Origin of the sequence: Pseudomonas sp. SWRI179 (assembly GCF_014268705.1) — a bacterium.
Lineage (GTDB): Bacteria > Pseudomonadota > Gammaproteobacteria > Pseudomonadales > Pseudomonadaceae > Aquipseudomonas > Aquipseudomonas zanjanensis.
Map to the genome: position 1 here is coordinate 55,948 of NZ_JABWRA010000001.1, position 57,671 is coordinate 113,618.

The window sequence follows — 57,671 nt, forward strand, 5'->3', positions numbered from 1 at the left end:
GCACGCCGTGCAGCCGGTACATCTCGAAGGCATAGCGGGTGCGGCTGGGCAGTTCGGTCAACGCGTCGGCGATGTGCTCCAGCGTGGAGAAGTTGATATGGGAGGTTTCTGGCGAAGCACCTTGGATCACCACGTTCAGCCCTTCCTCTTCCGGCCCCGAGTATCGCTGTTCCAGCGCCTGCTTGCGGTAGTGGTCGATCGCCAGGTTGCGCACGATCTGAAACAGGTAACTGAGCTGCGCCTTGAACGAGGAGGTGATTTGTGGCGCCGATTGCAGCCGGAAAAAAGCGTCCTGCACCACATCTTCCGCGCGGGACCGACAGCCGGTAATGCGCGCCGCGATCTTGACCAGGATCAGTCGGTTATCGACGAACGCCTGGAGTAACGGTGAGTCGCACCTGCTTGTGGATACTTGTTCCGTCATGGAATTCACCTTGCTGCAAAAAGTTAGCGGGACGTCCGGATGCCGGACCCGTCCTACACATCGAGCGCCAAATTAGGCTTAATGATAATGATTGTCAATTGAGAAGAAGAATTATTGATGCAATAAAGTCCAGCCTCGGCACCGCGACCCATTGCCGCGGCGCCTGGCTGCCGGATGCTTCGCGGCAGGCCTTGGTGAGTCAGCTACCGACTAATTATTTGCCGCCGCTATCCGTTCCATGGGGGACAACTTGCAAGCCGAATTCAGGCAGGAAACCCCCATGACCGACGCGTTCGAACTCCCCAGCACCCTGGCTCATGCCCTCCAGCGCCGTGCCGCGCTGACGCCGGACCGGGTGGCCCTGCGCTTCCTCGCCGACACCCCTGGGCAGGGTGTGGTGTTGAGTTATCGCGACCTGGACCTGCGCGCCCGGACCATCGCCGGCGCCTTGCAGGCCGAAGCGGCGCTGGGCGATCGCGCCGTGTTGCTGTTCCCCAGTGGCCCGGATTACGTCGCGGCGTTCTTTGGCTGTCTCTACGCCGGGGTGATTGCCGTGCCGGCCTATCCGCCGGAGTCCGCCCGTCGCCACCATCAGGAGCGACTGCTGTCGATTCTCAAGGACGCCGAACCGCGCCTGCTGCTCACCAGCAGCGACCTGCGCGAGCCGCTGCAAGCCATCGAATCGGCGCCACCGGTAGTGTGCGTCGATACCCTCGACCCGGCCCGCGCCGGACAATGGCGGATGCCGACGCTGCAGGACGATGACATTGCCTTCCTGCAATACACCTCCGGTTCCACTGCATTGCCCAAGGGCGTGCAGGTCAGCCACGGCAACCTGGTGGCCAACGAATTGCTGATTCGCCATGGCTTCGGCATCGACCTGAACCCCGACGATGTGATCGTCAGCTGGCTGCCGCTGTACCACGACATGGGCCTGATTGGCGGCCTGTTGCAGCCAGTGTTCAGTGGCGTTCCCTGTGTATTGATGTCCCCGGCTTATTTCCTGGCCCGCCCCCTGCGTTGGCTCGAAGCGATCAGCGAGTACGGCGGCACCATCAGCGGTGGTCCGGATTTCGCCTACCGGTTATGCAGCGAGCGGGTCAGTGATTCAGCCCTGCAGCGTCTCGACCTGAGCGGCTGGCGCGTGGCCTATTCCGGCTCCGAGCCGATCCGCCTCGACACCCTGGAGCGATTTGCCGAGAAGTTCGCCCCGTGCGGCTTCACGCCGGACAATTTCATGGCCTCCTACGGCCTGGCCGAAGCGACCCTGTTCGTCGCCGGCACGCCACGCCACCATGGCATTCCTTCGCTGCGGGTGGTTGATGCGGCGCTGGCGCAAAACCGGGTCGAGCCGGGGCAGGGCAGCGCGGTGATGAGTTGCGGTGTCAGTCAGCCCGGGCACGCGGTGCTGATTGTCGAGCCGGCGACGTTGCAGCCACTGGCCGACAATCAGGTCGGTGAGGTCTGGGCCGCCGGGCCGAGCATCGCGCTGGGTTATTGGCGCAACCCTGAAGCCAGCGCCAAGACCTTTGTCCAGCACGACGGCCGGACCTGGCTGCGCACCGGTGACCTGGGGTTCCTGCGCGGCGGCGAACTGTTCATCACCGGGCGTCTGAAAGACTTGCTGATCGTGCGCGGGCACAACCTTTATCCCCAGGACATCGAGCAAACCATCGAGCGTGAAGTGGAGGTGGTGCGCAAGGGCCGGGTGGCGGCGTTCGCGGTCAACGACGGGGGGGAGGAAGGCATCGGCATCGCCGCGGAAATCAGCCGCAGCGTGCAGAAAATCCTGCCGCCGGAAGCCCTGATCAAGCTCATTCGCCAGGCGGTGGCCGAGGCCTGCCAGCAAGCCCCAAGCGTGGTGGTGCTGCTCAATCCCGGCGCGTTGCCCAAGACCTCCAGCGGCAAGTTGCAGCGCTCGGCCTGCCGCACCCGATTGGCCGACGGCAGCTTGGACAGTTATGCCCAGTTCCCCTCAGCCGAAGTAACCCCGTCAACCGAAGTCACCGTGGCGGATGAGTCCGCGCAGTCCTGCCAATTGCAAACCCTCATCGGCCAGGTCTGGCGGGAGCAATTACAGGTCGAGCACGTCCAGGCTGATGATCATTTTTTCCTGCTGGGTGGCAACTCCATCGCCGCCACCCAGGTGATTGCGCGATTGAGTGAAACCCTCGGGCTGGCGCTCAACCTGCGCCTGCTGTTCGACGCCCCGACCCTGGCCGCGTTCGCGGCAGCGGTGGCGAACCAGCAGCAGGACGGCGGCCAGGCCCAGGGCGCGATCAGCGCGTTGCCGCGCCACGTGCCACTGCCGCAGTCCCTGGCGCAGAACCGTTTATGGATGACCTGGCAGCTTGACCCGACGAGCCGCGCCTACAACATTCCCGGTGGCTTGCACCTGCGCGGCGAGTTGGACGAAGACGCTTTGCGCGCCAGCTTCCAGCGACTGATCGAGCGTCATGAGTCCCTGCGCACTCGGTTCCTGGAACGCGATGGCGTGGCCCTGCAACAAGTCGATCCGGTCGGCGAGTTCGAGCTGCATGTCATCGACCTTGGCGACCTGCCTGCCGACTCGCGCGCAGACCGGGCGCGACAGGTTCGAGAAGACGAGGCGGCCACGCGGTTCGATCTGGAGACGGGACCGCTGCTGCGGGTCACCCTGTTGCGTCTCGACGAGGATGACCACCAACTGTTGGTGACACTGCACCACATCATCGCCGACGGCTGGTCGATGAATGTGTTGATCGAAGAATTCTCCCGACTGTACGCCGCCGCTTCCCAAGGGCAGGTCGCCGAACTTGCGCCATTGCCCTTGCAGTACGCCGACTACGGCAGTTGGCAACGCCAGTGGCTGGCCGAGGGCGAGGCCGAGCGTCAACTGAGCTATTGGAAGCAGCAACTGGGCGCTGAACATTCGGCCCTGATGTTGGGCACGGATCATCCACGCAGCGCTCAACGCCAACGCAGCGCCGCGCGGCACAGTTTGCGCCTGGACAAGGACCTCGGCGAAGCCCTGCGCCAAGTGGCCCAGACCCATGACGCGACGCCGTTCATGCTGTTGCTGGCCGCTTTCCAGGCGCTGTTGCAGCGTTACACCGGGCAATCCGACTTGCGCATCGGTGTACCCAACGCCAACCGTCCGCGCCTGGAAACCCAGGGGCTGATCGGCTTCTTCATCAACACCCAGGTCCTGCGTGGGCAGGTCGATTCCCGCCAACCGTTCGCCGCGCTGCTGGCCCAGGCCCGCGAAGCCACGCTGGGTGCCCAGGCTCACCAGGACCTGCCGTTCGAACAGTTGCTCGAAGCGTTTCCCGAGGCGCGCGAGCACGGCCTGTTCCAAGTGATGTTCAATCACCAGCAACGTGACCTGAGCGCCTTGCGACGCCTGCCGGGGCTGCTCGCCGAAGCGTTGCCGTGGCACAGCCGCGAAGCCAAGTTCGACCTGCAACTGCACAGCGAAGAAGATCGCAACGGTCGCTTGACCCTGTCGTTCGACTACGCCGACGAATTGTTCGAGGCGACGACCATCGCCCGCCTGGCGGAGCACTACTGCAACCTGTTGCGGGCGGTCTGTGCCGATCCGCAGCAAGCCATTAGCGACGTGCCGCTGTTGACCGCCGATGAGCACCGCCAACAGCAACAGTGGAGCGCGGCCCCGTGCGCGCCGGCCAGTCAATGGCTGCCGGAACTGTTGAACGAGCAGGCCCGCTGCACGCCGCAACGGATCGCGTTGCGCTGGGACGGTGGTCAACTCGATTATGCCGAGCTGCACGCCCAGGCCAATCGCCTGGCCCATTACCTGCGGGACAAGGGCGTTGGCCCGGATGTCTGCGTGGCGATTGCCGCCGAGCGCTCGCCGCAGTTGCTCATTGGTGTGCTGGCCATCATCAAGGCCGGCGGCGCCTACGTGCCGCTGGATGCGGATTACCCGGTCGACCGTCTGGCCTACATGCTCGACGACAGCGGCGTCGATCTGCTGCTGACCCAAACCGCTTTGCTGGAGCGTTTGCCAGCCTGCGACGGCGTCAGTGTCATCGCCATGGACGCCCTGCATCTGGAGCAATGGCCGAGCAACCCGCCGGGTCTGCACCTGCACGGCGATCACCTGGCCTACGTGATCTACACCTCCGGTTCCACCGGTCAGCCCAAAGGCGTCGGCAACACCCACGCGGCCCTGGCCGAGCGCCTGCAATGGATGCAGGCGATCTACGGGCTGGACGCCAGCGATGTGCTGATGCAAAAGGCCCCCATCAGTTTCGACGTGTCGGTCTGGGAATGCTTCTGGCCGCTGATCACTGGCAGCCAACTGGTGCTGGCTAGCCCCGGCGAACACCGTGACCCGCACCGCATCGCCCAGTTGGTGCAGCAGTTTGGCGTCACCACGCTGCACTTCGTGCCGCCGCTGCTCAGCCTGTTCATCGATGAACCCCTGAGTGCCCGCTGCACCAGCCTGCGCCGGCTGTTTTCCGGCGGCGAAGCCTTGCCGACCGAGTTGCGCAACCGGGTGTTGGCGCAACTGCCGTCGGTACAGTTGCACAACCGCTACGGCCCGACCGAAACCGCGATCAACGTCACCCATTGGCAGTGCACCGAAGCCGATGGCGAGCGCTCGCCCATCGGCCGTCCCTTGGGCAACGTCTTGTGCCGGGTGCTCGACAGCGACCTCAATCCGGTGCCGGCCGGTGTCCCGGGCGAGCTGTGCATCGGCGGCCTGGGCCTGGCCCGGGGTTACCTCGGACGTCCGGGCCTGAGCGCCGAGCGTTTCGTCGCCGACCCCTTGGGCCCGGCCGGGGCGCGGTTGTACCGGACTGGCGACCGCGCGCGTTGGAGCGCCGACGGTGTGATCGAATACCTCGGCCGCCTCGACCAGCAGGTCAAGCTGCGCGGCTTCCGAGTCGAACCGCAGGAAATCGAAGCGCGCCTGCTGGCCCAGGACGGCATCGCCCAAGTGGCGGTGCTGGTGCGCGACACCTCGGCCGGTCCGCAACTGATCGGCTATTACACCGCCCCGGATGTCGCTCAAGGTCAGGACGAGTTGAATAGTCGACTCAAGGCCGCCCTGGCCGCCGAGCTGCCGGACTACATGGTGCCCGCCCAACTGCTGCGCCTGGACGCCATGCCCCTGAGCCCGAGCGGCAAGCTCGACCGTCGCGCCTTGCCCGAGCCGCAATGGCAGGTGCGCGAGCACGTCGAGCCGGTCAGCGCCCTCGAACAGCAAATCGCCGGCATCTGGTGCGATGTGCTGGGACTGGCGCGTATCGGCCTGCGGGACGATTTCTTTGCCCTCGGCGGCCATTCGCTGCTGGCGACCCAGATCATTTCCCGCACTCGCCAGGCCTGTGACGTGGAACTGCCGTTGCGGGCGCTGTTCGAGGCCAGTGAATTGGGAGCCTTCGCCGAACAGGTGCGCTTGATCCAAGCCAGCGGCCAGACCAACCGCCAGCCACCCATCGAGCAGGTCGACCGCAGTCAACCGGTGCCGCTGTCGTATTCCCAGCAGCGCATGTGGTTCCTCTGGCAAATGGAGCCGGACAGCCCGGCCTACAATGTCGGCGGCATGGCGCGCTTGCGCGGGGTGTTGGATGTCGGGCGCTTCGAGGCGGCGTTGCAGGCATTGATCCTGCGTCATGAAACCCTGCGCACCACGTTCCCGAGCGTCGATGGCGTGGCCCGCCAACAGGTGCACAACGAGACGGGCCTGCGCATGGACTGGAAGGACTTCTCGACACTGGCCGCCGACACGCGCCAGCAGCGGGTGCAGCAACTGGCGGACAGCGAGGCCCACCAGCCCTTCGACCTGGAAACCGGGCCGCTGCTACGGGCCTGCCTGGTCAAGACCGCCGAGCATGAACATTACTTTGTCCTGACGCTGCACCACATCGTCACCGAAGGCTGGGCGATGGACATTTTCGCCCGTGAACTGAGCGCGCTGTACGAAGCCTTTATCGACGATCGTGAGTCCCCGCTGGAACCGTTGCCGGTGCAATACCTGGACTACAGCGTCTGGCAGCGCCAGTGGCTGGAGTCCGGCGAGCGTCAGCGGCAGCTGGATTACTGGACCGCGCAACTGGGCCGTGAACACCCGCTGCTGGAACTGCCCGGCGACCGACCGCGTCCGTCGGTGCAGAGCCATCGCGGCGAATTGTTCCGTTTCGATCTGAGCGATGAACTGGCGGCGCGGGTCCGCGCCTTCAATGCGCAACAGGGCCTGACCCTGTTCATGACCATGACCGCCGCCCTGGCGGTGCTGCTTTACCGCTACAGCGGCCAGACCGACCTGCGCATCGGCGCGCCGGTGGCCAACCGTATCCGTCCGGAAAGCGAAGGGCTGATCGGTGCGTTCCTCAACACCCAAGTGCTGCGTTGCCAACTCGACGGGCAAATGTCGGTGGGCGAATTGTTCGAACAGGTCCGCCACACCGTCATCGAAGGCCAGTCCCATCAGGACTTGCCGTTCGATCATCTGGTGGAAGCCCTGCAACCACCGCGCAGTGCGGCCTACAACCCGCTGTTCCAAGTGATGTGCAACGTGCAGCGCTGGGAGTTCCAGCAGAGCCGCACGCTGGCCGGCATGAGCGTCGACTACCTGGTCAACGACGCCCGGGCCACCAAGTTCGACCTCAACCTGGAGGTCACGGATCTGGACCAGCGCCTGGGTTGCTGCCTGACCTACAGCACCGACCTGTTCGACGAGCCGCGCATCGCGCGCATGGCCGGGCACTGGCGTAACCTGCTGGAAGCGTTGCTGGACGATCCGGCCCGCCGGTTGAGCGAGCTGCCGTTGCTGGAGGCTGGCGAGCAGCAACAATTGCTCGACAGCCTGGGCGTCGAGCCCGGTGAGCATCGCCTCGACCAATGCATCCACGGACTGTTCGACGAGCAGGCCCGGGCGCGTCCCGATGCGCCGGCCCTGACCTTCGCCGGGCAGACCCTGACGTATGCGCAACTGGACAGCCGCGCCAATCGCCTGGCCTGGCACTTGCGCGAGCGAGGCGTCGGACCGCAGGTACGGGTCGGCCTGGCCCTGGAGCGTTCGCTGGAAATGGTCATCGGCCTGCTGGCGATCCTAAAGGCCGGCGGTGCCTACGTGCCGCTGGATCCAGAATACCCACTGGATCGCCTGCACTACATGATCGAAGACAGCGGCATCAGCCTGTTGCTCAGCGATCGGGCGATGCTCCAGGCCCTGGGTGCTTTGCCCGAGGGCGTGGGCTGCTGGTGCCTGGAAGACGACTCGGTGGCCTTGGCTCACCACCCGGACCACCCGCTGCCGTTGATCAACCTGCCGCAACACCAGGCGTACCTGATCTACACCTCCGGCTCCACCGGCAAGCCCAAGGGCGTGGTGGTGTCCCACGGTGAAATCGCCATGCATTGCCAGGCGGTGATCCAGCGCTTTGGCATGCGCCCGGACGATTGCGAGCTGCATTTCTATTCCATCAACTTCGACGCCGCCACCGAACGCCTGTTGGTGCCGTTGCTCAGTGGTGCCCAAGTAGTGCTGCGTGCCCAAGGCCAGTGGGACGCCGAGGAAATCTGCGGGCTGATTCGCCAGCATCGCATCAACATTCTCGGCTTCACCCCCAGCTATGGCAGTCAGTTGGCGCAGTGGTTGGCGACCCAAGGGCAGACCTTGCCGGTGCGCATGTGCATCACCGGCGGCGAAGCCCTGACCGGCGAGCATTTGCAGCGCATTCGCGCGGCGTTCAGCCCGAGCCTGTTCTTCAACGCCTACGGTCCGACCGAAACCGTGGTCATGCCGCTGACGAGCCTGGCCCCCGAGCAATTGGAGGAAGGTGCGGCCAGTGTGCCGATTGGCAGCGTGGTTGGCGCCCGGGTGGCCTACATCCTCGACGCCGACCTGGCGTTGGTGCCACCAGGCGCCACAGGTGAGTTGTACGTCGGCGGTGCTGGCCTGGCCCAGGGTTATCACCAGCGTCCGGGCATGACCGCCGAGCGTTTCGTCGCCGACCCGTTCGCCCCCGAAGGCGGACGCTTGTATCGCACCGGCGACCTGGTGCGCCAGCGTGCCGACGGTCTGGTGGAGTATTTGGGACGGATCGACCATCAGGTGAAAATCCGTGGTTTCCGCATCGAGCTGGGGGAAATCGAAACCCGCCTGCTGGAACATGAGGCGGTGCGCGAGGCCGTGGTCCTGGCTCTCGACCTGCCCGGCGGCAAGCAACTGGCCGGCTACCTGGTGAGCGACATCGCCAGCCAGGACGGCGAGCAACAAGCGACCCTGCGCGACGCTTTGAAAAACCACCTCAAGGCCCAACTGCCGGACTACATGGTGCCCACGCACCTGATTCTGCTGGCGAGCATGCCGCTGACCGCCAACGGCAAGCTCGACCGCCGCGCCTTGCCGCTGCCCGATCCTGAGCTCAATCGCCAACACTACGTGGCGCCGAGCAATGCCCTGGAGCAGACCCTGGCGGCGATCTGGTGCGACGTGCTGAACGTGACGCAGGTGGGCCTCAACGATAATTTCTTCGAACTGGGCGGCGATTCGATCCTGTCGATCCAGGTGGTCAGCCGCGCCCGGCAACAGGGCATTCATTTCACGCCCCGGGACTTGTTCCAGCACCAGACCGTACAGACCCTGGCCGCCGTCGCCACGCGCAGCCAGCAGGTGCACGCCGAACAGGGCCTGGTGCAGGGTGAGTCCGGGTTGACGCCGATCCAGCATTGGTTCTTCGACCGCCCGATGCCCAACCGGCATCACTGGAACCAGGCGTTGCTGCTGGAGCCGACCACGGCCCTGGACCCGCAACCACTGGAACAGGCCCTGCACGCGATCTTCCAGCACCACGATGCCTTGCGCCTGGTCTTTGGCGAAACCGCCGGGCACTGGCGCGCCGAGCACCAGCCGCTGTCTGACGCCGTGCTGTTGCAGCAGGTATCCGTGGACACCGCGCAAGCGTGCGAAGCGTTGTTTGCCCAGGTGCAGAGCCGTTTCAATCTAGCCACCGGGCCGTTGCTGCATGCCGTGTTGGCGCAAACGCCGGATGGCCGGCAACGGTTGCTGATCGTCATCCATCACCTGGTGGTGGACGGTGTGTCGTGGCGGGTGCTGATGGACGACCTGCAAACCGTCTACCGCCAGCTCGTCGCCGGGCAAGAGGTGCAATTGCCGGCCAAGACCAGCCCGTTGCGCGACTGGGCCGCGCGTTTGCAGGCCTACGCCGGCAGCGAATCTCTGCGCGAAGAACTCGGTTGGTGGCAAGCGCAGTTGAGCGGTGCGCACGTCGCGCTGCCGTGCACGAACCCCGAGGGGGGACGCCAGGAGCGTCACGCGCAAACCGTCAGCGTGCGCCTGGACGCCGAGCGCACTCGGCAGCTGCTGCAACAGGCGCCGAGCGCCTACCGCACTCAGGTCAATGACCTGCTGCTCACGGCGCTGGCTCGAGTGTTGTGCCGATGGAGCGGCCATGATTCGGCTTTGGTCCAGCTCGAAGGCCACGGCCGCGAAGCGCTGTTCGACGACCTCGACCTGACCCGCACCGTGGGTTGGTTCACCAGCGTCTACCCCGTGCGCCTGACTCCCGCGAGCGAAAGCGTCAGCGGCTCGATCAAGGCTATCAAGGAGCAACTGCGCGCGGTGCCCCACAAGGGCCTCGGTTATGGTGTGCTGCGCTACCTGGCGGATGCGGCGACTCGCGAGGCGATGGCCGGACTGTCGCACGCGGCGATCACTTTCAACTACCTGGGCCAGCTCGACCAGACCTTGGGCCAGGAGGCGCTGTTCCAGCCGCTGGATGCGCCGCTGGGGGCGATCCATGATCCCGCCGCGCCGCTGCCCAATGAGCTGAGCGTCGACAGCCAGGTCAGCGGCGGCGAGTTGGTGTTGCGTTGGACCTTCAGTGCCGAACGTCATGAGCGCGAGACCATTGCTACGCTGGCCGAGGCCTACCTCGATGAGTTGCAACGCCTGATCGAACACTGCCTGACGGACGAGGCGGGCGGCCTGACGCCTTCGGACTTCCCCCTGGCGAAGCTGACCCAGGGCCAGCTCGATAGCTTGCCTGTGCCGGCCGCGCAGATCGAAGACGTCTATCCGCTGACGCCGATGCAGGAAGGCATGCTGCTGCATACCTTGCTGGAGCCGGGCACTGGCCTGTACTACATGCAGGATCGCTACCGCATCGACAGCGAACTGGACCCGCAGCGCTTCGCCCAGGCCTGGCAGGCGGTCATCGCTCGCCACGAAGCCTTGCGAGCCTCGTTCTGCTGGAACGTTGGCGAAGACATGCTGCAAATCATCCACAAGCCCGGCCGCACGCCAGTGGACTATCTCGACTGGTCCGAGGTGGCCGAAGACGCCCAGGAAGCCAAGCTCCAGGCCTTGCTCAAGGATGAGCGCGAGGCCGGTTTCGATCTGTTGAACCAGGCCCCGTTCCACTTGCGGCTGATCCGGGTCGGCGCGGCACGCTACTGGTTCATGATGAGCAATCACCACATCCTCATCGATGCCTGGTGCCGTTCGCTGCTGATGGACGATTTCTTCGAGGTCTACACCGCCCTGGGCGAACAGCGCGAACCGCGGTTGGCCGTGCCGCCGCGCTATCGCGACTACATCGGCTGGCTGCAGCACCAGAGCCTGGACGAAGCCCGGCAGTGGTGGAAGGACAACCTGCAAGGTTTCGAGCGGACCACGCCGATCCCTGGCGACCGGCCGTTCCTGCGCGAGCACGCCGGTGACAGCGGCGGCATGATCGTCGGCGACTGCTACACCCGCCTCGACGTTCGGGACGGTGCGCGGCTGCGGGAGCTGGCCCAGGCCCATCAACTGACGGTCAACACCTTCGCCCAGGCGGCGTGGGCCCTGGTACTGCGTCGAGTCAGCGGCGACCGCGACGTGTTGTTCGGTGTCACCGTGGCCGGGCGCCCGGTGGAGTTGCCGCAGATGCAACGCACCGTGGGGCTGTTCATCAACAGCATCGCCTTGCGCGTGCAGATGCCCGAGGTTCATCAGCGCTGCAGCGTGCGCCAGTGGCTCAGCGATTTGCTGGACCGCAACATGCAACTGCGCGAGTACGAATACCTGCCGTTGGTGAGCATCCAGGAAGTCAGCGAACTGCCCAAGGGCCAGCCATTGTTCGACAGCTTGTTCGTGTTCGAGAACGCGCCGGTGGAAGTCTCGGTGCTGGATCGCGCCCAAAGCCTCAACGCCACTTCGGACTCGGGTCGTACCCACACCAACTTCCCGATGACGGCGGTCTGCTACCCGGGAGACGACCTGGGGCTGCACCTTTCGTACGACCAGCGCTACTTCGATGAAAGCACCGTCCAAGGCCTGCTGGGCGAGTTCAAGCGGCTGCTGCTGGCGCTGATGGAGGGCTTGCACGGCGATATGAGCGAGCTGCCGCTGATCGGTGCCGAAGAACAGGATTTCCTGATCGAGGGCTGCAACCGGAGCGAGCATGCGTATCCGCTGGAGCAGAGCTACGTCGAGTTGTTCGAGGCGCGGGTCGCGGCCCATCCGCAACGCCTTGCGGTCAGTTGCCTGGACGCGACCTACAGCTACGCCGAGTTGAATGCCCGCAGCAACCGCCTCGGTCACGCCCTGATTGCGGCCGGTGTCGGCCTGGATCAGCCGGTGGCGCTGCTGGCCGAACGAGATGCCGAGTTGCTGGGCATGATCATCGGCAGCTTCAAGGCCGGTGCCGGTTACTTGCCGCTGGATCCCGGCCTGCCAAGCCAGCGCTTGAGCCGCATCATCGAGTTGAGTCGTACGCCACTACTGGTTTGCACCCAGGCTTGCCAGGCCCAGGCACTGGCCTTGTTGGATGAGTTCGCCTGCTCCGGGCGGCCGAAGCTGCTGGTATGGGAAAGCGTCCAGGCCGGCGACTTTTCGCCGCAAAACCCTGGTGTCTACAGCGGGCCGGACAATCTCGCCTACGTGATCTACACCTCCGGCTCCACCGGCCTGCCCAAAGGCGTGATGGTGGAACAACGGGGCATGCTCAACAACCAACTGAGCAAAGTGCCGTACCTGGCGCTGAGCGAGGCGGATGTGATCGCCCAGACCGCTTCCCAGAGCTTCGATATTTCGGTCTGGCAGTTCCTCGCCGCGCCGTTGTTCGGCGCCCGGGTCGACATCGTGCCCAACGCCATCGCCCACGATCCGCAAGGGCTGCTGGGGCATGTGCAGCAGCAGGGCATTACCGTGCTGGAAAGCGTGCCGTCGCTGATCCAGGGCATGCTCGCCCAGGAACGCATCCGTCTGGACGGCCTGCGCTGGATGCTGCCCACCGGCGAAGCGATGCCGCCGGAACTGGCTCACCAGTGGTTGTTGCGCTATCCGGACATCGGCCTGGTCAACGCCTACGGCCCGGCGGAATGCTCCGACGACGTAGCGTTCTTCCGCGTCGATCAGGCGTCGACCCGCGGCACTTACTTGCCGATTGGCACGCCCACCGACAACAACCGTTTGTATCTGCTCGACGGCGCGCTGGACCTGGTGCCGCTGGGCGCGGTGGGTGAGTTGTGCGTGGCGGGCACCGGGGTCGGGCGTGGTTATGTCAGCGATCCGTTGCGCACTGCCCCGGTGTTTGTGCCGAACCCGTTCGGGGCGCCGGGGGAACGGCTGTACCGCACCGGCGACCTGGCGCGGCGGCGCGGCGACGGGGTCTTGGAGTACGTCGGGCGCATCGACCATCAGGTGAAGATCCGCGGCTACCGCATCGAGCTAGGGGAAATCGAGGCTCGGTTGCATGAACAGCCGGAAGTGCGCGATGGCGCGGTGGGCGTGCAGGAGGGCGCCAATGGCAAGCACTTGGTGGGCTACCTCGTCGCCACTGACTCGGCGCTGAAACCCGCCGAACGCCTGGACCGCATCAAGCAGCGCCTGCGGGCCGAACTGCCGGAATACATGGTGCCGCTGCACTGGCTGTGGCTCGATCGCTTGCCCCTCAACGCCAACGGCAAACTGGACCGCAAGGCCTTGCCGGCCCTGGAGATCGGCCAGTTGCAAAGTCAGGATTATCAGGCGCCCGGCAATGAGCTGGAACAGACCCTGGCCGACATCTGGGCCCAGGTGCTGAAAGTCGAGCGGGTAGGGGTGAAGGACAACTTCTTCGAACTGGGCGGCCATTCCTTGCTGGCGACGCAAATCGCCTCACGGGTGCAAAAGGCCTTGCAACGCAATGTGCCACTGCGGGCAATGTTCGAGTGCAGCACGGTGCAGGAACTGGCCGAGTACATCGATGGGCTGGCGGCAAGCGAGATCACTGAGGAGAAGGTGGATCGGTTGAATGACCTGATGGCGGAGTTGGAAGGCATGTAGTTTTATGGTGTCTGTAGTGGCCTCATCGCGGGCAAGCCTTGCTCCCACAGGAATCGGCTGCGAACAGATTATCTGTGTTCGAGCTTCAACCCTGTGGGAGCAAGGCTTGCCCGCGATGGCATTGCCCGGACATTGCCAAGCCCAAGGTTGACGCCTCGCGCCTGGCGGCTCAGTCTCCCCAGGGCTTTTTTCCAGATTCAAACAAGGAGGTCACCGATGCCGTTTGCAATGATCGACGGACAACCGCTCCATTACCTGGACCAGGGCCAAGGCCCGGTGGTTCTGCTGGGCAGTAGCTACCTGTGGGATCACAGCATGTGGGCGCCGCAGATTGACGTTTTGTCGAAGCACTACCGGGTGATCGTTCCGGAATTATGGGGCCACGGCCAGTCCGGACGCTTGCCAGAAGGCATGTCGTCCCTGGACGACCTGGCCCGCCAGACGCTGGCATTGATGGATCACCTGAATATCGACTGCTTCAACCTGGTCGGGCTTTCAGTGGGCGGGATGTGGGGCGCGCGGCTGGCACTGGCGGCGCCCGAGCGTGTGCAGTCGCTGGTATTGATGGACACCTACGTCGGCGTCGAGCCGGAGTCGACCCGGCTTTACTACTTCTCGCTGTTCGACAAGATCGAAGCCAGCGGCAGTATCCCCGAGCCGTTGCTGGACATCATCGTGCCGATCTTCTTCCGGCCGGGTATCGATCCGCAGTCAGCCCTCTACCAGCAGTTCCGCGCCACCTTGGCCGCGTTGCCGAGCGAGCGCCTGCGCGACAGCGTCGTGCCGCTGGGACGGATAATTTTTGGCCGGGACGACATCCTGCCGCGCCTGCATGAACTGGATGCCAAGCGCACGCTGGTGATGTGCGGCGACCAGGACAAGCCGCGTCCACCGTCCGAGGCGTTGGAAATGGCCGAGCTGATCGGGTGTTCCCATGTGCTGATTCCCCAGGCTGGACATATTTCCAACCTGGAGAATCCGGAATTCGTGAATCGGATGTTGCTGGGACTCTTGCGTCGCTGATCCACCGTCATCGCGAACAAGGAATGGGGAATAGACATTGATTTTGTGAACACGCGGGAAAACTGTGGGAGCGGGCTTGCTCGCGAATGCGGTGGGTCAGTCACAGCTGTACTAACTGATCCTTCGCATTCGCGAGCAAGCCCGCTCCCACAGGGGATCTGCAGTGGAGGCCGGTCACTTCGGCCCGAGAATCTTCACCAGCTTGTCCGGCGACGGCGCGCCTTGCTGCTGTTGCAGGTCGCCTTTTTCATCCAGGTAGAAAATCGCCGGGGTGGCGGACAGTTCCAGTTCGTCCATCAATTGCTGGTTGGCGTCCAGTTTGGCCTGGATGGCGGGTGGAATGTCCTTGAGCGGTTTGAGCGGGCTGCCCTTGCCGGCCTTTTCATGCTCGGCCAGGGTTTTTTCCGGGTCCTTGGCGGCCAGCAAGGCAGCGGATTTACCCGGGCTGTCTTCGCGGATGATGCCCACCATGATGTGGCGCAACTGCACCTTGCCAGCCTTGACCCAAGGCCGGGCCTGTTCCCAGAACATGTTGCAGTACGGGCAGTTCGGGTCGCTGAACAGGTACACCGTGCGCGGTGCGTCCTTGTTGCCGTCGGCGATCCAGTTGCTGGCTTCCATCTTCGCCCAGATTTCCTTGGCCATCGGGGCGTAGACCAGTTTTTGCAGCGGTTCGGCGCTCAAGTCCTTGCCGTCGGCGTCGTACAGGTTGCCCAGCAGGACGTGCTGCCCGTCCGGGGTCAGGTACAGCGCCATCCCGCGGTTCTGGTATTGCGCCGCGTAACCGCGCAACCCGTCCGGGGCCTCGAAGGTGCCGACGATTTTCGCGCCCTTGGCTTCGATCTTCTTGATGGCCGCAGGCAACTCTTCGGCCTGGAGCAGCGGTGACTGCAACAGTGCGGCGGCAACGGCCAGGGTCAGCAGGTGGCGGAGGCGGGGCATGGCGGTTTCCTTGTGGCGGAGTGGGGCGTCGTAGGCGAGTCGGGCGTTTCGAAGTGTTCCAGGGCGCGGGCCAGGCTCGCTTCCGACAGTTCGCCCAGGTGGCTGCCCAGCAGGCGGCCGTCGGCGCTGTAGAACAGGGTAGTTGGCAGGGCCATGGAACCCACGGCCTGGCCGAGGCGGCCGCTGCCATCGAACAGAACATTGGTCAGGCTCAGGCCTTGGGTGGCTAGGTAGGTACTGACGCTTTGCATGCTTTCGGCCTGGTTGACGAACAGGAAGGTCAGGTCCGGGCGCTGTTGCTGGGCTTCTTCCAGCACCGGCATTTCTCGTCGGCAAGGCGGGCACCAGGTGGCCCACAGGTTGATCACCAGAGGGCCGCCCTGGTAGTCGGTGAGCTTCACGGTCTCGCCGTCGGCGGTGCGCAGGTTTATCTCGGGCAGCCGGGTGCCTTGTTCATAAATCGTCAACGACATGGTCGCCACCAGCCAGAACAGCAAGCCACTGCCGACACCGAAGCCCAGCGGTCGGCGCAAGGCCGGGCGGCGCCGGGCCCACAGCAAGGCGCCGACCAGCAGCGCGACAATGCCCGGCCAGGCCAGGAAGCCGCCGTCACGCAGGTCGACGATCTGCCACGGGTCGTCCCGGTAATGTTGCCAATAGGCGACAACAAAACCGACCCGTGCGGCCAAAAGGCCCAGCACGAACAGCACGAATAGCACCGACTCGGGGTTCTCGCCCCCGCGCTTGGCCACCCGCCAGCCGACGAAGGTCGCCAGGGCCAGGGCGCTGATCAACAACAAATGATTGAGGGCGATGGCAAAGGTGCCCAGGGTGAACGTCAGCATCAGCGTGCGTCTCGGGTGAGGTTCCAGCGCTCCAGGAAGGCCTTGGCGTCGACTTCCCCGGTGATCCGCTGGCTGCGGCGCTCTTCACCGTCGGCACCAATCCACAGCAGGCTCGGCGGCCCAGGCACTTGGTAACGGCTCAGCAACTCGCGGCTGGCTGGGCTGTCGGCGGTGACGTCGAGGCGCAAGAGGCGTACACCGTTCAGGGCGTCGAGCACCTCGGCGCGGCCGAATACCTGCTTTTCCATGATCTTGCAGGACACGCACCAGTCGGCGTAGTAGTCCAGCAGCACCCATTGGCCCTGGACCTTGGCGGCGTCCAGTTCCCGTTGCAGGGCGGCGGGCTCGCTGACGGTGACGAATGCGTCGTGGGCACTGACGTTCGCACTGCCCTCGCTGGCGGCGTACACCTTCAGGGGCTGGAAGAAATCATCGCCACCGCCCGCTGCGCCAATCACCAGCAGGCTGCCCCACAGGCCGAACAGCAACGAGGCGCTGCCGCAGACATAGGCGATGCGACCGAAGCCTTCGGTCTGGCGCCAGGCACTGTAGGCGGCGATCAACAACAGCACGCCCCACAGGCCGACCCACAGCGAGCCGTCGATGATCGGGCGAATCATCAGCAGCGCGGTGCCGAGGAACAGGAAGCCGAACACACCCTTGAGCAGGTTCATCCAGGCGCCGGGCTTGGGCAGGAAGCGGTTGCCCACGGTCACCAGCAGCAACAACGGCAGGCCCATGCCAATGCCCATGGTGAACAGGATCAGCCCACCGTGCAGCGCATTGCCGCTCTGGGCGATATACAGCAGCGCACCGGCCAGCGGGGCGGTCATGCATGGTCCCACCAGCAGGCCCGACAGGGCGCCGAGCACGCCGGCGCCTACCAGGCTGCCACCGCGCCGCTGGCGCCCGGCGTTTTCCAGGCGATCGCGCAGGGCGGCCGGCAATTGCAATTCGAAGAAACCGAACATCGGCAGCGCCAGCAACACGAAGATGGCCGCGAAGCTGCCCAGCAGCCACGGTTGTTGTAGCAACGCTTGAAGGTTGGCCCCCAGCAGTGCGGCGAGCACGCCCATGGCGGCGTACACCAGGGCCATGCTGATCACGTAGCTGCCGGCCAGCGCCAGGCCACGTCTCGGTCCGGCGCCGCTGCCCACCACCAGCCCGGCCAGGATCGGCAGCATCGGCAGCGAACAGGGCGTGAACGCTAGCAGCAGGCCCAGGCCGAAGAACACCAGCAGGCTCCAGCCCAAGGCCCGTTGCTGCAGGCCGCTGGCCAGGGCCTGGTCCGGCGCCTCGTCGGTGGTCGCCGCCGGTGCGCTGCCGCCCAAGTCGACGACTTGGGTCTGGGGTGGGTAGCACAGGCCAGCGTCGGCACAGCCCTGGAAGCCCACCTTGATCTTGCCCGTGGCGCCGGCGGGTATCTTCAGTTCCAGCGCTTGGCGATAGACTTGCTGGTCGCCGAAAAACTCGTCGCTGTGGGCTTCACCCTCCGGCAGCTTGGGTTTTTGCGCCTCGGCCAGGCCATCGAACTTGAGCCGTTGCTGATAGAGGTAGTACCCATCGGCGATCTGCCAGAACAGCTGGGTTTCACCGGAGTCCAGGCGTTCGGAGGTGAACACGAACGCCTTTTCCACCGGCAGGAAATCGGGTTTGGTTTCGAAGGGATTGGCGGCCTGGGCCAGGCCCGAGATCAGGAACAGCCACAAAAAAAACAATCGACGCATGGACAGAGCCTTAGAACGAAGCATGTGGAAAGCACAATGGCGACTGGCGATTAACCGTCGATTAACCCGGCGACGACCGGCAGGCAGCAATGATCGCCCATGTTGGCCATAGTCGTCGCATAATGTCGGCTTAATCGGCCGGCGGCCTAATGTACCTTTTTCAACGGGGCTTTCCATGCGCGTACTGGTCTGCGAAGACGATGAGTTGATTGCCAGCGGGATCGTTGCCGGCCTCACGGCGCAGGGCCTGACGGTCGAGCACGTGGCCACCGCATCGGCGGCGCGGGCGATGGTCGGCGTGGCGGAGTTCGATGTCATGGTGCTGGACCTGGGATTGCCCGATGAAGATGGCCTCAAGCTGCTCAAGCAATTGCGCCAGCAGGGGCTGGAGACGCCGGTGCTGATCCTCACCGCCCGCGACTCGGTGACCGACCGGGTCGACGGCTTGCAGGCCGGCGCCGACGACTATCTGCTCAAGCCCTTCGACCTGCGCGAGCTTGCGGCGCGCCTGCACACGTTGCTGCGGCGCGTGGCGGGGCGTAGCGTCAACCTGATCGAGCACGGTCGCCTGACTTACGACCCCAGCAGTCGGGAAACCACCCTCGACGGCCAGCCGGTGGATCTGTCCCGGCGTGAGCAGTCGCTGTTGCAGGCACTCTTGCACAGTCGCGGCCGGGTGTTGTCCAGCGAGCAACTCAAGGACAGTGTCTACGGGTTCAACGACGAGCTGGAAAGCAACGCCCTCAACGTCCATATCCATCACCTGCGGCGCAAGTTGGGCAACGGCATTGTCGAGACCGTGCGTGGCCTGGGTTATCGCCTGGGGCCGGCCGACGGCGCAGAGTCCTCCAAGTGATAAGCCTGCGACTGCGCCTGAGCCTGACCCTCGGCGCGGCCTTTGCCCTGATCTGGGCCCTGGCCGCGGCGTGGATGCTCAGTGATCTGCGCAACCAGATGATGTTCTCCCTCGACCAGCGCCTGGTGGCCTCGGCGCGGATGGTGGCCGGGTTGCTGGAGCAACTGCCGCCCTTGCCGACCAAGGGTGACGGCACGCATTTCAGCGCCGAGCAACTGAGCATTCCCGGCGGCATGGCCTGCCAGGTCAGCTCTTTGCGCGGCGAGATCCTGGCCCGCAGCCACGGCACCCCGGAACAGGCCCTGGAAGCCGAAAAAATGGGCTTCCACGACCAGATGATCGACGGCGCGCCCTGGCGCAGCTTCACCCTGGCCCGGGGCGACTTGCGCATCACCACCGCCGACCGCCAGATCGAACGGGAAGCCTTGAACATGTCGGTGTTGCTGGCCGCCTCGGTGCCGGTGGGGGTGGCGCTGCTCGGTTGCCTGTGCCTGTTGTGGCTGGGCATCGGCCAGGGCCTGGCACCGCTCAATCGCATGCGCGATGCGCTGATGCGGCGCAATGCCGATTCCCTGGAGCCCTTGCAGATCCATCCGCTGCCCAGCGAGTTGCAGCCGTTGCTGGAAACCCAGAACCAATTGTTCCAGCGCATCGGCAAGGCCATCGAGCGCGAGCGACGACTGACCGGCGACGCCGCTCACGAACTGCGCAGCCCGTTGACCGCCATCAAGACGCACCTGCAAGTGGCGCGCATGACCGAAGGGGTTGCCCGCGACCAGTCCCTGGCCCGGGCCGAAGAGGGCGCCGACCGCTTGCACCGCACCCTTGAACAGTTGCTGTTGCTGGCGCGGGTCGAAGGCAGCCTGTCGTTCGACGATGGCGTGCACTGCAACGCCGAGCAGGTCGCGCGGTTGGCGATCCAGGACTCTGCCGGCTGTGAGTCCCGGCGCATCAAGCTGCACCTGGCCCCAGGGCTGTCCGACGCACCCGTGCAGATGCCGGCGGTGCTCTCCATTGCCGCCTTGCGCAATCTGCTGGATAACGCCCTACGCCATACCCCGGACGATACCGATGTGGAATTGAGCCTGGAAATGATCGGCCAGCGCGTGCGCTTCCAAGTCCGCGACCATGGCCCCGGCATCGCCGCCGACGACATCCAGCACTTGACCCAGCGCTTCTGGCGCAACGGCCAGAGCACCGGCTGCGGACTGGGGCTGGCGATCGTCCAGGCCATCGTCCAGCGTTGCGGCTGTGGCCTGCATTTCGACAGCCGCCCGGATGGGTTGCGGGTCGAATTGACGATGCCGGTGCAGGCAACCGTTGTTAAGTAGGTGATTGCGTGGCGAGGGAGCTTGCTCCCGCTGGACCGCGAAGCGGGCCCAAATCCGCCGCCGCGGACTACCAGGCTCACTGTGTCCTCTGGCTTTAGGGCTGCTGCGCAGCCCAGCGGGAGCAAGCTCCCTCGCCACAATGAGCCAGGCTAGGTCCCAAGAGCATCGGTAATCTCTCGGCATGGTCGTTGTACATCTGCTGTAACGACCTGCCATTGGCGCACTGGCGTTATCCGGGTCTATGTTTTTTTCAGCTCGACTCAAGGACTGAGGAAAACCGCGCCATGGATACCTTCATTGAAATCTGCACGGCCACGCCCAGCGATGCCGGCATCATCAGCCGGATCGCCGAGCGCTCCATCCGGGTCGGGTGTGCCGCCGAACACCGCAACGATCCCTCTGTCGTGGCCGCCTGGGTGCGCCACAACACCCTCGCGCATATTCGCCCCTGGCTGATCGACCCACGGTTGCGCCTGACCCTGGCACGTTTGCAGGGTCGCCCGGCGGGTGTCGCCATGGCCACGGCCAGTGGCCGGATCGCCTTCTGCTACGTGCAGCCAGAATCCTTCCGCCGGGGTGTCGGCCAGGCGCTGGTGGGAGACATCGAGACCTGGCTGCGCGGGCGCGGGGTGGCCCGGGTGCGCCTCAACAGCACCCGTTCCAGCCAGGCCTTCTATCGACACCTGGGCTTCGAGCAAAGCGCCGAGGCCTTTACCCTTGGCGGGCTCAAGGCCGTCGCGATGCACAAGCCACTAATCGCGCCGACGGCGAAAGTGCTGTCCGAGAGTAAATCCCCCCGTGGCTGATGCGTCTCCACAACAGGAAACCTGCATGTGCGCCCCGACCGGATGCGCACCTGCCCGGTGTGCCGTTTGGGTCACTACCTATTGCGGGGTCGAGAGATGTCAGTCGCCAACAGCCTTATCGAAGCACAGCCGGCGCGGGTCAGCCCCGTGCCGGCCGAGACGCTCTACCAGTTCAATGAGTCGCCGCTGCTGGCTCGCCAGAGTCGGCAGGAGTCCAATGCCCGCAGCTATCCACGGCGGATCCCCCTGGCCCTCAAGCGCGCCAAGGGGTTGTACGTCGAGGACGTCGAAGGCCGCACCTTCATCGATTGCCTGGCCGGAGCCGGCACGCTGGCGCTGGGGCATAACCACCCGGTGGTGATCGAAGCGATCCAGCAGGTGTTGGCCGATGAGTTGCCGTTGCACACCCTGGACCTGACCACGCCGGTCAAGGACCGCTTCGTCCAGGATCTGTTCGGCCTGTTGCCGGCGCCGCTGGCTGCCGAGGCGAAGATCCAATTCTGCGGCCCCACCGGGACCGACGCGGTGGAAGCTGCCCTCAAACTGGTGCGCACCGCCACCGGACGCAGCACCGTGCTGTCGTTCCAGGGCGGTTACCACGGCATGAGCCAGGGCGCATTGAGCCTGATGGGCAGCCTGGGACCGAAGAAACCCTTGGGCGCCTTGCTCAGCAACGGCGTGCAGTTCATGCCGTACCCCTACGATTACCGTTGCCCGTTCGGGCTGGGCGGTGCCGAGGGCGTCAAGGCCAATCTGCATTACCTGGAAAACCTGCTGCACGACCCGGAGGCCGGCGTGCAATTGCCGGCGGCGGTCATCGTCGAGGTGGTGCAGGGTGAGGGCGGGGTCATTCCCGCCGACCTGGACTGGCTGCGCGGCTTGCGGCGGATCACCGAGCAGGCCGGGGTGGCGTTGATCGTCGACGAAATCCAGAGCGGCTTCGGCCGTACCGGCAAAATGTTTGCCTTCGAACATGCCGGGATCATCCCCGACGTGGTCGTGCTGTCCAAGGCCATCGGCGGCAGCCTGCCGCTGGCGGTGGTGGTTTACCGCGATTGGCTCGACACCTGGCTGCCGGGCGCTCACGCCGGTACCTTTCGTGGCAACCAGATGGCCATGGCCGCCGGTTCCGCAGTGATGCGCTACCTGCAAGAGCACGACCTGCCGGCCCATGCCGCGGCCATGGGCGAACGCTTGAGCGAGCACCTGCACATCCTCCAGCGGGACTTCCCGCAACTGGGCGATATCCGCGGTCGCGGGCTGATGCTCGGCGTTGAACTGGTTGATCCGGCGGGCAAGCGGGATGCCCTGGGTCATCCGCCGGTACACGCACAGCTGGCGCCACGCCTGCAACGCGAATGCCTCAAGCGCGGGCTGATCCTGGAACTGGGCGGTCGGCAGGGTAGCGTGGTGCGGTTCCTGCCACCGTTGATCATCACCCGGGCGGAAATCGACCGGGTCGCCGAGATTTTCGGGCGAGCCCTGCAGGCGGCGATCACCGATCGTTAATTTTCACCCGACCCTATACGTTCCTTTCATATCCTGGCTGCGCATGTGACGCAGCGAACCTCGAGCATAGATGGAGAGACACCCATGACTTCAGTATTCGACCGCGAGGACATCGTCTTTCAGGTCGTGGTCAACCACGAAGAACAGTATTCGATCTGGCCAGACTACAAGGCCGTGCCCGAGGGCTGGCGCACCGTTGGCAAGAGCGGGTTCAAGAAGGAATGCCTGGCCTACATCGAAGAAGTCTGGACCGACATGCGCCCGCTGAGCTTGCGCAAGAAGATGGAAGAGCAGGCGGCAGTGCTTAACTAAGCCGATATGGAATGCTCTTTTGTGGGAGCGGGCTTGCTCGCGAAGGCGGTCTGTCAGTTAGCCAATTATTGCCTGACACGCCGCCTTCGCGAGCAAGCCCGCTCCCACATGTTGCGTGTGTTCAAGATTCACCCATCAGAAAATCAATCAACGCCCGTGCCGCCGCTGGCAATTGCCGATGGGGCGGGTAGATGATTGAAAACGGTCGGCTGCGCCCGCCAACGTCTTCCAGCAACACCACCAGTTCCCCGCGCTCGATTCGCTCCCGGACGATGAATTCATAGGTCTGGCAGATCCCCATCCCGGCCTGGGCCAGGGACACGATGCCCAATACATCGTCGGACATCTGGACATTGCCCGCCGGCAGCCATTCCCGATCTTGCTGGTTTTCGCGAAATAGCCAAGGTGCGATGCGTCCGCTGCTGGGCATCACGAAGGGCAGGCAGGCGTGGGCCGCCAGTTCATCGACGTGCCGGGGCGTTCCGGCGCGTGCCAGGTAGTGCGGCGCGGCCACCAGGCAAAGGCGGGCGTCTTCGAGCTTGCGGCCGACCAGCCCGCTGTCCGGCAATGGCCCGAGGCGGATCGCCAGGTCATACCCCTCGGCCACCAGATCGACATTACGGTTGGTAATGCTCAGCTCGACCCGAACCTGTGGAAAAGCCTGGATGAAACGCGACAGCAGCGACGGCAGGCGGTAATGGCCGTAGGTGGTCGGCACGCTCAGGCGCACGCGACCGCTCAGGACGCCGTCCTGGCCTTGGATTCGCCGCTCCGCATCGTCAATCAGGGCAAAGGCCGAGCGCGACTGTTCCAGGTACAACGTGCCGGCATCGGTGAGGTTCAGCCGCCGGGTCGTACGACGCAACAGTTGCACGCCGAGCCGGGCTTCGAGGCGGGAGATGGCGCGGCTCAGGACCGAAGGCGTGGTTCCCAGCGCCACGGCGCCAGCGCTGAGAGTGCCTTTTTCCACGACCGTGACGAAGGCTTCCACGTCGGCCAGATGATCGAATCGACGGGGCATTGTTGCCTCCAGAGGCCAGGTGATGTTCCGGGCAGCCAGTTTATCGCCGCTAAGCGCATCAATACAGTGAGCGCATCTTTTATCGAAGCGTCCTGGAGTCATCATGAAAAAACTCACTACCTTGGCAACGTCTGTCGTTCTGGCAGGCATCAGCGTCGCGGCCCATGCCGATAACGTGCTGGTGGTCCTGTCGGACGCCGATCATCTGGACCTGAAAAATGGCCAGGTCTTCTCCACCGGGTTCTACCTCAACGAATTGCTGCAACCGGTGAAACTCTTGCTGGAGGCGGGTCACCAGGTGACGTTCGCAACGCCCGAGGGCAAGGCGCCGACGCTGGACCGTTCCTCGGTGGACAAGATGTATTTCAACAATGACTCGGCGGAGCTGGAGCGTTACCAGGCGTTGTTGGGGCAGTTGAAGATCACGTCGGCCAAGGACTCACCGGTGATCAGCCTGGCCCGTGTCGAGCAGATCGGCCTGGACCGGTTCGATGCCCTGTACATCCCAGGCGGGCATGCACCGATGCAGGATTTGCTCACGAGCGCGCCGTTGGGGCGGGTGCTGACGCATTTTCATGACCAGGGCAAGACCACCGCGCTGGTCTGCCATGGCCCGATCGCGTTGCTGTCGACCATGACCGATGCCCAGGGCTTCGTTGGCCAGTTGGCAGCCAAAGGCCAGGCCTCGGCCAAGGCCGGCTGGATCTATGCCGGGTACAAGATGACGGTGATCAGCAATCAGGAGGAAGAATTGGCCAAGGGGCTGCTAGGTGGCGGGAGCATGAAGTTCTATCCGCAGAATGCGTTGGAGCAGGCGGGCGGCCAATACAGCAGCAACACATCACCCTGGACGTCCCATGTGGTCATGGATCGTGAGTTGATCACCGGCCAGAACCCGGCGTCGGCGCTGGAGGTGGGGAAGGTGTTGGTCAAGCGGTTGAAACATTGATCCACCAAACACCGCAACCCCTGTGGGAGCGGGCTTGCTCGCGAAGACGGCGGAGCAGTCAACATTGATATTGCCTGACACACCGCTTTCGCGAGCAAGCCCGCTCCCACAGGTTTTATGGTGTACCTGAGGTTTACTTGAACCGCCGTTCCACCCCTTTCTCCACCAGAATCTTCGCGGAAATCTCTTCCACGGAAAAATGCGTGGAGTTGATATGGGGAATGTTCTCCCGCCGGAACAGGTTTTCCACCTCGCGCACTTCGAATTCGCACTGGGCGTAGCTTGAATAACGACTGTTGGGCTTGCGCTCGTTGCGGATCGCGGTGAGGCGGTCCGGGTCGATGGTCAGGCCGAACAGCTTGTGCTGGTGGGCGCGCAGGGCGCTGGGCAGTTGCAGGCGCTCCATGTCGTCTTCGGTCAGCGGATAGTTGGCCGCGCGGATGCCAAATTGCATCGCCATGTACAGGCACGTCGGTGTCTTACCACAACGCGACACACCCACTAGGATCAGGTCGGCCTTGTCGTAATAATGCGTGCGGGCGCCGTCATCGTTGTCCAGCGCGAAGTTGACCGCCTCGATCCGCTCCATGTAGTTGGAGTTGTGGCCGATGGAATGGGACTTGCCGACCGAGTAGGAAGAATGCTCGCTCAGTTCCTGTTCCAGGGGCGCCAGGAAAGTGGAAAAAATGTCGATCATGAAACCATTGGACGTTGCGAGAATCTCACGGATGTCCTGATTGACGATGGTATCGAAGATGATCGGGCGGAAACCGTCGGTTTCGGCGGCTTTATTGATTTGCTGTACCATGGCCCGCGCCTTGTCGACGCTGTCGATGTACGGACGTATGAATTTGGCGAAGGTAATGTTTTCGAACTGTGCCAACAGGCTTTGGCCTAGCGTTTCGGCCGTGATGCCGGTGCCGTCGGAGATAAAGAAAGCAGATCGTTTCATTTGCGCCTTGGGCCTTAAGCTAGTGAGCTAGTGACGATTCTTGGATATGATAGGCGCGATTTGCCGGCCACCATTGGCCCGCATTCTCACTTATTTTCCAGGTCCAGGCCATATCGCCGGCAAGCGCTCCCCTGGAGCCGCCGGTGCCTTGAGCTTTTCCAACACAGTTAGTGGAGAGATCACCTTGGTAGAGTACGTAGTTTCCCTCGATAAGCTCGGCGTCCATGATGTGGAGCATGTGGGGGGCAAGAACGCATCCCTGGGCGAGATGATCAGCAACCTCGCCGGTGCCGGCGTATCGGTGCCAGGTGGCTTCGCCACGACCGCCCAGGCTTATCGTGATTTCCTGGAACTGAGCGGCCTGAACAAGCAGATCCACGATGCGCTCGATGCCCTGGACGTCGATGACGTCAATGCCCTGGCCAAGACCGGTGCCCAGATCCGCCAATGGATCATGGAAGCCGAGTTCCCCGAGAAACTGAACGCCGAGATCCGTACCGCTTTCGCCAAGCTGTCCGAAGGCAATCCCGACATCGCCGTCGCCGTGCGTTCCTCGGCCACCGCCGAAGACCTCCCGGATGCCTCCTTCGCCGGCCAGCAGGAAACCTTCCTGAACATCCGTGGCGTGGAAAACGTCATCCGTGCCGCCAAGGAAGTCTTCGCCTCCCTTTTCAACGACCGTGCCATTTCCTACCGCGTGCACCAGGGCTTCGACCACAAATTGGTCGCCCTCTCCGCGGGTGTGCAGCGCATGGTCCGCTCCGAAACCGGCACCGCCGGCGTGATGTTCACCCTCGACACCGAGTCGGGCTTCCGTGACGTGGTGTTCATCACCGGCGCCTACGGCCTGGGTGAAACCGTCGTGCAAGGCGCGGTGAACCCGGATGAGTTCTACGTTCACAAAGGCACGCTGCAAGCCGGTCGCCCGGCCATCCTGCGCCGCAACCTGGGCAGCAAGGCCATCAAGATGATCTACGGCGACGAAGCCAAGGCCGGTCGCTCGGTGAAGACCGTCGACGTGGACAAGGCCGAGCGCGCGCGTTTCTGCCTGACCGACGCTGAAGTCAGCGAGCTGGCCAAGCAGGCGATGATTATCGAGCAGCACTACAAGTGCCCGATGGACATCGAGTGGGCCAAGGACGGTGACGACGGCAAGCTGTACATCGTGCAGGCCCGTCCGGAAACCGTGAAGAGCCGCACCCAGGCCAACGTCATGGAGCGCTACCTGCTCAAGGAAACCGGCACCGTGCTGGTGGAAGGCCGGGCCATCGGCCAGCGCATCGGCGCGGGCAAGGTGCGGATCATCAAGGACGTCTCGGAGATGGATAAGGTCCAGGCCGGCGACGTATTGGTATCCGACATGACCGACCCGGACTGGGAACCGGTGATGAAGCGCGCCAGTGCCATCGTCACCAACCGCGGCGGGCGTACCTGCCACGCGGCGATCATCGCCCGTGAACTGGGAATCCCGGCAGTGGTCGGTTGCGGCAACGCCACCCAACTGCTCAAGGACGGCCAGGGCGTGACCGTTTCCTGCGCCGAAGGCGACACCGGCTACATCTTCGAGGGCGAACTGGGCTTCGACATCAAGAAGAACTCCGTGGACGCCATGCCGGAGCTGCCGTTCAAGATCATGATGAACGTCGGCAACCCGGACCGCGCCTTTGACTTCGCGCAGTTGCCGAACGCCGGCGTGGGCCTGGCCCGCCTGGAGTTCATCATCAACCGCATGATCGGCGTGCACCCCAAGGCACTGCTGAACTACGACGGCCTGCCCCAGGACATCAAGGACAGCGTCGACAAGCGCATTGCCGGCTACGACGATCCGGTCGGTTTCTACGTCGAGAAACTGGTGGAAGGCATCAGCACCCTGGCGGCGGCGTTCTGGCCGAAAAAGGTCATCGTGCGCCTGTCGGACTTCAAGTCCAACGAATACGCCAACCTGATCGGCGGCAAGCTCTACGAGCCGGAAGAAGAGAACCCGATGCTGGGCTTCCGGGGTGCGTCGCGCTACATCAGCGAATCGTTCCGCGATTGCTTTGAACTCGAATGCCGCGCCCTCAAGCGCGTGCGCAACGAGATGGGCCTGACCAACGTCGAGATCATGGTGCCGTTCGTGCGGACCCTGGGCGAAGCGAGCCAGGTGGTTGACCTGCTGGCGGAAAACGGCCTGGCCCGTGGCGACAATGGCCTGCGCGTGATCATGATGTGCGAGCTGCCGTCCAACGCCATCCTGGCTGAAGAATTCCTTGAGTTCTTCGACGGTTTCTCCATCGGTTCCAACGACCTGACCCAGCTGACCCTGGGCCTGGACCGCGATTCCGGGATCATCGCCCACCTGTTCGACGAGCGGAACCCGGCGGTCAAGAAGCTGCTGGCCAATGCCATTGCCGCCTGCAACAAGGCTGGCAAGTACATCGGCATCTGCGGCCAGGGCCCTTCGGACCACCCGGACCTGGCCAAATGGCTGATGGAGCAGGGCATCGAAAGCGTTTCGTTGAACCCGGACTCCGTGTTGGAAACCTGGTTCTTCCTGGCCGAGGGGCAGGCTGCGGTCTGATCGAGTGAAGGGGCCTGATCGACTAAAGCCCGTCAGTTAGTCGCAGAACCTGTGGGAGCGGGCTTGCTCGCGAAAGCGGTGCGTCAGACAACATCCATGTTGACTGTTCCGCCGTCTTCGCGAGCAAGCCCGCTCCCACAGGGGGCTCAACTGATGGGCATTATCCGGGCCCCTTTTGATTGAAGTAGGGCGGGCTCCACAAGGAAGCCGCCCTTTTTTGTGCAAGAAGATTATGCAAAGCAGCAGCAACCTCTTTCCTGTCGCCCTGATCAGCGCCGAGCGGCGCGGTGATCTGAGCGAAGACGTCTATCGCTTGAAACCCGGCAACAGCCCGGACGCCAGCGTCGAACTGGCCGTCACTCGGCTGGGCATGGCTGATCCCGGCGAAACCCGTGGTGTCCCGGTGATTTTGTTGCACGGCAGTTTTTCCAACCGGCGTTTCTGGTATTCGCCCAAAGGCCTCGGCCTGGGCGCCTACCTGACGCGCCTGGGATTCGATGTCTGGATTCCCGAAATGCGCGGCCATGGCTTATCCCAGCGTAACCAGGGTTATCGCCACAATCGGGTGGCTGACTACGCCCGTTACGACCTGCCGGCCATCGGCGCCTTCGTGCGTGAGCAGAGTGGGCAAGTGCCTCACTGGATCGGTCATTCCCTGGGGGGCATCACCCTGGCGGCAGCCTTGGGCGGCCACTACCTGGGCGAGCCCGCGGTGGCATCCGCGGCGTTTTTCGGCACCCAGGTCAGCCGCACCTACTGGCCGCTGAAGATTCCGCCGGTGGAATGGAGCGGCCGCTTCATCCTCAAGCGCTTTGCCCAGTTGTCCGGTTCAAGGCTCAAGCGCGGCCCCGAGGACGAGCCCATTGGCCTGGCCCTGGAAAGCATGCGCTGGTACGGCCTGTTCGGGCGTTTCGGCGATGCCGAGAAGAACTGGTGGGCCGGTTTGGCCGATGTTCAGTTGCCGGTGCTGGCGGTGAGTGCCGCCGGCGATCACCAGGACCCGACTTGGGCGTGCCGCAAACTCTTCGATCAGATCGGTTCCACGCACAAGCAGTTTGTCTGCCTGGGTCGAGGACAGGGTTTCACTGACGATTTCGGTCACGTCGAGATGCTGGTCAGCAAGGCCGCCCACCTTGAGGTCTGGCCGTTGGTGGCGCGCTGGCTCGAGGATCAGCAGGCGCCCTTGCTGGGTGAACAGCCGCAGTTGGCCGAGGCGGTTTGAGGCGAAGGCTCTGACAAGGGCATTTCGCTCTGGTCTGCTTGCGGCTAAGATATGACGCTTCAAGCGGTTCCGGTCACAAACGGTTGCCATTCAATCTGACGTTCCAGCCTTTCAGGAGTTGTTCGATGAACCATTACCTCACGCCCGACCTGTGCGACGCCTACCCGGAACTGGTGCAGGTGTTGGAGCCGATGTTCAGCAATTTCGGTGGCCGCGATTCCTTCGGCGGCGAAATCGTGACCATCAAGTGCTTCGAGGACAACTCGCGGGTCAAGGAGCAGGTTGAACTCGATGGCAAGGGTAAAGTGCTGGTTGTGGATGGCGGCGGGTCGCTGCGCCGGGCCCTGCTGGGTGACATGTTGGCCGAGAAAGCGGCTAAGAATGGCTGGGAAGGCCTGGTGATCTACGGCTGCATCCGCGACGTCGACGTCATCGCCCAGACCGACCTCGGGGTCCAGGCCCTGGCCAGCCATCCGATGAAGACCGACCGGCGTGGTGTCGGCGAGCTCAATATAGCAGTGACCTTTGCCGGCGTGACGTTCCGCCCGGGCGAGTATGTCTATGCCGACAACAATGGCGTGATCGTTTCGCCAAGCCCACTGAAGATGCCTGAATAAAGTACCGCAGCCATAAGGGATGAGGATGTTCGAGGAAGAAAACGCGCAATGGGGGCTGGTGCATGCCCTGGTGCTGGACGGTAAAGGCGGCGCGCGTTCCATAGCCCGGACCGAACTCGACGATTTGCAGCTGCTGCCCCACGAAAGCCTATGGCTGCACTGGGATCGCAGTCATCCGCAAACCCACACCTGGCTGCGCAAATCCAGCGGCCTGAGCGAATTCAACTGCGACCTGCTGCTGGAAGAGAATACCCGGCCGCGGTTGTTGCCGTTGCCCAACGCCGAACTGCTGCTGTTCCTGCGGGGAATCAACCTCAACCCGGGCGCCGAGCCTGAAGACATGGTCTCGGTACGGATCTTCGCGTCCGCCCAGCGGGTGATCTCCCTGCGTCTGCGACCGTTGCGCGCCACCGATGAACTGTTGGCGCAACTGGCCGAGGGCAAGGGGCCCGAGAACGCTTCCGAACTTATCCTTTATATGGCGCAATACCTCACCGACAAGGTGCAGGACCTGGTCACTTGCCTCTCGGAAATCGTCGATGGCGAGGAAGAAAAACTCGACGCCGACGAACGGTATGCTCCCGAGCATGACGCCATTTTGCACATCCGTCGAAGGGCTGCCGGACTCAAGCGATTCCTGGCGCCACAGCGAGATATCTTCGGCCAGATGTCGAGGATCAAGTTGCCCTGGTTCGTCGAGGACGATGGCGACTATTGGAACGAATTGAACAACAGCCTGACCCGTTATCTCGAAGAGCTGGAATTGACCCGAGAGCGCGTGGGGCTTGTGCTGGAGGCCGAAGACCGGCGCCTGTCGGTGCGCATGAACCGCACCATGTACCGCTTCGGCATCATCACCGGGATTTTCCTGCCGATGAGTTTTCTCACCGGCCTTTTAGGTATCAACGTCGGTGGCATTCCGTTTTCCGAAAGCCCCTACGGTTTCATGGTCGCGTGCCTGCTGATGATCTGCGTCGCGACGGGGCAGTGGTGGTTGTTCCGCCGTTTGCGCTGGGTGTGATGGGGTTTCATGTGACCCGACGAAATGTGATCGCGTCTTCCACAGACATCACGAGAGGTGCGTATGCACGATCCGTTTGAACAGTCTTTGCGCGACATGCTCAAGGCTTCGCCGTCCAGCCGGGACGACGACGCATGCTTGGGGCGTGTACTGAAAACCGCCAACCGCCAGGTTGGCGCGGGGGATCTGTTCAGCCTGCTGGGCCGCTGGTTGCCCGCGCTGATGATCGCCCTGAATAATGGATCGGCCCATGTCTCGCCGGTTTCCCGCCGTAAACCTGTTACTCGCACCGCTGATAAGGCTGATTGAATATGGAACTTGATCTCTGGACCCAGAGCCTCGTCACGGCAATGACTGCGTTGTGGACCAAGGTAGCTAACTTCATCCCGAACCTCTTCGGCGCGCTGGTGGTGCTGTTGCTGGGTTTTGTCGTGGCCAAGTTGCTGGACACGCTGCTGTCCAAGCTGCTCGCCAAGCTGGGTCTCGATCGCCTGATGGGCGGCACCGGCCTGACCAAGCTGCTGTCCCGTGGCGGCATCCAAGTGCCGATCTCGACCCTGGTCGGCAAGATCGTGTACTGGTTCGTATTGCTGATTTTCCTGGTTTCCGCAGCAGAATCCCTTGGCCTTGAGCGAGTTTCGGCTACGCTCGATATGCTCGCATTGTATTTGCCGAAGGTTTTTGGTGCCGCGCTGGTATTGCTGGTCGGTGTCCTGCTGGCGCAACTGGCCAATGGGCTGGTGCGCGGTGCGGCCGAAGGCGTCGGGCTGGATTACGCCGCTGGCGTGGGGCGTATCGCCCAGGGGCTGGTGATTATCATCAGTATTTCGGTGGCGATCAGCCAGTTGGAGGTCAAGACTGACCTGCTCAACCATGTGATCGTGATTGTATTGATAACCGTTGGTCTGGCGGTTGCGCTGGCAATGGGATTGGGAAGCCGGGAGATCGCCGGTCAGATTCTTGCGGGAATCTATGTGCGTGAATTGTATGAGGTTGGGCAACAAGTGCGTGTTGGCGAGGTCGAAGGCCAGATCGAAGAGATCGGCACGGTGAAAACCACATTGCTGACCGAGGAGGGCGAGTTGGTGTCGCTTTCCAATCGGATCTTGCTGGAACAGCATGTGAGTAGCCGCTAACCCGGCAAATCCTGCTAATGTATGCCGCCGCGAAATGCCTGCTAGCCCAGGCTCCGGCGCACATTGACCTAGACTGTCGGCCCGACTTGTTTTGAACAAACCCCAATCGCTATCCACGCGCTACGACCCCCGTGATCTCTCCGATGAGGAGTTGGTCGCGCGCGCGCATACGGAGCTGTTTCACGTAACACGCGCCTATGAAGAGTTGATGCGTCGTTACCAGAGAACTTTATTTAACGTTTGTGCGCGCTATCTCGGGAACGATCGTGATGCTGACGATGTCTGTCAGGAGGTGATGTTGAAGGTGCTGTATGGCCTGAAGAACTTCGAGGGGAAATCGAAGTTCAAGACATGGCTTTATAGCATCACGTACAACGAATGCATCACGCAGTATCGCAAGGAACGGCGAAAGCGTCGCTTGATGGACGCGTTGAGCCTGGACCCTCTCGAGGAAGCGTCGGAAGATAAGGCGCCCAAGCCCGAGGAAAAGGGTGGACTCGATCGCTGGCTGGTCTATGTAAACCCGATCGACCGGGAAATTCTGGTGCTACGATTTGTCGCAGAGCTGGAATTCCAGGAGATCGCAGACATAATGCATATGGGTTTGAGCGCGACAAAAATGCGTTACAAGCGCGCTCTTGACAAATTGCGTGAGAAATTTGCAGGCATTGCTGAAACTTAGTTCGGCGCAAATATCTCTTACGTGTAGGCAAGTTCTGATAGACTTGCCGCCGAGTTGTCCCCCGGTTTGCGGGACTGCTTCACAATCACCAGATGGGGATTTAACGGATGAAACTGAAAAACACCTTGGGCTTTGCCATTGGTTCTTTGATTGCTGCCACTTCGTTCGGCGCTCTGGCACAAGGCCAAGGCGCAGTTGAAATCGAAGGCTTCGCCAAGAAAGAAATGTTCGACAGCGCTCGTGATTTCAAGAACAACGGCAACCTGTTCGGCGGTTCGGTTGGTTACTTCCTGACCGACGACGTTGAACTGCGTCTGGCCTACGACGAAGTGCACAACGCACGTACCGAAGACGGCACTAACGTTAAGGGCGCGAACACCGCTCTGGACGCTCTGTACCACTTCAACAACCCAGGCGACATGCTGCGTCCTTATGTTTCGGCCGGTTTCTCCGACCAGAGCATCGACCAGAATGGCAGCAACGGTCGTAACCGTTCTACCTTCGCCAACGTTGGTGGCGGCGCCAAGCTGTATTTCACTGACAACTTCTACGCCCGTGCTGGCGTTGAAGCTCAGTACAACATCGACCAGGGCGACACCGAGTGGGCGCCTAGCGTTGGTATCGGTGTGAACTTCGGTGGCGGCTCCAAGCCAGCTGCTGCTCCAGTTCCAGCACCTGCTGAAGTCTGCTCCGACAGCGACAACGATGGCGTGTGCGACAACGTCGACAAGTGCCCTGACACCCCAGCCAACGTAACTGTTGACGCTGATGGCTGCCCAGCTGTTGCTGAAGTCGTTCGTGTTGAGCTGGACGTCAAGTTCGACTTCGACAAGTCGGTCGTTAAAGAAAACAGCTACGGCGACATCAAGAACCTGGCTGATTTCATGAAGCAGTACCCAGCTACCAGCACTACTGTTGAAGGTCACACTGACTCCGTCGGTCCTGACGCTTACAACCAGAAGCTGTCTGAGCGTCGTGCAAACGCCGTTAAGAACGTTCTGACCAACCAGTACGGTGTTGAATCGTCCCGCGTTCAGTCTGTTGGCTACGGCGAATCCCGCCCAGTTGCCGACAACGCCACTGACGCTGGTCGTGCAGTTAACCGTCGCGTAGAAGCGCAGGTTGAAGCTCAAGCTAAGTAATTAGCCCACAGCTTTGGAAAAACCCGGCCTAGGCCGGGTTTTTCTTTGCCTGCGATTTATGGAGATGGGGGGAACACAAGACCTGTGGGAGACCTGTGGGAGCAAAGCTTGCTCGCGATGGCGGCCTGATAGCCGACCTGGCTCTTTAGTCATACCCCGTTCCAATTGTGGGAGCGAGCCTGCTCGCGATGGAGGTGTGTCAGTCAATGCATGTCTAACTGAACCACCGTCATCGCGAGCAAGCTTTGCTCCCACAGATCTGATGGGTGTCTGTTAGAGGGCGTAAACCTGGGCCAAAGCCGGCGGTGAGGCGGCCAATTCGGCTGCTTCGGCCACGGCGCCAATCACCAGTATCGCCGGGCTCTTGAGCTGGAAGGCGCTGGCAGCGGCTTCCATCGAGGCCAGGTCGCTGCGGCAGTCACGCTGGTGGGGCAGGGAGGCGTTTTCGATCATGGCCACGGGCGTGTCCGCCGCCAAGCCGCCGGCCAGCAGTTGCTCGCGGATCTCGCTCAGCTTCGCCACGCCCATATACACCACCAAAGTGGTCCCGCTTTGGGCCAGGGCTTGCCAGTTCAGGCTGCTGCCGTCCTGGGTGTGGGCCGTGACCAGGGTCACGCCCCGGGCAATCCCGCGCAGGGTCAGTGGAATATCGCATTGGGTCGCCCCCGCGAGGCCGGCGGTGATGCCATTGACCATCTCCACCTCGACGCCATGCTCGCGCAGCCACTGCGCCTCTTCACCGCCGCGGCCGAAGATGCACGGGTCGCCGCCCTTGAGGCGCACCACGCATTTGCCCTGGCGGGCATAACGCAGCATCAATCGATGAATGAAGGCCTGGGGGGTGGAGCGGCAGCCGCCGCGCTTGCCCACGGCAATGATGCGTGCGGCGGGGCAATGCTCCAGCACCGCGGCATTGACCAGGTCGTCGATCAACACCACGTCAGCCTCGCCCAAGGCGCGCACGGCTTTGAGGGTCAGTAATTCAGGGTCACCGGGACCTGCACCCACCAGCCAGACTTTTGCGTTCATAGTGTTTTCCTCACGAGATAGCCGCCAGCGGTTGCGCAGTGGCAACCAGCAGACGCTTGATTTCCGGTACGCAGGAACCGCATTGCGTGCCACAGCCCAGCTCTTGTTTTAACCCCTGCAAGTCCAGGCCACGCTCGATGCCGGCGCAGATCGCACGCTGGCTGACGTTCATGCAGTTGCACAGCGTTTTGCTGCCACCCGTTGCGGCGCCGACATTGCCCGGTGGCGCGCTCAACGGCGCCAGCAGCCAGCGCCGCAGTTGTTCATCGGCACGGCCTTCCAGCCACAGGTTCTGCAGCCAATGCCGGGCCAGGGTTTCACCGGCCAGGCGAATGGCGGTGATGCGACCGTTTTCGATGCGCACCCGTTTACCGATGGAGCGACGCGGGTCGTCGTAGGCCAGCACCGGCCCGTCGATCAGGCCCAATTGCTCGTCGATGGCCTGGAGCAGTTGCGGTTCGGGCGCGACGGCGCTGGCAGCGCGAATCAACAGCGCGGGACGTTCACGGCCGGTCAGACTCAGGCTGACGTAGGAAAACGCCTCGCACAGGGGGCGCAGGGCCTCCAGATGCTGTTGAACATCGCCTTCGATCAAAGCGAAAAGCTGCCAAGGCAGGTTCACCGGTTCCAGGCGCACGCCGCTGTGCTTGAGTTCCGGTTGTTTCGACAAGGGGTCGAAGGCCGGTTGAGTCAGGCTATTCACGCCGCCCTTGAGGAACCGATCGCCCCAATGCATGGGCAGGAACGCCTGGCCGGGGCGCACGCTGTCGTCGCTGTCCACGGCCACAATCACACTGCCGCGACGGCTCTTGAGGTTGACCAGGTCGCCCGCTTGCAGGCGGTGCCGGAGCAGTTCGTCGGGGTGCAGGCTGAGCACGGCTTCGTTCACATGGCCAAACAACTGCGCAGCGGTGCCAGTACGGCTCATGCCGTGCCACTGGTCCCGCAAGCGACCGGTGTTGAGCGTCAATGGGTAGCGGGCGTCACGCAGTTCCTTGGCGGCGCGATAGGGATCGGCCACGAAGTGCGCCCGGCCGCTGTCGGTCGGGAAAATCCCGTCCACGTACAGTCGCGCCGTCCCAACCGTGGCGCCTTCCGGGAAGGGCCATTGCTGAGGGCCGAGGCGGTCGATCAGGGCATGGCTGATGCCGGACAAGTCCAGGTCGCGGCCACGGGTCAGCTGTTTGTACTCATCGAACAGCTGGGTCGGGGTGTCGAAGGCGAACAGGCTGGGTTGGCCCGGGCGTAGGCGTTTCTCCAGGCGTTGTGCGAAATCCACGGTGATTGCCCAGTCCGGACGCGCTTCACCCGGTGCGTTTACTGCCCGACGGACGTGGGAAATCCGCCGCTCGGAGTTGGTCACCGAACCTTCTTTCTCGCCCCAACTGGCCGCCGGCAACAGTAGATCGGCAAACGTGGCGGTCTCGGTGGTGCGGAAGGCTTCCTGTAGTACCACGAACGGGCAGGCTTGCAGGGCCTCACGTACCGCCGTCTGGTCGGGCATCGACTGGGCCGGGTTGGTGCAGGCGATCCACAAGGCCTTGATCTTGCCGCTGCGCACCTGCTCGAACAACTCGATGGCGCTCAAGCCGGTGGTGGCGGGCAATTGCTCCACACCCCAATAACGGGCGACGTCGGCACGATGCTCCGGGTTGGCGGCTTCACGATGGCCTGGCAGCAGGTTCGACAGGCTGCCGGTTTCCCGTCCGCCCATGGCGTTGGGTTGGCCGGTCAGCGAGAACGGGCCCGCCCCCGGCCGGCCGATTTGTCCGGTGGCCAGGTGGAGGTTGATCAATGCGCTGTTTTTGGCGCTGCCGGCGGTGGACTGGTTCAGGCCCATGCACCACAAGGACAGGAAGCTCGGCGACGTGCCGACCCATTCGGCACACTGGTGCAGTTGTTCGACGCTGATGCCGCACAACTGGGCGACCATCGCCGGGGTGTAGTCGCGGACCAGGTTCTTCAGGTCCGCCAGACCTTCGGTATGGGCCTTGATGAAGTCGCGGTCGACCCAGTCTTCCCACAGCAGCAGGTGCAAAATCCCATGGAACAAGGCGACATCGGTGCCCGGCAAGATCGCCAGGTGCAGGTCCGCCAGGTCGCAGGTGTCGGTGCGCCGGGGGTCGATGACGATGATTTTCATCTGCGGCCGGCGGGATTTTGCCTCTTCGAGGCGGCGAAACAGGATGGGATGGGCGTAGGCCATGTTACTGCCGACGATCATCACGCAGTCGCTCAACTCCAGGTCTTCGTAGCTGCAGGGTGGGGCGTCGGCACCGAGGCTGCGCTTGTAGCCCACCACGGCAGAGGACATGCACAGCCGCGAATTGCTGTCGATGTTGTTGGTGCCGACCAAGGCTCGGGCGAGTTTGTTGAAGGCGTAGTAGTCCTCGGTCAGCAATTGGCCGGAGATGTAGAACGCCACGCTGTCGGGGCCGTGCTCGGCGATGGTGTCGGCGAAGACGCTGGCGGCGTGATCCAGGGCGCTGTTCCAGCCGGTTCGGGCCCGGGCCAGGCCTTTGCCCAGGCGCAGCTCCGGGTACAGGGCGCGGGCGGCGAGGTCGCCGGTCAGGTGCAGGGTCGAACCCTTGCTGCACAGTTTGCCGAAGTTGGCCGGGTGGGCGGGATCGCCGCTGACGCCGAGGATGCGCTCGCCGTCATGCTCGATCAGGACGCCGCAGCCGACCCCGCAATAACAGCAGGTCGAGGCAGTGATCTGGCGGTTCATCAGCTTGCGTCCCGCAGGGCCAGTTGCACCCGGCCGTTTTCGACCCGGGCCGAATGATGATGGGCGCAGCCCACGTCCGGGGCTTGGGCCAGGCCGGTTTCCAGGTCGATCTGCCAGTTGTGCAGCGGGCAGGCCACGCGCTTGCCGTAGACCAACCCTTGGGACAGCGGGCCACCCTTGTGCGGGCAACGGTCATCGAGGGCGAACACTTCATCGTCGCTGGTACGAAAAATCGCGATATCGCCTTTGGGACCATTGATGATGCGCGAACCGAGGATATTGATCTCTTCCAGTGCGCAGATATCCAGCCAGTTCATGCCGGCACCTCCAGGTTCTTCACGGGGATGACTTCGAACTCTTTCTTCAACTGAGGCTGTTCCAGGCGTTGTTTCCAAGGGTCCTGTTCCAGCGACAGGGAAAACTTCAGGCGTTCGTGAAGGGCCTTGCGCCGCTCGGGGTCTTCCAGCACGGCTTTCTTGATGTGCTCCATGCCGACCCGCTGCATGTAATGCACGGTGCGTTCGAGGTAGAAGGCTTCCTCGCGGTACAACTGCAGGAACGCGCCGTTGTATTCACGCACTTCCTCGGCGGTCTTGAGCTTGACGAAAAACTCCGCGACTTCGGTCTTGATCCCGCCGTTGCCACCGATGTACATCTCCCAGCCGGAATCGACGCCGATAATTCCCACGTCCTTGATGCCGGCTTCCGAGCAGTTGCGTGGGCAACCGGAGACCGCCAGCTTCACCTTGTGCGGCGACCACATATTGAACAGGTCGTGTTCCAACTCGATGCCCAACTGGGTGGAGTTCTGCGTACCGAAGCGGCAGAACTCGCTGCCCACGCAGGTCTTCACGGTGCGGATGGACTTGCCGTAGGCGTGGCCGGACGGCATGTCGAGGTCTTTCCAGACGCCGGGCAAGTCCTGTTTCTTGATGCCCAGCAAGTCGATGCGCTGGCCGCCGGTGACCTTGACCATTGGCACGTTGTATTTATCGGCGACGTCGGCAATGCGCCGCAGCTCGGAGGGGTTGGTCACGCCGCCCCACATCCGCGGGACCACCGAGTAGGTGCCGTCTTTCTGGATGTTGGCGTGGGCGCGTTCGTTGATCAGGCGCGACTGTGGGTCGTCGTGGGCTTCGCCAGGCCAGGTGGATATCAGGTAATAGTTCAACGCCGGGCGGCAGGTGGCGCAGCCGTTCGGGGTGCGCCAGTTCAGGTAGCTCATGGTGCCGGCGATGGTCAGCAGGTGCTGGTCGCGGATCGCCTGGCGGATCTGGCCGTGGTTGAGGTCGCTGCAACCGCAGATGGCTTTTTCGCTTTTTGGCTTGACGTCCGCCGCGCCGCCCACGGTGTTGATCAGGATCTGCTCCACCAGGCCGGCGCAAGAGCCGCAGGAACTGGCGGCCTTGGTGTGTTTTTTCACGTCATCGACGCTGAACAGCCCGTGCTCCTGGATCGCCTTGACGATGGTGCCCTTGCACACGCCGTTGCAGCCGCAGACTTCGGCGGTGTCGGCCATGCTCATGGCTTTGTCCTGGCCTTGGTGGCCTACATCGCCTAAAGCGTTTTCCCCAAACATCAGGTGATCGCGGATCTCGCTGATGCCGTGATTCTCACGAATCTGCCGGAAATACCAGCCGCCGTCCGCGGTATCGCCGTACAGGCAGGCACCCACCAGCACGTCATCCTTGATCACCAGTTTCTTGTAGACGCCGCCGATCGGGTCGGAAAGGGTGATGGTCTCGGTGCCTTCGCCGCCCATGAAGTCGCCGGCGGAAAACAGGTCGATGCCGGTGACTTTCAACTTGGTCGACGTGACCGAACCCTTGTAAGTGGCGAAGCCCAATTGCGCGAGGTGGTTGGCGCAGACCTTGGCCTGTTCGAACAGCGGCGCCACCAGGCCGTAGGCGGTGCCGCGGTGGCTGGCGCATTCACCGATGGCGTAGATGCGCGGGTCGTAGGTTTGCATGGTGTCGTTGACCAGGATCCCGCGGTTGCAGGGGATGCCGGATTTTTCCGCCAGTTCGGTATTGGGGCGGATGCCGGCGGCCATCACTACCAGGTCGGCGGGAATGATGTCGCCGTTCTTGAACTGGACCGAGCCGACCCGGCCGTTGCCGGCGTCGTGCAGGGCCTGGGTCTGTTCGCTGAGGCGGAATTTCAGGCCACGGCTTTCCAGGGCGGTTTGCAGCAGTTGGCCGCTGGTCTTGTCCAGTTGCCGTTCCAGCAACCATTCACCGATGTGGACGACGGTCACGTCCATGCCCCGAAGCTTCAAGCCGTTGGCCGCTTCCAGGCCCAGCAGGCCGCCGCCGATGACCACGGCGTGCTTGTGGGTCTTGGCGGTGTCGATCATCGCCTGGGTGTCGGCGATGTCGCGGTAACCAATCACCCCTTCAAGGGTGTTGCCGGGGATCGGCAAGATGAACGGCGTGGAACCGGTGGCGATCAGCAGGCGGTCGTATTCGGCTTCGCTGCCGTCTTCGGCGATGACGCGGCGCTTGACCCGGTCAATCTCCACCACTTTGCGGTTGAGCAGCAGCTTGATGTTGTTGTCCAGGTACCAGCTCAGGTCGTTGAGCACGATCTCTTCGAACGTCTGCTCACCGGCCAGCACCGGCGAAAGCAGGATGCGGTTGTAGTTGGTGTGGGGCTCGGCGCCGAACACCGTGATGTCGTACAGCTCGTTGCTCAGCTTGAGCAGTTCCTCGAGGGTGCGAACCCCGGCCATGCCGTTGCCGATCATCACCAGTTTGAGTTTTTTCATCAGGGTTCTCCGCAAGCTCATGTCCGTTTCATCACGGCGATCGGACTGGCTCGGCAATTTTTACGAAAACAAAAAAAGGCGTCCCGCTAGCAAGCTAGCGAGGACGCCTTTGTCCTGGTCCCGTTCTCTCGGGAAGCACCGCCTTCATCGTTGGAGGCGTTGCTTTATGTATGGTGGTGTAGGTAATGCAGTGGTTGTGCCAAGTGGCGCGAAGGCGTGGATTTATTGAGCAGCGGGCTGGTTGAGCGGATTGGGGAGGGATTTATTGCACCGAATCAAAGCGTGTTGCCCGGTAATGGAGCGCGCTAGGGCGAGCGAAAAAGTTTTTGTGGCGAGGGAGCTTGCTCCCGCTGGGCTGCGAAGCAGACCCAAAAAAAGGCGACCGCTGCGCGCTCGAGCGGGAGCAAGCTCCCTCGCCACGGTCATGAGTGGAATACCAAGAACAACAGCACCACATTCACCACCAACGACACCAGCGCCAATGTCCGCCAGACCTTCAGCGGCTCTCTTTCCAGCAATGGCCGGGGCCTTACACTCAAACTGCGGCGCTCGCCCTGCTCCAGCAACAACAGCCATTCCTCGGCCGTCTCAAAACGCTGACCCGGATCCGCCGCGACCGCGCGTTCCAGGCTTTGCCCGAGCCATTCGGCCAAGTCCGGCCGATAGCGGCTGGCACTGACCGGCACGCCGAAGCGCGGGCGCTGGAAGGCTTCGATCTCGCCGTAGGGATAATGCCCGGTCAGCAGGAAATACAAGGTCACGCCGACGGCATACAAATCCTGTTGCGCCGTGGGCGCGGTGCCGCCGAAGGCTTCCGGGGCAATGTAGCTGGGTGTGCCGGGCAGCACGTTGGCCTGGTCCTCGGACAAGCCCGGGCAATACGCCAGGCCAAAATCCAGCAAGCGCAATTCCCCGTCGTCGCCCAGGTGCAGGTTTTCCGGCTTGATGTCGCGGTGGTAGATCTGCCGTCGATGCAACAGGCCCACCGCCCGCACCAGCCGCTGCGCCAGGTCCTGCCATTGGGCCAGGGGCAGCGGACCGCCTTGGTTGAACAGCTCGGCCAGGGTCGCGCCCGGATATTCACGCATCACGTAGTACAGATGCTGACGTTGGGGCACCCCATGGACTTCGGGAAACTGCCGCCCGGCGACGCGTTTGAGAAACCATTCCTCCGAGAGCAAGGCCTGACCGGCCCGGCTATCGTCCCGTAGCTGCACGGGCAAGGTTTTCAGCAGCCAAGGTTGGCCTTGGCCGTCGTGCACCCGGTAAAGCAACGATTGCTGGCTCTGGCCGAGCAGGCTTTCGATCTGCCAGCCCTCGAACACCTGGCCCGGTTTCAGCGCCGGCGGCAAGGGCCATTGCTGGAGCTGGATCAAGGCATCGCCAATGTTGGCTTCGCCGAGGGCATCGACCCGCACCAACAACGCGCTGGCATTGTCCTGGCTACCGGCCAGGTGCGCGGCGTTGACCAGCGTCTGCGCGGCGAGGTGCAGGTCGGGTTGGTCGCGAAGGATGCCGGCGATGGCCATGTCCCCCAAGACCGCCCAGACGCCGTCGCTGAGCAACACGAAGGTTTCGTCGGTGCGCAGTTCACCGTCGAGAAAGTCGAGGATCAGGTGTTGGTCCAGCCCCAGGGCCCGCTTCAGCACATGCTGCATGCCCTGCTGTTCCCAGACGTGATCCTCGCTGACCCGTTGCAGGTGATCGGCATGCCAGCGGTAGACCCGGCAATCGCCGACGTGGGCCAAGGTGAAGCGCCGGCCCCGCAGGACCAGGGCGCTCACGGTGGTGAGCAGCGGTTGCCCGCCGCCGTTGGCCTGCAGCCAGCGGTTCTGGGCCAGCAACAGCCGGTCCAGCGCTTGGGCCACGCCCCAGGTTTGCGGCGTGGAATAGTAGTCCAGGGCCAGGGCCTGCAAGGTCGAACGGGCGGCCAGCCCACCATCGGCGCATTGGCTCACGCCGTCGGCGATGGCGAACAGGTAACCCTTGCTGGCAGCCAGGGCCGGGGCGGGCGTGACCAGGCGCAGGGCGTCCTGGTTTTCTTCCCGCGGGCCGATGGCGCTGGCCTCGGCAAAACTCAATTTCAGGCTCATGGTTGCAGGTTATACCCGAGCAGCGGTGACGGCTGCCGAACCCCAAGTGGTTCTCCAGCGACGCTTGACGCCATACAGGCCGAACCAGGCCAGGACACCGAGGCTGGCGAACAACCACAGGGCCAGTTGATAGCTGCCGGTGCTTTGCTTGATCGCGCCCATGCCCGCCGCCAGGGCGAAGCCGCCGATGCCGCCGGCCATGCCGATCAGCCCGGTCATCACGCCGATTTCGCGACGGAAGCGTTGTGGCACTAGTTGGAACACCGCGCCGTTGCCCGCACCCAAGCCGAGCATGGTGCAAACGAACAGGGCCAGGGCCGCATAGGAACTCGGCAGGTTGAAGCCCACCGCGGCGATGCAGACGGCCGCTACGGTGTACATGCCGAGCAAAGTGCGGATGCCGCCAAAACGGTCCGCCAGGGCACCGCCCAAGGGGCGCATCAGGCTGCCACCGAAGACGCAGGCGGCGGTGTAGTAGCCGGCGGTGACGGGGCTCAGGCCATATTGGTCGTTGAAGTAGCCGGGCAGGGCGCTGGCCAGGCCGATGAAGCCGCCGAAGGTCACGCTGTAGAAGAACATGAACCACCAGCTGTCGCGGTCGCCCAGGGCCTTGAGGTAGTCGGCCATGGATTTGGCTTTTGGTCGCTCAGGGGCGTTCTTGGCCAGCCAGGCGAAGAGGACCAGGGTCAGCACCAGCGGGATCAGCGCGAAGCCGAACACGTTGGTCCAGCCGAAGGCCACGGCCATGACCGGTGCGATCAACGCGGCGAGCACGGTGCCCGAGTTGCCAGCCCCGGCGATGCCCATGGCCTTGCCCTGGTGTTGCGGCGGATACCACTGGGAGGCCAGGGGCAGGGCGACGGCGAACGAAGCGCCGGCCACACCGAGGAACAGGCCCAGCAGCAGGGCTTGTTCGTAGCTGTGGATGCCCAGTTTCCAGGCGCAGAACAGCGCACCGATCACGATCACCTGGCCAACCATGCCGGCGGTCTTGGGTGAAATCCGGTCGGCCAGCAGGCCCATGAACAGGCGCAGCACGGCGCCGGCCAGGATCGGTGTCGCCACCATCAGGCCGCGTTGCTGGGTGGTCAGGTGCAGGTCGGCGGAGATCTGTACCGCCAGTGGCCCGAGCAGGTACCAGACCATGAAACTCAGGTCGAAATAAAGAAAGGCCGCGAACAGTGTCGGGGTGTGGCCGGATTTCCAGAAGCTTGAATTCATCGCGCACCTCAGCTGTAAAAGTCTCGAGAAATGAGTCAGTGCTTAGAGCAGTGCGCCGCCTGTGGTCGCACCACCGGCCCCGAAGGGCTAAAACAAAAAAACGCCGCAACCCGGATCGCCAGAGAGGCAAGGAGGGTGTGCGACGTCTTTGTCGTAGGTGGGGCAACCGCCGTTGGTTACCTGTGGGGTTGCTTAAGCGAGATCTGTGCCAACCTGTGAGGTAAGGGGGAGGGCCCTTCGCGAGCAGGCTCGCTCCCACAGGGATTGTAGTTGTTCGCAAATGTCGTGCTCACCCCGCAAACCCTGTGGGAGCGGGCTTGCTCGCGAAGACGGTGGGGCAGTCGATATCAATGTTGGAAGTAAGACCGCTTTCGCGAGCAAGCCCGCTCCCACAGTGGATTGGGGTTGTTCCCAAATGCTGCGTTCACCCTGGAACCCATGTGGGAGCGAGCTTGCTCGCGATGGCGGCAGGCACGGCGCTACTAGGCTTTCAGCCGAGCAATTCATTCATGGCGATGATCTGCTCCGCCACCTGGATCAGTTTCTGCTGGCGGCTCATGGCCTGGCGGCGCATCAGGGTGTAGGCCTGCTCCTCGTTGCATTCCTTCATCTTCATCAGCATGCCCTTGGCCAGTTCGATGCGCTTGCGTTCGGCCAGTTGCTGGTCCCGGGCCAGGAGTTGGGCGCGCAGGGCCTGGTCGCTTTCGAAGCGGGCCATGGCCACGTCGAGGATCGGTTGCAGGCGCGCGGCGTGGATGCCTTCGACGATGTAGGCGCTGACGCCCGACTTGATCGCCTGGCGCATTACATTGGGGTCGTGCTCGTCGGTAAACATGACGATCGGTCGTGGCTGGTCGCGACTGACCAGCACCACTTGCTCCATCACATCGCGCCCGGGTGACTCGGTATCGATCAGGATCACGTCCGGACGCACCGTTTCGACGCGCGCCGGCAGGTCGATGGTCAGGCCGGATTCGTCGATCACTTCGAAGCCGGCTTCGATCAGGGCAGCCTTGAGGCGGCCGACTTTTTTCGCGGTGTCGTTGATCAGCAGGATACGCAGCATGGTCGTGGCTCCTGTCAGCGGCTGGCGAGAAGGGGAGCCGCATCGCTCAAGGCGTGCAGTTTGAAGCTGCGGGCGTACCCGGCCGGGTCCGAGCCGTCCCAGGTGGTGCCGTCGATCAGTTGGCTGCTGCGCACGTCCTGGCTTGGGGACGCAATGTCCAGCGCCCCACAGGCTTCACGGTACAGCGTGAGTTGCTGGACGTCCCGGGCCACGGCCAGGTAATCCGGGTCTTCGCGCAGCAAGCCCCAGCGACGGAACTGGGTCATGAACCACATGCCGTCGGACAGGTACGGCAGGTTCACCTCGCCGTCGCCATGGAAGCGCATCGCGTGGGGATCCTGCCAGCTGTTGCCCAAGCCGTCGGCATAGATGCCCAGCAGGCGCGGCTCGATGCAGTCCAGCGGGGCGTCGAGGTATTGCGGTGCACTCAACAGTTGCGCGGTGCTGCGACGGTTTTCGCTGCTTTGTTCGATGAAACGGCTGGCTTCGAGAATGGCCATCACCAACGCCCGGGCGGTATTGGGGTATTGCTCGACGAACGCACGGGTGCAGCCCAGGACTTTTTCCGGGTGGTCGGGCCAGATGGTCTGGGTGGTCGCCAGGGTAAAGCCGAGGTTCTGTTTCACCGCGCTGGCGCACCAAGGCTCACCGACGCAAAACCCGTCGATACGCCCGGCTTGCAGGTGCGCGATCATTTGCGGCGGAGGCACGACCACGCTGTCGACATCCGACAACGGGTGGATGCCCTGGGCGGCGAGCCAGTAATAGAGCCACATGGCGTGGGTGCCAGTGGGGAAGGTCTGGGCGAAGGTCAATTTCGGGCGAGTTTGGTGCACGTGCCGTTCCAGTGCTTCAGGACTGGTCACGCCTTGGGCCTGCAAGCCATGGGACAGGTTGATGCTCTGGCCGTTCTGGTTCAGCCCCATCAGCACCGCCATGTCGGTCGGTGCGACCCCGCCAATACCCAGGTGCACCGCATAGACCAGGCCATACAGGCTGTGGGCGGCATCGATTTCACCGCTGACCAGCTTGTCCCGCAGGTTGGCCCAGGACGCCTGGCGCTTGAGATTCAGGGTCAAGCCGTAGGGTTGGGCGAAGCCCTGGGTGGCGGCCACCACCACCGGGGCACAGTCGCTCAAGGCCATGAAGCCGAGGTTGACCGCGCTCTTTTCCGGGGCATCGCTGCCGTTGACCCAGGCCAGGGGGTTGGCTGGAACTTCATTCATCGTGCATCACCTTCCACTTAATCAGTCTGGCACTCATTTGGCCTTTGGCACCGGCGCCGATGAGCAGTAATGGTGCAAGGCATATGCCAGCCGAGCCCTCATCACCTTCCCATCAAGATTCCAGGCGTCGTGTCTTTCATCCTGTCGGTCCTTCCAACGCCACGTAGCAAAGGAGACGGCATGCAGGACACATCCATTCTCGCCACGGCATTGCCTGATCTGGGCGAACGCGTGCTGCACCTGCGCGTGGCCCGGGCCCAGGTTCAACTGAGCGCCGGGCGGTTGGGCCGCAGCCACTGCCTGCCCGTCGGTTGGGAGGGGTTGGTGGTGCAGAGCGATTCGCTGCGCTTCTGTGGCGGTGAGTTGCATGTCACGCCGGTTTGCGAAGCGACGCTGGTCAAGCTGCAGGCGTTCCTGGACATGAGCGATGCCCTGGTGGATGCCGGGCAACGGCTGCACGCGGAGCCATGGGCCCTGTTGCCGGTGGCGGAGGAAACCGTCCGCTCGCCGCAACGGCTCGAACGCTGGTACATCGGCCAAGCGATGAACGGCACGCCGGCCTATCACGCGGTCGCCCACCTGCTGCGTCATCACGAGAGCTACGGGCTCGTGCGTTTCCTTCTGGAGCAAGGCACCCACAGCGAAAAACTGAACACGCTGGCGCAACGCTACGGCGTATCGGTTTCGCATTTTCGCAGGCTCTGTCGCCAAGCCCTGGGCTCTGCCGCCAAACCGGCCTTGCGTGGCTGGCGCACGGCCCAGGCGCTGTTGAACATGAGTCTTCAGGACGGCTCGTTGACCGATGTCGCGCTGGAGTTCGGCTTTGCTTCGTCGTCACATTTTTCCAAGGAGATCCGCGAACTGGTGGGCTTCGCACCCAGCAGCCTGGCGGATATCACCTACCTTCCAGGCAAGTGAGCCGATGAGCCGCCAACCGTTATCCCCATCCCTTTTATTCGTCTGCCTTAGCGCTGTGATGCTGCTCGCATCCGGTGCCGCAAGGGCCGATGTCTATACCTTCGAGGCTCGCGAACAGAGCGCGCGGATCTTTTTCAGCGAGCTGTCCGGGTCATTGGGCAAGCCGGTGATTGTCAGCAAGGCCGCGGCGGCCAAGCGCATTGGCGGTACGTTCGACCTGCGCACGCCGCAACGGACATTCGAGCGAGTCAGCGCACAGATGGGGTTGATCTGGTACAGCGATGGCCAGGCGATCTACCTGTATGACGCCTCGGAAATCAAGAGCGCGATGATGTCGCTCCAAACCCTCACCGTCGCCAAGCTCCAGGCGTTCCTCGGCCGTTCAGGCTTGCACGATGCGCGTTATCCGCTGCGTCACGACGGACTGCGGACGTTCCATGTGTCGGGCCCGCCGATGTATGTCGACCTGGTGGTGCAAGCGGCCGGGCTGATGGACAACCAGCGTTCGGAGCTGTTGCTGGGCAAGCAGCAAATTGGCGTCATCCATGTGCGCAACACCTTCGTCAGCGACCGAAAATACGAGCTACGCGATGACAAGGTGACCATTCCCGGGCTGGCCACTGTGATCGAAGCGCTGTTGCGCGGCGAGAAGCAACAAGTCGAGCCAACGGTGGCCCAACCTTCCGCCCAGCAGCCACGAGGCTCAATGCCGATGTTTCCCCTCGAAGGCCTGGCGAACACCTCTTCGGACCAGGACCCGACGGCACCGCGAATCATTGCGCGCGAGGTGGCCGCCGGCAACATTCGTGTGGTCGCTTACCCGGACACCAACAGCCTGTTGGTCAAGGGGCTGCCCGAGCAGGTGCGCTTTATCGAGAACCTGGTCAATGCCCTGGACACGCCGAAACGCCATGTCGAGCTGTCGCTGTGGATCATCGACCTGCACAAGGACGAACTCAATCAGTTGGGTATCAACTGGCAAGGCGCGGTGAAGTCAGGCGGGCAATTCAGCGCCTCGCTCAACGCCGGTTCGGCCACCACCCTCGACGGCGCGTCGTTCGTGACCCAGGTCATGGCGCTGGAGCGTACCCAGCGGGCGAACGTGGTCTCGCGACCGGTGATCCTGACGCAGGAAAACGTGCCGGCGATTTTCGATAACAACCGCACGTTCTACGCCCCGCTGGTGGGGGAGCGCAGCGTCGATCTGCAGCACATCACCTACGGCACGCTGGTCAGCGTGCTGCCGCGTTTCGCCCAGGCGGACGAGATTGAGATGTCCCTCAATATCGAGGACGGCAATGAAGTCGAGAACCCCGGCCGGGGTGAGCAGCAGAGTGCCTTGCCGACCGTAGGGCGTACGCGCATCAGTACCGTGGCACGTGTGCCCCAGGGCAAGAGCCTGCTGGTGGGCGGCTTCACTCGCGATGACCATGGCGAGCAGGTCGGACGTGTGCCGGTGCTGGGATCGATTCCGTGGATCGGCCGCTTGTTCAGCTATCGCCAGAACCGCTCGGCCAACACGGTGCGGGTGTTTTTGATTCAGCCCAAGGAGATTCGCGACGCTCTTGAACCCGTGGAACTGGACATGCCGTTGCTGACCCCCGAGCAACATGAGCGCGTGCGTCGAATGTACTTCCGGATGTCCGAGCCATGATCCTGCCCCCGGTTTCCATGGGCGGCCGGGCTGCCCAGGCTCGATTGAACGCCGAGAAGGCCGCGGAACAGCCACAACCACAAGTCGACGCCGAGGCGACGCTGGACGACAGCGCAACGGCGGCCGTGGCCCAGCGCATCGTGCAGATCAGCGACGAGCTGTCGGCGGCGCTGACGCAGTTCCGTGGCCGGCGCTTGTTCGAACTCAAGTCCGAGACCCTGACCGACACCTTCGAACGCGTGCTCGAGGACGACACCGTGCCCAAGGCCCGGCAGGTGCTGAGCCTGGCGCGGCTGGCGGACAAACCCGTGGCTTGGTTGCTGCAAATGGCGCGCAGCCTGTTCCCCGATGACAGCGACCTGGCGTTGGTGTTGCGGGCGTTGTTACGCCGCCGCAACCTGGAAACCCGCACCCGCCAGCGCCTCGAAACCCTCTTGCAGACGGTGGTCGCCCAAGGCTCGCCCAAGCGCCTGAACGCGGGGATCAACGCCGCGCTCAAGGCCAGGATGTTCGGCAAGAGCATGGCGGTCAGGGCCGGCCTGCTACGCGAGACCTATCGGGATTTTCTCGAGTCCGACGAAGGCCCGCTCAGTTGCTACCAGGACTGGATTGCCCTCTACGGCCCGGCACAACGCATGAATGTGCTGGCCTTCATCGAAGCCGCGCTGCTCACCGACATCAGCGCCCAGGACCCCAGTTGTTCGCGTGTCGAATTCGGTCAATTGCTGATGTGCGTGACCGACCTCAAGCGCTTGCGTTCGGCCGATGCGCTGTTCATCGGCGCCGTGCTTGGCGATGCGCTCATCTGTCGGCACAACCCCCATGAAGCCGACTGGCTGGTGTTCCTGTTCGGCGTGCTGAGCTACCCCGATGACCTCGACCAGCTGTTGCTCGGGGTGTTGGGCGAGCAGGTGTTGCTCAGTGCCCATCGCGAACGTTCGACGCTGCTGCAAATCCTGCGGCGGCTCAGCCTGCAACTGCCGCCGCCGCTGTTTGCCGATGAAGAGGCGCCACAACGCCTGGCGATCCAGTTCACCCGCCTGGCCGACGTCGCCTATGCCCACGAATGCATCGAACAGCGCCAGCCCGGTGGTCAGCCATGATCGTGTCGCGGAGCCAGGCCTAATGTTCAATGTGTTCCTGCGAAGTGTCGGTGCTCGTCCGGAGCTGCTGATCCTGACATTGATGGTGATGATCATCGCCATGCTGATCATCCCCCTGCCGACGGTGCTGGTGGATTTTCTCATCGGCCTGAACATCGTCATCTCGTTATTGGTGTTCATGGGCTCGTTCTACATCGAACGCATCCTCAGCTATTCGACGTTCCCGGCACTGCTGCTGTTGACCACCTTGTTTCGCCTGGCGCTGTCGATCAGCACCAGCCGGCTGATCCTCAGCCAGGCCGATGCCGGCGAGATCATCGCTTCCTTCGGTGACTTCGTAATCGGCGAAAGCCTGGTGGTGGGCTTCGTGATTTTCTCCATCGTCACCATTGTCCAGTTCATCGTGATCACCAAAGGCTCGGAGCGGGTGGCCGAAGTGGCGGCGCGCTTTTCCCTGGACGGCATGCCCGGCAAGCAGATGAGCATCGACGGCGACCTCAAGGCCGGCGCCATCGACGCGGCCCAGGCCCGGGAAAAACGCAGCGTGCTGGAGCGCGAAAGCCAGCTGTACGGTTCGTTCGACGGGGCGATGAAATTCATCAAGGGCGATGCCATCGCCGGCATCATCATTATCTTCGTCAACTTCATCGGCGGCATGGCCATCGGCATGGGGCAATTGGGCATGGACATGTCCACGGCCTTGTCCACCTACACGCTGTTGACCATCGGCGATGGCCTGGTCGCGCAGATCCCCGCGCTGCTGATCGCCATCGGCGCGGGCTTCATCGTCACCCGCGTCAACGGTGATGACAGCAACCTGGGGCGCAACATGCTTGCCCAGATGCTCGGCAACCCGTTCGTCCTGGGCGTCACCGCGTTGCTGGCGGTGGGCGTGGGCCTCTTGCCCGGTTTTCCATTGCTGACGTTTCTCTCGATTGCCAGTGTGCTGGGGTTGGTGGTGTTTGTGCGCCACCGCAAGTCCTTGCGCCAGGCCAGCCCGGGCGAAAGCCGCAGCGAACCTGCCGAGCCAGGCGCGGCGCAGGGTGAGTCGGGATTGCTCGATGACGTCGACAACGTTGCCACCGAAACCATCGCCCTGATGCTGCTGGTGCCCACGGCACGCCTGCAAGCGTTGGAGAAGGAGCGGTGGGCGGCGCGCTTTCGCAGCCAGTTCTTCGTCGATTACGGGCTGCGCATTCCCGAGCCGCGGTTACGGGCCAGCGAGGCGCTGCCGGTCCATCAAGTGGCGGTGCTGATCAATGAAGTGCGCGCCGAGCAGTTCGATATTCACTTCGATCACTGGCGCCTGCTGGATTATTCACCGGAGCTGGAGCCGTTGGGTTTTGCCCTGGTGCGCGGTAACGACAGCAATCGCCTCGGTGGCGTCTGGGTCATCGCCGCCGACCGCGAGCGGGTGCAGCAGTTGGGTTACCACCTGCGGCCTGCCGACGAAGAATGCTATCGCTGCCTGGTCACGCTGCTGGCGCGCAACATCCAGGAGTTTTTCGGCGTGCAGGAAACCAAGCAGTTGCTCGACGAAATGGAAACGCGCTACCCCGACCTGCTCAAGGAAGTCTACCGCCACGTCACGGTGCAGAAGATCGCCGAGGTGTTGCAGCGCTTGATCGGCGAGCGCATCTCCGTGCGCAACATGAAGCTGATCCTCGAAACCCTCGCCCATTGGGCCTCTCGGGAAAAGGATGTGCTGGCGCTGGTCGAGCATGTGCGCGGCGCCATGGCCCGCTACATCAGCAACAAGTTTGCCCAGGGCAACGACCTGCGCGTGCTGCTGTTGTCGGCGGAGTTCGAAGACGTGGTGCGCCGGGGCATCCGGCAAACCTCGGGCGGCAGTTTCCTCAACCTCGAACCGGCGGAATCGGAAGAGCTGATGGACCGCCTCAGTGTCGGCCTGGACAGCGTGCACATCGCCCACAAGGACATGGTGCTGCTGTGTTCGGTCGATGTGCGGCGCTACATCAAGAAACTGGTCGAGGGCCGTTTCCGGGAGCTGGACGTGATGTCGTTCGGCGAAGTCTCCGAGACGGTCTCGGTCAATGTCATCAAGACGCTTTAAGGAAATTCTGCAAATGTTACCGATGGATATCGCCGACCTGTTACGCGAAGCGCTACGACACAGCGGCTGCGTGGACAGCCAGATTGGGCATTTCGACAGCCACAGCACGATAGAAATGCAGATGAAAAATCTGCCGGACATCAGTGTGGCTGAGGTGGAAGGTGATGTGTGGGTCTGGGCGGCCGTCGCCGAAGCGACGCCATCGTCATTGAATTATTGTGCTTTTGACCTGATGCAGTTCCTGCTCGAAGGCAACCCGTTTTCCCGTACTGGGCAATTGCACTTGTGCGAAGTCGAAGGGCGGCTGGAGTTGCGTTTTATGGCCAGTGCCTATGCCTTGAACGCTGCCGAGCACTTGGCCCAAGCGCTGGATTCCTTCGTGCAAGCCATTGAACGGCTGTTGGAAATCCTGCGTCGATGAGCATCCACCTGGAAAGACGGGCGGCCCATCCCTTGCGTTTGAGCGGCCCATTGATCGAAGCCGCACTGAGCGAGGTGGTGGTCGGCGAAGTCTGTGAAGTGCGCCGGCATTGGCGCGCGCCCGAGGTTGCCGCTCGGGCGCAGGTCATCGGCTTCAAGCCTGGTGCGGTGCTGCTCAGTTTGCTGGGCGAGGCGAAAGGCTTGTCCCGGGAGTCGATGATCGTGCCCACCGGCGCGACTCTGCAACTGACTTGCAGTGATGCCTTGCTCGGCAGTGTGGTCGATCCCCAGGGCGTGATCGTCGAGCGCCTGGCGCCGTCGACGGCGGTGGCCCAGCGCGACTGTGCGGTGGATGCCGACCCGCCGTCGTACCAGCAGCGGCGGCCGGTGGTGGAGCCGTTGCGCACCGGCATTCGGGTCATCGACGGTTTACTGACCTGCGGTGTCGGCCAGCGCATCGGCATTTTTGCCGCCGCCGGCTCCGGTAAAACCACCTTGATCAACATGCTGATCGAACACACGGACGCGGAGGTTTTTGTCATTGGCCTGATTGGCGAACGCGGGCGCGAAGTGACCGAGTTCATCGAGCATTTGCGCCAGTCGCCCAAGCATTCCCGTTGTGTGGTGGTGTACGCCACGTCGGATTTTTCCTCGGTGGATCGCTGCAACTCGGCGCTGCAGGCCACCACCATCGCCGAGTACTTTCGCGACCAGGGCCGGCGCGTGGTGTTGTTGCTGGATTCGTTGACGCGCTACGCCCGCGCTCGCCGCGACTTGGCCTTGGCGGCCGGTGAAGCACCGGCGCGGCGGGGTTATCCGGCCTCGGTGTTCGATGCCTTGCCGCGTTTGCTCGAACGTCCGGGCGTGACCGCGTCGGGCAGCATCACTGCCTGGTACACGGTGCTGCTGGAAAGTGACGACGAGCCGGACCCGATTGCCGAGGAGATTCGCTCCATCCTCGATGGCCACGTCTACCTCAGCCGGGCCTTGGCCGCCAAGGGGCACTACCCTGCCATCGATGTCTTGCGCAGCGTCAGCCGGGTGGCGACGCAAGTCACCTCGCCAGAGGTTCGGCAACTGGCGGCCGCGACCCGGGACACCCTGGCGCGGATTGAGCAACTTCAGGTGTTTCTCGACATGGGCGAATACAGCCCAGGCGTGGACGCGGCCAATGACCACGCGCTGCAACGTCGCGAAGCCCTCGGCCGATGGTTGCGCCAGTCGACGGAGCAACGTAGTGAACCGGATGAAACCCTGCGGAGCCTGCATGAAATCATTGCTTGATCGACGACGCCTGCTGGCCTTCAGTCAGTTCCGTCGGCAACGCGGCGAGCAGGCGGTGTTGCGTGTCCAGCGGCAATTGCAGCCATTGTTGCAGGAGCAGTCCAGCTTCGAGGAACAAGAGGCGGCGCTGCAACGGTTGTTGATCAGTCATCGGGCGAATGACTGCGTGATGGATCACGGTCAGTTGTTGGCGCTGTTGCGAACCCAGGCGGTCATTCGTCGGCGCATCGATCTGTTGCGTGTCGAGCGTGACCGCGTGGACCAGCAATGTCGGCAGGTCGAGCAGCAATTGCAGGTGCAGCGCGAGCAATTGCGTGGGCTGCAACGTAAACACGACACGTATGAGCGCTCCGTCCAGCAACTGTTGCGTGTGCAGCGGTTAGAGGCGGTGCGCCGGGAAGAGCGGGAGCTGGAAGAGATGATTGGGGTACGACGATGAATCAGGTCCTTGCGGTTCCCTCCCGACCGGTCCAGGCACTGGAGCCCGTCGACGAAGGTTCGTTGGATCAATGGCTGGACCCACTTGTCCCGGTGCAAGAGGATGAGTTGCCACAAGGCGTATTGGACCTGATGGCGTCGCTGATCCTGCCGCCTCAGCGACCCATGATCGAAGCCGCCCGGGCGCTGGCCCGGCAGGCGCCGAGTGTCGGTCAGGGCGTGCTGGTGGTTGAGGGCGATGAGGCACGGTCGGTTGTCCAGGATACGCTGGCGGTCGAGCCCGATGGAAAACCCTTGATCGCCCGGGAAACCGTGGCTTATCCACCGCCTCACCTGCAGCTCGGAAAATTGGCACAGCACCCGTTGCCGCAACGCCTGCAGCCTTTGGCTTCTGCCGTCGACAAGGCCACGACGCCAGTGCCGATCGCGCCGTCAACGGTCGAACCTCTCACAGCGCCTCGTGCCCGCCCGGCATCCCGTCTCGATGAACAGCAGTCGCCTCACATTCCGCAGGGCTTCCAAGACGTGCGCCCAACGCCAGCCGTTGCGCTTGCGGCCATCCCTTCACCGGTGCTCCCGCCCGCGCCGCCGATGCTTGAGATCATGGTCGAGGCGCTGCCGGACACGAACCGGGGTGTGCTGCAAGTACCGTTCAACAAAGGGGCTGCCCATGGACAGGTAACGATTACTCGGCTGCCCGATGAGCCCGCTCGGAACTTCACGCTCAACCCCAGCAACGCCCAAGTGCTTGAGCAACTCAAGGCGCCTTTCGAACTGGCTCGTGAGCCGGCCTGGCGGTTGGCCGACAGTGGCGACGAGCAGCCGCGCCAGGGTTCGCAGCAGGCGCCGGACGAAGACCCGGACGAACAGGCTGAGCGTCCGGTATGAGCGCCTTGCAGCTACGACGGATCGAGCCGTTGGCGCACGCCCAGGCGCAGGCGATTCAACGCTGGCGGCGCGCCGGTCATGAGGCGGGTTTGGGCCAGGTGCCAGGGGAGTGCGGTTATTTGCGTTTTTGCGCCCAGGGCGACGGCGGCGACTGGCAAGGGCTGATCGCGGCCCATGATTGGTTGAATCGAGCGCTGCCATCGTTGCAGTCGTTGCTGAAAGTGGAAACACCGTTGATGAACATCCTCGAATTGTTTCGCGCAGTGCCGCGTCCTTTGTCGCTGGAAATAGACGAGCTGCAATACCAGGCGCTGGGCGACATCACGTGCGTCGCCCCGGGGCGATTGCCCATCCGCGAGCTGCCCTGGCTCGAAACCCCTCGGGGGCGCGTTTGGTTCCTGCAACTTGCGCCGACACCTGCTGCCAGCGAGCGCGTGGGCGTCGGCGCATGGCTGGACGCATTGCCGTTGCGCCTGGAGCTGATCCTCGGCGTCAGCCAGGTGAGTCAAACCGACCGGCTACGCCTGCGTAAGGGCGATGTATTGCGCATCGTCCAGCGCACTCAGCGGTGCTGTCTGGCCGACCGTTGCCTTGGCACTTTCACCTTTACCCAGGAGGGTCTACACATGCAACCGAGCGTGACCGATGCCAATCCAGATGCCCCGACAGAAACCGATGCGGCGATAGACCTGGGAGCGCTCCCGGTGCGCCTGGAGTTCCTGCTCGCCAGCCATGAAACCGACCTGGCGACGCTGTCGCGCATCATCGACGGGCAGTTGATCCCGCTGGCCGAGGACGCGGCGCGGCACATCGAGGTGCGCGCCAACGGCAAGCCGGTGGCCAGCGGGGAACTGGTGCAGTTGGACGGCCAGTTGGGTGTCGAATTGCTCCAGGTCTATCGGGTCGGCGCCGATGAATGACGTCTCGCTGATCGCGCTGCTGGCGTTCGCCTCGCTGCTGCCGTTCCTGGTGGCGGCGGGCACCTGCTACATCAAGTTCTCCATCGTCTTCGTCATCGTACGCAACGCGTTGGGCCTGCAGCAGGTGCCATCGAACATGGCGCTCAATGCGATTGCCCTGATGCTGGCGATCTTCGTCATGACGCCGGTCATGAAGCAGGGCCATGACTACTACAAGACCGAGGCAGTGGCCTTTACCGACATCGCCTCGGTGGTGGATTTCGCCGAGAACGGCCTGGGCAGCTACAAGGATTACCTGCGCAAATACACCGACCCGGAGTTGGCGCAGTTTTTCGAACGAGCCCAGGCACTCCAGGATGAGAACGACCCAGGCCTGCCCGCCGATGAAGAGGTTGAGCCTTCGCTGTTTGCGCTGCTGCCGGCCTATGCGCTGAGTGAAATCAAGAGCGCCTTCAAGATTGGTTTCTACCTGTACTTGCCCTTCGTGATCGTCGACCTGGTGATCTCCAGCATCCTGTTGGCGTTGGGCATGATGATGATGAGCCCGGTGATCATCTCGGTGCCGATCAAGCTGGTGCTGTTTGTCGCGCTGGACGGTTGGGCATTGCTGTCGACCGGGCTGGTCAAGCAATACCTGACCTTGCTGGTCTAGGTGCACCGATGAACGATCTGGTCTATGCCGGCAACAAAACCCTGTACCTGATCCTGCTGATGGTGGCCTGGCCAATCATCGCCGCCACGGTGGTCGGCCTGGTGGTCGGGTTGATCCAGACCGTGACCCAGTTGCAGGAACAGACGCTGCCGTTTGGTTTCAAGCTGCTGGCGGTGGCGGCGTGCCTGTTCCTGCTTTCGGGATGGTACGGCGAAACCTTGCTGGATTTCAGTCGTGAAGTCATTCGCCTGGCGTTGAGTTAGGCCGATGTCGGTGGCGTTGTTTTTCGAGCTGTATGCCTGGTTCGCTGCGGCGGTGTTGGGCGTGGCGCGTCTGGCGCCGATTTTCTTCATGTTGCCGTTTCTCAATAGCAGCGTGCTGACCGGTGTCACGCGCCAGGCGGTGATTGTGCTGGTGGCGCTGGGCTTCTGGCGCTACGTCGGCGTGCTTACGCCAGCCCTCGACAGCGTGGCGTTCCTCGGCCTGGTGCTGCGTGAGGCGGGTATTGGTGTGCTGCTGGGCGTGCTGCTGGGCTGGCCGTTCTGGGTGCTGCATGCCATGGGCAACCTGATCGACAACCAGCGCGGCGCCATGCTCAGCAGCACGGTGGACCCGGCCAACGGTGTCGACACCTCGGAGCTGGCGAATTTTCTCCAGTTGTTTGCCGCGGCGGTGTATCTCGAAGGTGGCGGCCTGTTGTTGATGCTCGAAACCGTCGGCCACAGTTATCGCCTTTGCGCGCCAGCGAGCAGTTGTGAGCTGCACCTGCCTGCACTCTATTCATTGCTCGATGCGCTGGTGAGCAAGACCCTGGTCATCAGCGCGCCG

General features: G+C 63.2%; 42 protein-coding genes (2 of these 42 only partly in view). 28 read left to right on the forward strand and 14 right to left on the reverse strand.

Annotation, left to right across the window (positions count from 1 at the left end; genetic code table 11):
* A protein-coding gene (locus HU767_RS00265; RefSeq protein ID WP_092327046.1) for an RNA polymerase factor sigma-70 crosses the window boundary here: on the reverse strand, window positions 1–424 show its 5' portion. It extends 125 nt beyond the left edge of the window; only the first 424 of its 549 coding nucleotides appear in the window; its start codon is at window positions 422–424; the stop codon falls past the left edge of the window.
* Between the two features lie 280 nt (window positions 425–704).
* Here HU767_RS00265 and HU767_RS00270 point away from each other — a divergent pair, with 280 nt between their 5' ends.
* Together HU767_RS00270 and HU767_RS00275 are read left to right on the forward strand one after the other, a co-directional pair.
* Window positions 705–13,709, forward strand: a complete 13,005-nt coding sequence (locus tag HU767_RS00270; RefSeq protein WP_186728146.1) for a non-ribosomal peptide synthetase — start codon at window positions 705–707, stop codon at window positions 13,707–13,709.
* A 216-nt stretch (window positions 13,710–13,925) separates the two neighbouring features.
* Window positions 13,926–14,732 (forward strand): alpha/beta fold hydrolase, encoded by an 807-nt coding sequence (locus tag HU767_RS00275; RefSeq protein WP_186728147.1) that lies wholly within the window; start codon window positions 13,926–13,928, stop codon window positions 14,730–14,732.
* A gap of 174 nt (window positions 14,733–14,906) precedes the next feature.
* On the opposite strand, the gene dsbG is transcribed toward HU767_RS00275, so the two are convergent.
* The 3 genes from dsbG to dsbD are packed head-to-tail and all read right to left on the reverse strand — an operon-like array spanning window position 14,907 to window position 18,246.
* On the reverse strand, window positions 14,907–15,674 hold the full coding sequence (dsbG, locus tag HU767_RS00280; RefSeq protein ID WP_186705317.1) for a thiol:disulfide interchange protein DsbG: 768 nt from the start codon (window positions 15,672–15,674) through the stop codon (window positions 14,907–14,909).
* On the reverse strand, window positions 15,650–16,519 hold the full coding sequence (locus tag HU767_RS00285) for a TlpA disulfide reductase family protein (protein WP_186705316.1): 870 nt from the start codon (window positions 16,517–16,519) through the stop codon (window positions 15,650–15,652). Before HU767_RS00285 ends, dsbG begins: the two co-directional genes overlap by 25 nt.
* Entirely contained in the window at window positions 16,519–18,246 is a 1,728-nt protein-coding gene (dsbD, locus tag HU767_RS00290; RefSeq protein ID WP_186705315.1) for a protein-disulfide reductase DsbD, read from the reverse strand. Before dsbD ends, HU767_RS00285 begins: the two co-directional genes overlap by 1 nt.
* Window positions 18,247–18,421: 175 nt before the next feature.
* On the opposite strand from dsbD, the gene HU767_RS00295 reads away from it, so the two are divergent.
* The 5 genes from HU767_RS00295 (at window position 18,422) to HU767_RS00315 (ending at window position 23,060) form a co-directional block, all read left to right on the forward strand.
* Window positions 18,422–19,102: a response regulator gene (locus tag HU767_RS00295; RefSeq protein ID WP_186705314.1), complete on the forward strand. Its 681-nt coding sequence runs from the start codon at window positions 18,422–18,424 to the stop codon at window positions 19,100–19,102.
* A complete protein-coding gene (locus HU767_RS00300) occupies window positions 19,099–20,433 on the forward strand; it encodes an ATP-binding protein (RefSeq protein ID WP_186705313.1) in 1,335 nt (444 codons plus the stop codon). Before HU767_RS00295 ends, HU767_RS00300 begins: the two co-directional genes overlap by 4 nt.
* 284 nt (window positions 20,434–20,717) lie before the next feature.
* The gene (locus tag HU767_RS00305; RefSeq protein ID WP_186728148.1) at window positions 20,718–21,239 is read left to right on the forward strand and encodes a GNAT family N-acetyltransferase; all 522 of its coding nucleotides are present in this window, start codon (window positions 20,718–20,720) and stop codon (window positions 21,237–21,239) included.
* A gap of 96 nt (window positions 21,240–21,335) precedes the next feature.
* Window positions 21,336–22,748 (forward strand): aspartate aminotransferase family protein, encoded by a 1,413-nt coding sequence (locus HU767_RS00310; protein ID WP_186705311.1) that lies wholly within the window; start codon window positions 21,336–21,338, stop codon window positions 22,746–22,748.
* An 84-nt stretch (window positions 22,749–22,832) separates the two neighbouring features.
* A complete protein-coding gene (locus tag HU767_RS00315; protein WP_018605637.1) occupies window positions 22,833–23,060 on the forward strand; it encodes an MbtH family protein in 228 nt (75 codons plus the stop codon).
* A 121-nt stretch (window positions 23,061–23,181) separates the two neighbouring features.
* Here the strand turns inward: HU767_RS00315 and HU767_RS00320 are convergent, their stop codons facing one another.
* Window positions 23,182–24,081, reverse strand: coding sequence for a LysR family transcriptional regulator (locus tag HU767_RS00320; RefSeq protein ID WP_186728150.1), 900 nt, complete (start codon window positions 24,079–24,081; stop codon window positions 23,182–23,184).
* Window positions 24,082–24,184: 103 nt separating this feature from the next.
* On the opposite strand from HU767_RS00320, the gene HU767_RS00325 reads away from it, so the two are divergent.
* Window positions 24,185–25,030, forward strand: coding sequence for a type 1 glutamine amidotransferase domain-containing protein (locus HU767_RS00325; RefSeq protein WP_186728152.1), 846 nt, complete (start codon window positions 24,185–24,187; stop codon window positions 25,028–25,030).
* 133 nt (window positions 25,031–25,163) lie between these two features.
* Here HU767_RS00325 and HU767_RS00330 read toward each other — a convergent pair whose 3' ends face one another.
* Window positions 25,164–25,982, reverse strand: a complete 819-nt coding sequence (locus HU767_RS00330; protein WP_003199510.1) for a pyruvate, water dikinase regulatory protein — start codon at window positions 25,980–25,982, stop codon at window positions 25,164–25,166.
* A gap of 184 nt (window positions 25,983–26,166) precedes the next feature.
* On the opposite strand from HU767_RS00330, the gene ppsA reads away from it, so the two are divergent.
* From ppsA to HU767_RS00370, 8 genes are all read left to right on the forward strand, one after another.
* Window positions 26,167–28,542: a phosphoenolpyruvate synthase gene (gene ppsA, locus HU767_RS00335; RefSeq protein WP_186705308.1), complete on the forward strand. Its 2,376-nt coding sequence runs from the start codon at window positions 26,167–26,169 to the stop codon at window positions 28,540–28,542.
* Between the two features lie 232 nt (window positions 28,543–28,774).
* On the forward strand, window positions 28,775–29,764 hold the full coding sequence (locus HU767_RS00340; RefSeq protein ID WP_186705307.1) for an alpha/beta fold hydrolase: 990 nt from the start codon (window positions 28,775–28,777) through the stop codon (window positions 29,762–29,764).
* Window positions 29,765–29,889: 125 nt separating this feature from the next.
* Entirely contained in the window at window positions 29,890–30,381 is a 492-nt protein-coding gene (rraA, locus tag HU767_RS00345) for a ribonuclease E activity regulator RraA (protein ID WP_186705306.1), read from the forward strand.
* Window positions 30,382–30,406: 25 nt separating this feature from the next.
* Window positions 30,407–31,402 carry a zinc transporter ZntB gene (locus tag HU767_RS00350; protein ID WP_186705305.1) on the forward strand — a complete coding sequence of 332 codons (996 nt, stop codon included), beginning with the start codon at window positions 30,407–30,409 and terminating at the stop codon, window positions 31,400–31,402.
* 63 nt (window positions 31,403–31,465) lie between these two features.
* On the forward strand, window positions 31,466–31,711 hold the full coding sequence (locus tag HU767_RS00355) for a hypothetical protein (protein WP_014337331.1): 246 nt from the start codon (window positions 31,466–31,468) through the stop codon (window positions 31,709–31,711).
* A gap of 2 nt (window positions 31,712–31,713) precedes the next feature.
* Window positions 31,714–32,538, forward strand: a complete 825-nt coding sequence (locus HU767_RS00360) for a mechanosensitive ion channel domain-containing protein (RefSeq protein ID WP_003199523.1) — start codon at window positions 31,714–31,716, stop codon at window positions 32,536–32,538.
* Between the two features lie 91 nt (window positions 32,539–32,629).
* Window positions 32,630–33,220: an RNA polymerase sigma factor SigX gene (sigX, locus tag HU767_RS00365; protein ID WP_003183614.1), complete on the forward strand. Its 591-nt coding sequence runs from the start codon at window positions 32,630–32,632 to the stop codon at window positions 33,218–33,220.
* A 107-nt stretch (window positions 33,221–33,327) separates the two neighbouring features.
* A complete protein-coding gene (locus HU767_RS00370) occupies window positions 33,328–34,362 on the forward strand; it encodes an OmpA family protein (RefSeq protein ID WP_186705304.1) in 1,035 nt (344 codons plus the stop codon).
* Between the two features lie 273 nt (window positions 34,363–34,635).
* On the opposite strand, the gene cobA is transcribed toward HU767_RS00370, so the two are convergent.
* The 8 genes from cobA to HU767_RS00410 form a co-directional block, all read right to left on the reverse strand.
* Window positions 34,636–35,391 carry a uroporphyrinogen-III C-methyltransferase gene (cobA, locus tag HU767_RS00375; protein ID WP_186705303.1) on the reverse strand — a complete coding sequence of 252 codons (756 nt, stop codon included), beginning with the start codon at window positions 35,389–35,391 and terminating at the stop codon, window positions 34,636–34,638.
* A gap of 10 nt (window positions 35,392–35,401) precedes the next feature.
* A complete protein-coding gene (locus HU767_RS00380; protein WP_186728153.1) occupies window positions 35,402–38,119 on the reverse strand; it encodes a nitrate reductase in 2,718 nt (905 codons plus the stop codon).
* Window positions 38,119–38,436 carry a nitrite reductase small subunit NirD gene (gene nirD, locus HU767_RS00385; protein ID WP_186705301.1) on the reverse strand — a complete coding sequence of 106 codons (318 nt, stop codon included), beginning with the start codon at window positions 38,434–38,436 and terminating at the stop codon, window positions 38,119–38,121. Before nirD ends, HU767_RS00380 begins: the two co-directional genes overlap by 1 nt.
* A complete protein-coding gene (nirB, locus tag HU767_RS00390; protein ID WP_186728155.1) occupies window positions 38,433–40,886 on the reverse strand; it encodes a nitrite reductase large subunit NirB in 2,454 nt (817 codons plus the stop codon). The genes nirD and nirB overlap by 4 nt, the downstream gene beginning before the upstream one ends.
* A 422-nt stretch (window positions 40,887–41,308) precedes the next feature.
* On the reverse strand, window positions 41,309–42,979 hold the full coding sequence (locus HU767_RS00395) for a bifunctional protein-serine/threonine kinase/phosphatase (RefSeq protein WP_186728157.1): 1,671 nt from the start codon (window positions 42,977–42,979) through the stop codon (window positions 41,309–41,311).
* A 9-nt stretch (window positions 42,980–42,988) separates the two neighbouring features.
* Window positions 42,989–44,200 (reverse strand): nitrate/nitrite transporter, encoded by a 1,212-nt coding sequence (locus HU767_RS00400; RefSeq protein ID WP_053120618.1) that lies wholly within the window; start codon window positions 44,198–44,200, stop codon window positions 42,989–42,991.
* Window positions 44,201–44,690: 490 nt separating this feature from the next.
* Window positions 44,691–45,266 (reverse strand): ANTAR domain-containing protein, encoded by a 576-nt coding sequence (locus HU767_RS00405; protein ID WP_003199539.1) that lies wholly within the window; start codon window positions 45,264–45,266, stop codon window positions 44,691–44,693.
* A gap of 14 nt (window positions 45,267–45,280) precedes the next feature.
* Window positions 45,281–46,492, reverse strand: a complete 1,212-nt coding sequence (locus tag HU767_RS00410; protein ID WP_186728158.1) for a CmpA/NrtA family ABC transporter substrate-binding protein — start codon at window positions 46,490–46,492, stop codon at window positions 45,281–45,283.
* A gap of 180 nt (window positions 46,493–46,672) precedes the next feature.
* Here HU767_RS00410 and HU767_RS00415 point away from each other — a divergent pair, with 180 nt between their 5' ends.
* The 12 genes in view from HU767_RS00415 to sctT are tightly spaced (at most 22 nt apart) and all read left to right on the forward strand, a layout consistent with a single transcriptional unit that may run on beyond the window.
* Window positions 46,673–47,410: a helix-turn-helix domain-containing protein gene (locus HU767_RS00415; protein WP_186705297.1), complete on the forward strand. Its 738-nt coding sequence runs from the start codon at window positions 46,673–46,675 to the stop codon at window positions 47,408–47,410.
* A gap of 4 nt (window positions 47,411–47,414) precedes the next feature.
* Window positions 47,415–49,064 (forward strand): type III secretion system outer membrane ring subunit SctC, encoded by a 1,650-nt coding sequence (gene sctC, locus HU767_RS00420; RefSeq protein ID WP_186728159.1) that lies wholly within the window; start codon window positions 47,415–47,417, stop codon window positions 49,062–49,064.
* Window positions 49,061–50,167: a type III secretion system gatekeeper subunit SctW gene (gene sctW / locus HU767_RS00425; protein WP_186728160.1), complete on the forward strand. Its 1,107-nt coding sequence runs from the start codon at window positions 49,061–49,063 to the stop codon at window positions 50,165–50,167. The genes sctC and sctW overlap by 4 nt, the downstream gene beginning before the upstream one ends.
* A 22-nt stretch (window positions 50,168–50,189) precedes the next feature.
* Complete coding sequence (locus HU767_RS00430) at window positions 50,190–52,241, forward strand: EscV/YscV/HrcV family type III secretion system export apparatus protein (RefSeq protein WP_186728161.1); 2,052 nt, start codon at window positions 50,190–50,192, stop codon at window positions 52,239–52,241.
* A gap of 13 nt (window positions 52,242–52,254) precedes the next feature.
* Entirely contained in the window at window positions 52,255–52,662 is a 408-nt protein-coding gene (locus tag HU767_RS00435; protein ID WP_186728162.1) for an Invasion protein B family, read from the forward strand.
* A complete protein-coding gene (sctN, locus tag HU767_RS00440) occupies window positions 52,659–53,945 on the forward strand; it encodes a type III secretion system ATPase SctN (protein WP_186728163.1) in 1,287 nt (428 codons plus the stop codon). Before HU767_RS00435 ends, sctN begins: the two co-directional genes overlap by 4 nt.
* Window positions 53,929–54,384: a type III secretion protein gene (locus tag HU767_RS00445; RefSeq protein WP_186728165.1), complete on the forward strand. Its 456-nt coding sequence runs from the start codon at window positions 53,929–53,931 to the stop codon at window positions 54,382–54,384. The genes sctN and HU767_RS00445 overlap by 17 nt, the downstream gene beginning before the upstream one ends.
* Window positions 54,381–55,271 carry a type III secretion effector protein gene (locus tag HU767_RS00450; protein WP_186728167.1) on the forward strand — a complete coding sequence of 297 codons (891 nt, stop codon included), beginning with the start codon at window positions 54,381–54,383 and terminating at the stop codon, window positions 55,269–55,271. The genes HU767_RS00445 and HU767_RS00450 overlap by 4 nt, the downstream gene beginning before the upstream one ends.
* Entirely contained in the window at window positions 55,268–56,191 is a 924-nt protein-coding gene (locus HU767_RS00455; protein ID WP_186728169.1) for a FliM/FliN family flagellar motor switch protein, read from the forward strand. The genes HU767_RS00450 and HU767_RS00455 overlap by 4 nt, the downstream gene beginning before the upstream one ends.
* Window positions 56,184–56,843, forward strand: a complete 660-nt coding sequence (locus HU767_RS00460; RefSeq protein WP_186705288.1) for an EscR/YscR/HrcR family type III secretion system export apparatus protein — start codon at window positions 56,184–56,186, stop codon at window positions 56,841–56,843. The genes HU767_RS00455 and HU767_RS00460 overlap by 8 nt, the downstream gene beginning before the upstream one ends.
* A gap of 8 nt (window positions 56,844–56,851) precedes the next feature.
* Complete coding sequence (locus HU767_RS00465; RefSeq protein WP_186705287.1) at window positions 56,852–57,106, forward strand: EscS/YscS/HrcS family type III secretion system export apparatus protein; 255 nt, start codon at window positions 56,852–56,854, stop codon at window positions 57,104–57,106.
* 4 nt (window positions 57,107–57,110) lie between these two features.
* Window positions 57,111–57,671 carry the 5' portion of a type III secretion system export apparatus subunit SctT gene (gene sctT / locus HU767_RS00470; protein ID WP_186728171.1) on the forward strand. It continues 228 nt past the right edge of the window, so only the first 561 of its 789 coding nucleotides appear in the window; it begins with the start codon at window positions 57,111–57,113; its stop codon lies beyond the right edge, outside the window.

Bases quoted from the DNA above. Each gene is read 5' to 3' on its own strand.
- rraA (WP_186705306.1), top strand. From the start codon at position 29,890: ATGAACCATTACCTCACGCCCGACCTGTGCGACGCCTACCCGGAACTG.
- nirD (WP_186705301.1), bottom strand. From the start codon at position 38,436: ATGAACTGGCTGGATATCTGCGCACTGGAAGAGATCAATATCCTCGGT.
- HU767_RS00465 (WP_186705287.1), top strand. From the start codon at position 56,852: ATGAACGATCTGGTCTATGCCGGCAACAAAACCCTGTACCTGATCCTG.
- sctC (WP_186728159.1), top strand. From the start codon at position 47,415: ATGAGCCGCCAACCGTTATCCCCATCCCTTTTATTCGTCTGCCTTAGC.
- HU767_RS00320 (WP_186728150.1), bottom strand. From the start codon at position 24,081: ATGCCCCGTCGATTCGATCATCTGGCCGACGTGGAAGCCTTCGTCACG.
- HU767_RS00340 (WP_186705307.1), top strand. From the start codon at position 28,775: ATGCAAAGCAGCAGCAACCTCTTTCCTGTCGCCCTGATCAGCGCCGAG.
- HU767_RS00330 (WP_003199510.1), bottom strand. From the start codon at position 25,982: ATGAAACGATCTGCTTTCTTTATCTCCGACGGCACCGGCATCACGGCC.
- HU767_RS00310 (WP_186705311.1), top strand. From the start codon at position 21,336: ATGTCAGTCGCCAACAGCCTTATCGAAGCACAGCCGGCGCGGGTCAGC.
- HU767_RS00415 (WP_186705297.1), top strand. From the start codon at position 46,673: ATGCAGGACACATCCATTCTCGCCACGGCATTGCCTGATCTGGGCGAA.
- HU767_RS00450 (WP_186728167.1), top strand. From the start codon at position 54,381: ATGAATCAGGTCCTTGCGGTTCCCTCCCGACCGGTCCAGGCACTGGAG.
- dsbD (WP_186705315.1), bottom strand. From the start codon at position 18,246: ATGCGTCGATTGTTTTTTTTGTGGCTGTTCCTGATCTCGGGCCTGGCC.
- HU767_RS00370 (WP_186705304.1), top strand. From the start codon at position 33,328: ATGAAACTGAAAAACACCTTGGGCTTTGCCATTGGTTCTTTGATTGCT.
- nirB (WP_186728155.1), bottom strand. From the start codon at position 40,886: ATGAAAAAACTCAAACTGGTGATGATCGGCAACGGCATGGCCGGGGTT.
- HU767_RS00325 (WP_186728152.1), top strand. From the start codon at position 24,185: ATGAAAAAACTCACTACCTTGGCAACGTCTGTCGTTCTGGCAGGCATC.
- HU767_RS00275 (WP_186728147.1), top strand. From the start codon at position 13,926: ATGCCGTTTGCAATGATCGACGGACAACCGCTCCATTACCTGGACCAG.
- HU767_RS00445 (WP_186728165.1), top strand. From the start codon at position 53,929: ATGAAATCATTGCTTGATCGACGACGCCTGCTGGCCTTCAGTCAGTTC.
- HU767_RS00400 (WP_053120618.1), bottom strand. From the start codon at position 44,200: ATGAATTCAAGCTTCTGGAAATCCGGCCACACCCCGACACTGTTCGCG.
- HU767_RS00410 (WP_186728158.1), bottom strand. From the start codon at position 46,492: ATGAATGAAGTTCCAGCCAACCCCCTGGCCTGGGTCAACGGCAGCGAT.
- HU767_RS00460 (WP_186705288.1), top strand. From the start codon at position 56,184: ATGAATGACGTCTCGCTGATCGCGCTGCTGGCGTTCGCCTCGCTGCTG.
- HU767_RS00405 (WP_003199539.1), bottom strand. From the start codon at position 45,266: ATGCTGCGTATCCTGCTGATCAACGACACCGCGAAAAAAGTCGGCCGC.
- HU767_RS00295 (WP_186705314.1), top strand. From the start codon at position 18,422: ATGCGCGTACTGGTCTGCGAAGACGATGAGTTGATTGCCAGCGGGATC.
- HU767_RS00380 (WP_186728153.1), bottom strand. From the start codon at position 38,119: ATGAACCGCCAGATCACTGCCTCGACCTGCTGTTATTGCGGGGTCGGC.
- HU767_RS00305 (WP_186728148.1), top strand. From the start codon at position 20,718: ATGGATACCTTCATTGAAATCTGCACGGCCACGCCCAGCGATGCCGGC.
- HU767_RS00455 (WP_186728169.1), top strand. From the start codon at position 55,268: ATGAGCGCCTTGCAGCTACGACGGATCGAGCCGTTGGCGCACGCCCAG.
- HU767_RS00315 (WP_018605637.1), top strand. From the start codon at position 22,833: ATGACTTCAGTATTCGACCGCGAGGACATCGTCTTTCAGGTCGTGGTC.
- HU767_RS00360 (WP_003199523.1), top strand. From the start codon at position 31,714: ATGGAACTTGATCTCTGGACCCAGAGCCTCGTCACGGCAATGACTGCG.
- sctN (WP_186728163.1), top strand. From the start codon at position 52,659: ATGAGCATCCACCTGGAAAGACGGGCGGCCCATCCCTTGCGTTTGAGC.
- HU767_RS00285 (WP_186705316.1), bottom strand. From the start codon at position 16,519: ATGCTGACGTTCACCCTGGGCACCTTTGCCATCGCCCTCAATCATTTG.
- HU767_RS00270 (WP_186728146.1), top strand. From the start codon at position 705: ATGACCGACGCGTTCGAACTCCCCAGCACCCTGGCTCATGCCCTCCAG.
- dsbG (WP_186705317.1), bottom strand. From the start codon at position 15,674: ATGCCCCGCCTCCGCCACCTGCTGACCCTGGCCGTTGCCGCCGCACTG.
- cobA (WP_186705303.1), bottom strand. From the start codon at position 35,391: ATGAACGCAAAAGTCTGGCTGGTGGGTGCAGGTCCCGGTGACCCTGAA.
- HU767_RS00350 (WP_186705305.1), top strand. From the start codon at position 30,407: ATGTTCGAGGAAGAAAACGCGCAATGGGGGCTGGTGCATGCCCTGGTG.
- HU767_RS00430 (WP_186728161.1), top strand. From the start codon at position 50,190: ATGTTCAATGTGTTCCTGCGAAGTGTCGGTGCTCGTCCGGAGCTGCTG.
- HU767_RS00395 (WP_186728157.1), bottom strand. From the start codon at position 42,979: ATGAGCCTGAAATTGAGTTTTGCCGAGGCCAGCGCCATCGGCCCGCGG.
- HU767_RS00355 (WP_014337331.1), top strand. From the start codon at position 31,466: ATGCACGATCCGTTTGAACAGTCTTTGCGCGACATGCTCAAGGCTTCG.
- HU767_RS00435 (WP_186728162.1), top strand. From the start codon at position 52,255: ATGTTACCGATGGATATCGCCGACCTGTTACGCGAAGCGCTACGACAC.
- sctW (WP_186728160.1), top strand. From the start codon at position 49,061: ATGATCCTGCCCCCGGTTTCCATGGGCGGCCGGGCTGCCCAGGCTCGA.